Below are 57,671 nucleotides of genomic sequence, written 5' to 3'. Positions count from 1 at the left end.
AGGGAATCGTCCCTCGCCTAAACCGATAAAACCCTCAACTTTAGGGAACAAACGTAAGAATGCATGAGCTGGCCTGATGGGTAAAAGGTGACGATGTTACGATTGGAGGGGGAAATCATACGTAGGGAGTGGACGTCCGTAAGGGATCCGGCGGGGCCTCTTTCGAGCTTGTAAGTCGATTTTTTCGACTTAGCGGATCCAGCGGCGCCTCCTTCGAGCCTCTAAGTCGATTTTTTCGACTTAGCGGAGCCGGCGGGGCCTCTTTCGAGACTGTAAGTCGATTTTTTCGACTTAGCGGATCCGGCGGGGCCTCTTTCGAGACTGTAAGTCGATTTTTTCGACTTAGCAGATCCGGCGCCGCCTCTTTCGAGCTTGTAAGTCGATTTTTTCGACTTAGCGGATCCGGCGGGGCCTCCTTCGAGACTGTAAGTCGATTTTTTCGACTTAGCGGATCCGGCGGGGCCTCTTTCGAGCTTGTAAGTCGATTTTTTCGACTTAGCGGATCCGGCGGGGCCTCTTTCGAGACTGTAAGTCGATTTTTTCGACTTAGCGGATCCGGCGGGGCCTCTTTCGAGACTGTAAGTCGATTTTTTCGACTTAGCAGATTCGGCGGGGCCTCTTTCGAGACTGTAAGTCGATTTTTTCGACTTAGGGGATCCGGTGGGGCCTCTTTCGAGACTGTAAGTCGATTTTTTCGACTTAGCGGATCCGGCGAGGCCTCTTTCGAGACTGCAAGTCGATTTTTTCGACTTAGCGGATCCGGCGGGGCCTCTTTCGAGACTGTAAGTCGATTTTTTCGACTTAGCGGATCCGGCGGGGCCTCTTTCGAGCTTGTAAGTCGATTTTTTCGACTTAGCGGATCCGGCGGGGCCTCCTTCAAGCCTCTAAGTCGATTTTTTCGACTTAGGGGATCCAGCGGGGCCTCTTTCGAGACTGTAAGTCGATTTTTTCGACTTAGCGGATCCGGCGGGGCCTCTTTCGAGACTGCAAGTCGATTTTTTCGACTTAGCGGATCCGGCGGCGCTACTTTCGAGACTGTAAGTCGATTTTTTCGACTTAGCAGTCCCGACGAGCCCGATTCGACTAAAATCCAATAAAAAGAAATCAAACAGGGATACCTGCTCAGCCTCTTTTTTATTTCAAGTGTCTCAGTGATCCTATGAATCACTCCTCAACCGCAACGGCAACCGTTACCCTACCGCGACCTCTCGGACATAGAAGACACTATTTGTTAGAAATCTGGGTTTGTGTAACGCTAACGGACAAAGCTGCAACTAATCAATTGTATATCAGCTAGTAGGGGTCTACTTCACCCAAGTAGTTGCTGTAGTGTCCGTTAGCTCTAGAAAAAGTGTACGTTATCCCGTTTAGCATCCAGTGTGTCCGTTAGGACATATAATTGTAGAGCGAGCACCAAAGGAAACAGCGAACTACTTCACAAACATGCATACCACACATTACTCAGCATAAATAGCTCAACCCACTTCACCCAACCCAACCCCAACTCGCCTTCCTGTTGGAAAAATCCAATGAAATGACCATAAAACAAGCTGAAATTTCAATTTGATTGGGTAATTCCAATCAAATCTTCGGTTTTCTCTCTTTTTGGCCAGAATGAAGTTGCTCTAATGAATTTAGCCAATGTAGGACTTAAATTTAGGCGGAAAATGACGAATTTAATGGATATATTCCATAGGGGAGCGCGGGAGATTATACATGTATTGTGCGAGGATAACTGGTAGTGTAAAAAAAAGAGCCCGAAGGCCCTTTCTCACGCATCATTTACTTTTAGTTAACCGTAATATTGTCAAAGCTCACGCTATTACTGAAACCACCGCGCACACCAATCGTGCCATTGGCATACGTCGTATCGGTAAGATTAATCTTCGGCGTCGTCATATCACCTACATACACCTTGATATTGCCTTCATTGACCACTACCTTCACGTGATACAAAGTGTTTATACTTATCGTTGTATTCACAAGAGCAAGCTGTGTCCAGTTATTGTTAAATCGGCCTAACCATACTTGCCCAGCCGAGTCTATGCCCGCGGCATACCCTTTCATGCTGTCCGCACCTGTTCCTGGATTCGTTACATTGAAAATAAGACTGCCCTGCCCCGCATTGTTAAGCTTGATATCCCCTTCAAGGGTATAGTTTCGCTTAGACGGATATGGAGTAAGGATCGATTTATCTGCACTTGTAGAAGTGAGATTATAGGTACCGCCGCTGACTGCCCATGTACCTCCATATCGAGCCCAGCCACTATCATTTGCAGCAAAATTGTTCGAATACGTGCTCGTCCAGGTACCGAACTTCACCTGCACATTATGGCCACCTCCCGTCCGGTTGACGGAATCAATGTAAGCAACTTCGTTCATTCCTGTCTGATACATGGCTGCCCACAAGGAATTGCCAAAAGCTGTAGAATCATTCGTGTACCAAGTATTCCCATAGTCATTGGAAATGGAGAGAAAATTGGCATTGGAGGTTAATAAAATTCTGCCATCTGTAAGTGAGAGCAAGTAAGGTCCGCCTTGCTGACTTGGCACTTGCGCACCGATACCGCTCGCCCATGTTTTACCATCATTGCTTTTCTTCGTGAAGACGTTACAGCTTTGCGTACCGCAAACCTCGAAGGTCACGATATACTGGCCGTTGTTCATTTTTTGGAAAACCGGCATACCGGGCCGTGCTGCTGCATTGCCAGGGTCCCAAGCAACGAAAATCTCACTTCCCCAGCTCGCGCCGCCATTCGTCGAAATCTTCTCCGAAATAATTTGACTATAGGATGGACTCTCTGTTACATGCTTTTCATTCGCATACATGACAGCCAATGAGCCGTCACTCAAAATTTGCATATGCGGCTCATACACGCCTTTATCCGGATTGCCCAGCGAGCCTGGCGTACCGTTCTTTTCATCTATCGTGCTAAGATAGCTCCAGTTCGAACCGCCATTCGTGCTCTTGTACACTCTTAATTGATAAGACTCCTGCCAACGTACTGATCGCATCGCGAGTAAAATATCTCCATTCGCCAGCTGAATGAATTGTCCGTTATCGAGGTCACGGCCATTTTCCCCAAGTGTGGCCGCTAAGGACCACGTCCGGCAGTTATCAGTGCTTAGGTATACCTGTAATTTCGTTCCTCCCGTTGACACCTTCGTGTAGCCGTTATTATCATAAATCGCTGCAACCGCCAGCCAGTTGCCATTCGCCAGCTTGATCATCCGCGGATATTCCGATCCGAATGTACCAGGACTAAGCCCCCGTGCATCCGTTCCTGCATCTGTAAACGTATTGATGTTCGAAACCGTGACCGAGGAACCCCACGTTATCGGTCCATTCGCAGCGAAAGCTGGGAGCACGCCAAACAACATCATCATGCAAACCATACTGAGCAACATTGCTAAACTCTTTTTGAACATGTCATTTCCCTCCATTGGTTTATAAAATAGCTTCCAGTTGCGTACTAACGGCGGTCTTAATAAAGTCCCTCCTCCTGACCGTCAAGCTAAAATGTAAGGGCTTACTTTTTGAAGTATACCGATTCTACGTCTGCATCAACACCCACAATCTGATGAATTGAGGTGACTAATGTTACGATTTAGGGCGATTTAAGTCCTGGAAGGACAACTGGTGGCGTACAAAGTTACGATTGGTGAGGATGCCCAAAAAAGCGCCCTGTCGTTTCGCATCTCTTACGAGATTTGGATCGACAGGGCGCTATGCCAGTGCTATTCCAACAGCTTATATTTCCCGCAAGCTCGCATCCAACCGCTCAAACGTCCGCTTCAGATTATCTTTCGGAATCTTCGCATACGCATCGCCTATGCTTACCTCAAACGAACTGATCCCATCGCTCGACTCTCGCAGATAATGGATCAGCCCTACTCCTGTCTCCGCGTACAACGCGACAAGGATCGGCTCGAGCTTCTCCTTCGGCATCGCAATATGAACGTGAAACATATTCGTAACCGGAACCTGCGGCAACGTACTTACAAGTTGGCAGCTATTGTACAGCGCAGCAAGCTCCACAGCTTGCTCATAATATTGCCCCATTTTAGGCTCACGCTGCACGAAATAGTAACTCGCACTCAGGTAATACGGATACAGGCTGATCAAATCGCCGCCATGCCGTCTTTTCCATACCTTCGACTTCATGGTAAACGCCTCATCACCAGCTAGAATAGCACCTGCAAGTCCGCCGATTCCTTTGTAGAAGGAGATATACACACTGTCGAAAAGCGCACACAACTCTGCAGCCGATTTCTGATAGTACGGCAGCACCTCGTATAATCTCGCTCCATCCAGATGAAGCTTGATCCCCTTAGCACGGCAATGCGCTGATATCGCTACAAGCTCTTCATACGGTGGCAACTGTCCGCCTATTTCACGTTGTGGCAGCTCGATCAAGAGACAGGCAATCTCATCATTCAGCGCAAGAATCTCATCCAAGCGAATCAACCGATCCTTCTCGCCAAGTAGAATCGATTCAATCTGATGCAGCTCCTTCAGGCCATCCTCTTCATGGATTTCCAAATGGCTTAACGGATGGTAGGCTACCTTACGGATCCCTTTCTCATCACACCAAATGCGCAGGGCAATTTGCTGAGCCATGGTCCCGCTCGGGAAAAATACAGCCTTCTCCTTCCCTAGATACGCGGCCATTTCCGCCTGAAAGCTCTCTATGCCTTCGCCTGTTCCATAATTATCACTCTCAAGATGGCCATCAAGCTCATCCATGGCTTCTTTTAAAATTTGAATCTGTCTGCGACCATGCCCACCCACGGGATAGGAGGTTTGGCGAAAGGCCGCGGCTAATGGTGATAATGTACTCATGTAAATGTGCTCCTTTGTTTTTGCCAGATGCATAGAGATCTTTGCTGTCTTTTGGCTTATAATGAGGTTATGTACTCACAAGAAATCCCTTATGAAAAGGAGCATTCCCATGAATGAAATCCTTATTGGTGCTAAGGATCAGTTTACTGCAAACCCGTCCGAAGTGAAAGTGAATGGCAAGCGATTCTTCCTAACGGAAGCGGATGGTATCTACACGCTGCTCTCTAGTCGTTGCCCCCACGCCGGCTATGAGGTTGAGTTAGAAAATGGCGAGCTTGAATGTCCGCTGCATGGCTGGACCTTTGAAGTACACACGGGCCGATGCCATAATGTACCTAATGCGCGACTTCAACCCTATGAAGTCATCGAAAGAGATGCGCAGCTTTTCGTACGGATGGACCTCATCTAAAAGTATATTTTACCAATGGACAAGCTATACTATGGGCTGTTGTCAATCTCTCTTGAACAGCTTAGGAGGCGGCATGTCCACAAAAGCAACCCCAACGAAGAACGGCACCATGACTTGGTGGCAGTTATCGCTGCTCGGCGTCGCCTGTACGTTAGGAACTGGCTACTTTCTCGGAGTCGGAATCGGCCTAACGATGGGCGGCGCTTCGATGCTCTTTTTGTTCATTTTAGCAGCAATAGGCACTTATATCGTGCTCGACGCTCTGCTTCAAATGATAGATGCGAATCCACAGCATGGCTCATTCCGCTCCTATGCCAAATTGGCATTTGGCCACTGGGCCGGATTTAGCTGCGGCTGGATCTATTGGGGCTCCCAGTTGATGATTATGGGGAGTCAATTAGCCGCTCTCTCCCTGTTTACGCGGTTCTGGTTTCCCACGATTCCCATGTGGCTGTTTGCGATGATCTATGCCACTCTCGGTGTTGGTGTGATCTTACTCGGGTCGAAAGCGTTCGAGCGTTCGGAGCATATTTTCGCACTCATCAAAGTATCTGCGCTCTTGATGTTCCTCCTTCTTGCAGGTGCCGCGGTACTGGGTTGGATCTCGGGTGGCCTTCATCCGCTTTCGTTTCCGATCACGGGCGAAACCTTTTTGCCCTCGGGGCCCAAGGGCTCTTGGTCATCCCTCATCTATGCCTTCTACGCCTTCGGCGGCACAGAAATGATGGGCCTTTTTGCTATGCGCCTTAAGAAATCGAGCGAAGCTCACAAAGCCGGCTCCATGATGCTCCTCCTTTTAGCCATCCTATACATCGTCTCCCTCTTCCTAGTCCTAACCCTGCTTCCTTTACATGCCCTTCATGACAAAAAGAGCCCCTTCCAGGTTAGCTTGGAAAGCTACCCGCTTCCCTATGTTCCGCACGTGTTTAACGCCATCCTCATTATTGCTGCTTTCTCCACGATGGTTGCTTCCTTATTCGCTGTTACCGCAATTCTGGTCGCACTGGCAAAGGATCATGATGCCCCGCTGATTTTCACCCGTACGACAAGTGGGCCAAGACAAATTCCCTATGCTGCGCTTGCGTTAACTACCGGAGGCATGGCTGCGGCAGTTGTGCTTTCCCTGCTTTTACCCGAGGGCTTGTATGCCTATATGTCTACAGCAGCGGGTCTCACCTTGCTCTTCATCTGGTTATTGATCTTGCTTTCTTCAGGTCGCTTATTAACCCACACGCGTTCACGCATGTACAAACGTTGGGCTGGTATTGTACTTATCCTCTGTGCCGTCGCAGGGGCATCTTTACACCCTACTACGCGTCCAGGCTTCTTTGTTAGCTTGCTTTTCATCCTGCTCGTTGCGCTCATAACCTACATCATGCATTTCACATGGCCAAACAAAGCGAAAAAAAGGTATTGACATTAACGCTACGTAAAGCCTTACAGTTAAGTTGTCAGGAGGTGAGCAGATGGAATACACCGTACAGCACTTGGGGAAGTTGGCAGGAATCAGCACCCGTACACTTCGCTATTATGATGAGATTGAGCTTCTTATGCCGGCAAGAATCAACTCATCCGGATATCGCATTTATGGGCAAGCGGAGGTAGATCGACTTCAGCAAATATTATTTTACCGTGAGCTTGGTATCTCGCTAGAACAGATCAAAGAAATTATAACTTCGCCTGCGTTCGACGGAACCCGTGCGCTGAGAGACCATCGTGAGCAGCTTCTTGATAAGCGGCGGCTATTGGATACACTCATTGCCAATGTAGAGCAAACCATTGCTTCTAACGAAGGGAGACTTACCATGTCCAATAAACAGAAATTTGAAGGCTTCAAACAAAAGCTAATTGATGATAACGAGAAGAAATACGGGAAAGAAATTCGCGAGAAATATGGCGATGAGCAAGTGAATAAAAGCAATCAAAAGTTAAAAAACATGACGCAGGAACAGCACGAGGAAGTTACACGTTTGGCCGAAGAAGTAAGCGTTACATTAGCGGAGGCTTTCAAGCAAGGTGATCCAGCAAGTGAATTGGCTCAAAAAGCAGCCGATTTGCACAAACAATGGCTCATGTTCTATTGGAGCGAATACAGTAAAGAAGCCCATGCAGGACTTGCCCAAATGTACGTGGACGACGAGCGATTCAAAGCTTACTATGATGTAAAGCAACCAGGAACCGCTGAATTTCTAAGAGATGCCATTCACATCTATACAGGGGGACACTAGCACGTTTTCTATGATTTCCTACAAACATCCAATTCTTTTACAAGAAAATGAATATAGTATGATTACCAGCCGCCAGCCACATCCTTCATGTCAGCCTTATTCATATGAAAAAGAAGCCTAAGACTCTTGCTAAGAGAGTTTTAGGCTTCTTCCATTTTAAGATTAAATTGGCGTGGACAATGCTTCACCGCTTGGTCTGACCAATGATTTACTTTGCCATACACGGCTTCTCCAACGCAGATACATCAACAAACCTCTCGTCCATTCATCCACTGTAAAAGCAATCCATACTCCGAGTAGGCCCATCTCTAGATGTATCCCTAACCAATAGGATAGTGGTACCGCTATCCCCCACATGGAGACAACCCCCATCATAACGGGGAATCTAGCATCACCCGCAGCACGCAAGGAATTGATGACAACTAAGTTAAAGGTTCGCCCTGGTTCCAGGATGATAGAAAGAAGTAGAATCGTCGACCCCATCATGATGATATCTGGATTATCTGTGAAGAGCCCCAACAACTCTTTACGGAAAATCGAGGCGATACCGACAACAACAAAGGTCAAGACAAAGGTAAACTTTAAACTTCTAATCAATTTATGATACGCCGCTTGAAAAGCACCCGCACCAACCATATGTCCCACAATAATTTCTGTTCCCATCCCAATGGCCATGCCTAAAGCTATAAAATAATTGGTGATATTCATCACATATACATGGGCGCTTAACGCTGTAGCCCCAATAATATTGATGAAGCTGAAGATCATCAAGTACTGCGACTGCCAAGAAATATGCTCACCAGCAGATGGTAATCCGATACTAAGGATTTGCTTAACAATACGAGAATTGAAGCTCACATAGTGCTTGAGCAGGATCGGTACTTGTAGACGTCGGTATAGGATGACAACAAGGATTATTAGACCAATTAATCGACTTACGATCGTTGAAACCGCCGCTCCTGTCACTCCCCATTCTGGGAATCCCAAGTTTCCGAAAATCAAGAGCGAGTTCCCCACGACATGGATCACATTGACACCCAATGTCACGAACATAACGTCCCGTGTCTGACCATTGGAGCGCAAAACCGAAGAAATCGCATAGGATAGAGCTTCGATCCAGATAAAAGCCGAGATCAAATTCAAATACGTCTTGGCAATCCCAATTTGTTCAGGTGGCAAATGCATGAGCTGCATCAACGGCTCACCAAAAACAACCAAAGCAATACTCACGATGATTCCAAAAATCAGGTTTATGGTAATCGCTAGTGCGGAAATTCGGCTGGCTTCCTTTACCTGGCCAGCACCTAGATGCTGCGCAACGGCTACACTCGTTCCAATGCCGACAAAACCAAACATTAGAATACAGAACATGATAAGCTCATTGGCTAAGCCTACGGCTCCGGTCACTTCATCTGAGATTCGGCTTAGCATGAACACATCCGCTGTTCCTAACATCATACGTAGCACGGAGTCAATAAATATCGGCCAAGTGACTGCGAATAGACGAAGCTTTTGCCAGGATGCTGTTGAATCTTTGTCTTTCATTCGTTTCACCTCTAGTTATTGCAAATGCAACTAGCATAGAATACGTAAGCGATTGCAGTCAAATGAAAATAATTAACATAACAAAAACCTTAGAAATCAGACTCGATTCCCAAGGTTTACTTTAATTAATCAGTTATTTACTTCACCTGTACCCAAGCGCCCTTCTTGTCGGCAGAAGTCATCTCAGCCACAGCAATATCGATTGTACCCATTGTACTTTCAGGAGTTGCTGTCGACACCGCTTGCCCTGAGAGTAGCGTCTCCACGAAATATTTCAGCTCCAGGTAATAGCCCATCTCTGGTGAAATCTCCGGATTGAAACCAGGCGCATCATTCAGGTTTACTTTTAATCCGCTCGCGTTGAAAATCAGATTAGCCTTCTCGAAGTTAACGCGGTATAGCATCTCGAAGCCGTAATCGCCTTCCAATGTCCAGTCCGCCTGCGCATTGATGACTTTCCCGTCTCCGTACAAATAGTTCGTAGACACGACATCATAGCCGCTGCCCGGAACCACATTTCGTGCTAAGCATGAAACGGATTCTGGTTTACCGAACAGCCAGTTGACCATATCGATATCATGAACATGCATATCCAATAAGGCGCCGCCGCTCTTCTCTTTGTCAATTAACCAAGGTCCCCAAGTCGGAGTTGCGCCGCCGCGGTAGAAATATCCGCTTGTCACTTTACCGAAAGTCCCGTTCTCTACCGCTTCTTTCAAGTACACATAGGCCGGCCAAAAGCGTAGACACTGACCGATCATCAACTGTTTACCGTTCACTTTGGCTGCCTCAATCATCTCTTCACACTCTTGTGAATTCGATGCCATCGGCTTCTCACACAGCACGTGCAGACCTTTATTTAAGCATTCAATCGTTATGTCGCGGTGAAGATACGTTGGGAGTGCAAGATCCACGAAATCAAGCTGTTCCTTCTCGATCATCTCGGACACACTCGTATATTTCGCATAAAGGCTGAAATCGATGGGAGAATCCCCTGTCGCGATATTACCAGCAACCGCATTGCCTTCAAGCTTCTGCGGGTCGATATCACATAGCGCTACGACTTTGATTGCAACACCTTCTGCTTCCAAGCGAACATAATTCTCTAGATGCGTTCTTCCCATGAACCCTAATCCAACTAGTCCAATTCTTAACATTGTTTACTTCCTCCCCAAAATTGCATCCATCGCGCCTGATGTGTTATAAACGATTTGCTCGCCGTGATGCGTATAGCCAGGGATCATTTCCGCAATGACATAATCTTCATAGCCAATCGTTTGAAGAGCTTTCATGACTGCTGGATAATTCACATCACCTGCAAGGAGGTCAACAAAGCCATGTAAACCGCCAGCTGCGCGGCGATAATCCTTGAAATGCACTTTTTTGATACGATGACTCAAAATAGAAATCCAATGCTCCGGATACCCCGAGAAAATGACATTCCCTACATCGAAATAGGCACCTACGTAAGGGGAATTGACTTTATCAATGAAATCCCGCATTTCCAGCGGTGATAATAAGAATTTGTTCCACACATTCTCGATCCCAATCGAAACCTTCAAGGACTCAGCTACGCCAGATAGTTCCTGAATCGCTTCTAAAGAGTAATCATAGGCTTGATCATACGGCACTACTTCAGAATCAGGGATAAAATCAACACCCACCGCGCCTGGCACGACTAGAATCGTATCAACACCAAGTGCCGCGGCATGCTCTAGCTGCTTCTTAACGATATCTTTGGCCTTCTGACGAATTTGCGGTTGACTGCTTGTCAACGAATAGGACCAGAATAAGCCTGTTGCCAAGCTGCTTACCTCAATACCTGTATCGTCAGCATGTTGACGGTATGCGCGAACTTCACTTTCTGTGCTTTCAAGACTCAGCTCACCAGTTTCATTCAGAGCTAACTCAATGCCGTCGAAGCCGGCTTTTTTCGCAGTTGTGATGCAATCCTTTACGCTCATGGAGCCTGGAAATGACCAAATATTAATCCCTTTTTTCATTGTAATCTCCTCCGCTTCTTTCCTTCATTATAAAAGAGAGACGTCACATATGATTTATCTATTAAGCCGAATTATTTGCACTTTAGCCAATTTCAATATGTTAAAATAAGAAGTAATCGGGAAGAAAATCCCCCTAGAGAGGACGGACAGCATGGATTTCCCAATGATTTATTTACAGGAATCACTTTCGATCGAAGCTCTCATTTCCTTTCACTATTTTGAATATGCCAAAGGCTTTGTATTCGACGGTGAACAGCACGACTTCTGGGAAATACTCTATGTGGATAAAGGTGAAGTCGAAGTTCGCGCAGACGATGTCATACACACCCTGAAGCAGGGAAGTATGATTTTTCATAAACCGGAAGAGTTCCATACCGTTCATGTCAGACAAACACATAAGCCGCCAAATCTCATTGTCATCGCCTTCGCGTGTCATTCGGAAGCGATGGTACATTTCGAGAATAAAGTAGTCGCATTAGGGGATAGAGAGCGCAATATGCTGTCAAGCATCATGCAAGAAGGGTTTCAAGCCTTCCTGCCTCCGTTCGACTCCCCCTCCGTTCATCTACTGGAAAGACATGGTGGAGCACCTTTCGCAAGCGAACAGCTTATCAAAATGTATTTGGAAATGCTGTTCATCGCACTCATCCGCAAAAAAGATGGGCCCGCTGCGCAAGAAACGACGAAACTCAAGCAATCCTCTCTGCAAAAAGAAAAAGCTGAGAACCAGCTCGTCCAGAAAATTAGCGATTACTTGAGCGAGCATCTGGCCGATTCCTTTACACTCGATCATCTCTGCCAAACCTTTCATCTTGGTAAAAGCCGTATGAAAGAATTGTTCCAATCCCAGAAAGGGATGGGCGTGATGGAGGCCTTTAAACAGCTCAAAATAGAGCAGGCTAAGACCTATATGCGAGAGGAAGCCTTCAATATAACCGAGATTGCCAGCTTGCTAGGATACACGAGCATTCATTATTTTTCGAGAGATTTCAAGAAAGCAGTCGGTATGTCTCCCTCCGATTATGCCAAATCCGTGAAAGCCCGCGTACTGCGCTAAACGGTATACTTACAGAAGAAGGGCAGCCCGCCAGTAGATTATCTCTACTAGCGGGCTGCCCTTTGCTGTACAACGCAAGTGCGATTATTTCATTACTTTGATTAAACGTTTAGCTGTTCCCATCGGTGTCTCAATCGTTTCATATACATTGATCGTGAATGGGGAGCTAAATTGATCTAAATTGGCCCCAGACGCATCAAGGACTTGATTGCCACTGATTAACTTATTAGCCCCAAAGAATGATGCGTCTTTAGAACCTACAACACGCCCTAGACTATCTACGATCTCAAATCTTAATTTGGAGAAATTGTTATCAACCACAACATTTGCATCCTGAGAAATATTTAGATCCAACTTCACCTTATAGCTGTATGTCCCGAGTGCATATTGCATATTAACGGTTATGTCTTTGAATGTCACATCAATCGGGTACAAGGAAATTACATTATTCGTACTTTCCTTTTGTAGGTCCGTTTGCAGGGCAGCAATCGTTGTCGTATAAGGCGCTGCAGCCTGTGCATCTAATATTTTCAAAGCAAAGCTCTCACTATCTTCGGATTGTGGAACAATATAGGAATAGCTGACCACATAGCTTAATCCAGGGTTCATCATGGTTGTCACATTCGTTTGACGAGCACCTTGGTAGGAGGCACCTTGCTTACTTGTTAACTCTGTCAAGAATGCAGGTGTCGCGATTGGCGATGTGCTTGTGTTCGTTAATTTGAACTTTGCGACTGCTGTCTTGTAGCCTTCGCTTGGATTCTCGTGCAGATGAAGCTCCATAAGTGACACTTGCGTTGACTTATCAACTGCCTTGGTCAAAGCATCAAATTGGATCGGTTGACCGATCGTATAAGCAGTCGCGGCAAGTTTGCCTTGCTCCTGCGGCCAATTAATCGCCAATTTAGCCGTTGCCAGTTCGGTTGCTTGTGTCGTTTCCTTGGATACAAATATATCCGTGGAGAGGAGAATCAGGTTCGTTAACGTTACACCATTATCCACAGGAATCGCATAATGGATGTAGGCACTCTCCCCTGCTCCCAAAACAACTGGAGCAGTTTCTGTACGTTTTCCTTCGTAATTCTTCTGCTCGGACTGCGCATCCATTCTGAAGGGAGGGACTGTTTCACGACCCGCTCCCGAATTATTTACAAGTACTGTTACAACCGCTACATGACCTTTGTCCGTGTTCTGCACCGAGGCTTCAACAGTCGAATAGGATAGTCCTGAGTTCACGCCAGGAATCGTAATGGCTTGCCCCCACTCTACATTAGGAATGCTTTGAATAGCGGAGCTGCCTGTTCCGCCATACCATACGTTATTCGTCGGCACGCTAAGGAGAGTAGTTTCAATCTTCGGATAAGCGTACATATCAACGTTCACAAAGGAAAGCTGCTCAAGTGATCCGATTTCCTTCGTATCGATAGAAGCCAAATAGACAAGCTCCGCAATTTCCTTCGGCTGCAGTGATGCTTTATTGCTTGCACTTGGTTTCAGCGTGTAAGAGATCCCGCTGGAAGTTTGAACGCGAAGCTCGTGCTCTGGTACACGATTAAGCGTTGTGCCACCGTTGTACAAACGTACCGTTACAGCAAGCTGTGAGCCTGTCGCTGTAGGTGTTTCAGACACGCTTTTAACAGCCGCCCGAATATCCTTCGTTAAGCCATAGTTGACTGTTGGAGCGGCTACAGTAGGTGTTGAAGGCTCCGCAGCCCATGCTGCGGTACCTCCTTGAACGATCATTGCTCCCAGCATGATAGCTGTCAAACTAGATTTCCATGGTCTTTTTTTCATCTATAACTTCTCCCTCATTATGAATTTCAAAGATGTTACTTGGCAGCTGGAGTTGCAGATGGCCCAGCAGAAGCAGCCGGGCTATTCACCTTTTGCCCATCTTTCAACGTGTTCTGGCCACTAACAACTAACTGTTCGCCTTCCTTCACGCCATCCAGCACTTCCTGGAACTCCCCATTAATGCGCCCAAGCTTCACTTTCCGTTTCATATATTGATCGCCCTGCTGCACGAATACGAACGTATCGGATTCCTCACGAATGATACTTAGTGTAGGCACAACAGCAACTTTTTCCTCAGTCTCCGTTGTCAATTGGACTAAGTAGCGTCCACCTGGTTGAATCGTACGATCTGGATTAGGAACTTCTAATTCCAACGTATACGTTTTGGAAGCAGCACTCATGATTGGCGCTAAATAGCTAATCTTCGCTGTCCCTTTCTTATCAGGGGTGTTCGGGCTGTAGTACACGAGCTCTTTCTTATTTTTCACAAGTTGATAGTTCGTCTCAGCGAGCTCCGTTTTGATTTTGATCGGATCGATCTGCTGAACTTGACCAACTTTACCTGCCGCAGCAGAGGCCGTTTGTCCTACCACCACAGTGAAGTCTGTCAAAATACCACTACCCGGAGCCTTAACTTCATAATTCTCCAAAGATCGCGTCGCATCCTCTAACGAAAGATTCGCAGATGCTGCTTGTGTTTCGATCGCAGAGATCGAATCGGTATTATCGAAGGCAGTTAGCTTATTCTGGGCAGAATCAAAGTTCATTTGCGCGTTATCCAGCGCTTGCTTTACTTGATCCACTTGACGTTGTACGACAGCTCCCGCTTCAAAATCATTTCTGATTTTGTTGTAATCTTGCTGTGCATTCTTCAACGCCGTTTGCGTGCGAGCAACGTTATCAGCCAAGTCTTTCCGATTATTCACTTTGCTATCTCTAGCTTGCTGTAAAGAATCCTGTGCGCTTTTCACTTGAAGCTCACTCTTGCGCTTCGCAGATAAGGCATCTTTGTTATCAATAACGAAGAGAACATCGCCTTTCGTTACATATTCGCCTCGTTTCTTCAGAACTTCCGTAACTTCACCATTCACTTTCGCCATGACATCGAGCGTTGTTCCGGCTGCAACATCGGCAACCTGCTCGATGGGATTACTTATTTTCTGAAGCTTAATGGCTTCTGTTTTAACGGCTTTAGGCGTTAACTGTACAGTTGCCGCATCCTTAGCTCCTGGTGCTGAGCAGGCGGTTGCCAAAACAGTCGCTGCGGTTAACAGCGTGATGACCCCCATCCAGCGATATTTACTATGCCCTCTTCGTGAACCTTCGTTAATCATCGATGTGCCTCCTTATACCTCTAACGAACTCGTTGTCATTTTTTCGTTGCTTTTCTTCCGATTAAACATGCGGCTAATACGGTTTTTCATACTCTCAATTAACTCGTAAATGATCGGTACAACAACTAGAGTCAAGAGTGTAGAGGTAATCAAACCACCAATAACAACAACACCGAGACCTTTACCGATAAGACCGCCTTCGGCAGAAATACCGAGTGCTAACGGCATTAACGCCATAATGGTAGCACCAGCTGTCATAATAATGGGACGAAGTCGTATTTTCCCAGCTTCAATTAGTGCATGACGAACGGTATATCCTTCTTCGCGCAGCTGTTGTGCACGGTCGATCAAGACGATCGCATTCGTGACGACGATACCAATCAACATGAGGAACCCGATCATGGAAGTAACGGTTAAAGGTTCTCTAGCAATGACGAGTCCTAAGAGTCCGCCAATGACAGCTAGCGGAAGTGAGAATAGAATCGCAAATGGCGCACTTGCATTCCCGAACGCCAGTACCATGATCAAGTAGACAACGAAAATGGCAGCGGCCATAGCAACGAACAACTGGGTAAAGCTTTCGTTAACATCTTCGGATACGCCTGTAATTTGCGGTGTAACACCCTCAGGAAGCTCAAGCTCCTTCAAGGCTGTGCTCAGCTTCGCACTTACAGCTGTTTTATCGTCTGAATTGATTTTGGCAGAAACTTTTACGAGCTGGAACTGATTCTCTCTTGCAAGCGAGGCAGCGCCTTTCGTTTCATTGATTTTGGCAACTTCCTTCAAAAGAATGGTGGAGCCATTCTGAGCCGTTAACGGAATATTGCCCAGCTTTTCAAGGGAATCTTTATCCGTTTTTTCCAATGAAACCGTTGTTGTATATACAATATTATCGAATTTCATATCGCCTAGATTTTGCTTTGTAATCCATGTGCGTGCCGCATCGCGAACGGAGGCAGCGCTTAAGCCGTAGGCTCTAGCCTTTTTCTGATCAACGGCAATTTCAATTTCTGTTTTGGCATCACTCAAATTATCTTCAACTTCAGCCAGCTCAGGGAATGTGTTCAATTTCTCTTTAACCATTCTAGCGGCTTTTTCTAATTGAAGCTGATCATCACCTTTCAGGGTGTAGGCAAAGTCTGTACTCGATACCCCGAAATCACCTTCCATGGACTTAGGCTCAACTTCAGAACCATTCGGCAGCTCGGATAAAATATAAGCTGTTGTTTGCTCCTGCACTTGTTTCGGATCTACATGTTCATTGACTTCAAGGAAAATCTGAGACGCGTAAGGAGTCCGGTCATCATCACTACCTGCATAACCAACTAGTGCTTCAACAAATTTAAATACGGGCTCCCCGTTTGAATCCTTCAGGTCTAACAAAACCGTTTCAATTTCTCTCGTTTTGCTATCTGTTGCATCAAATGACGTGGAATAAGGCAATTTTATTTGGAAATACATAATATGCGATGCTGCTGAGGCAGGTAAGAATGCGACAGATAAGAACGGAATCGTTCCTGCCATCGTCCCAACTAGCATAACTAATGCGATTAATAACGTTTTGATTCTATTTTTCAAGCTCCATGTCAGAACTTTTTCATAAAACATTGTCATCTTTGTTGGCGCCGACTCATCATGCTGTACTTTACCTGGTTTACTGCGCAACACGAGTAATTTCGAAAGCATCGGGATAACCGTTAATGCTACGATCAGGGAAGAAAGAAGCGCACAGGCAATCGTTAATGCGAATGGTCGGAAGAATCCACCTACAACGCCAGTTACTAATGCAAGTGGAGCAAATACCCCAACAGTTGCCAAAGTGGATGAAGTAATCGCCATCGAAACTTGCTTAGTAGCTAACGCAATAACAGATTCTTTACGTTCCTGCGCTTTTTCCAAGGAGGCATATATATTTTCAATAACAACAATCGAATCATCGACAACCCGTCCAACGGCGATAAATATACCACCTAGTGTCATCGTGTTGAGTGTCAGATCTAATTGCGACATTAATAATAATGTGATCAAAATCGAGAGCGGAATCGAAACGAGAACGATTAACGTCATTCTTACATTACGTAAGAAGACTAGAATCATTAGTGATGCAAGGACTGCACCCACAATCCCTTCACGAACAAGTCCTGAGATCGATTCTTTGATTTGATCAGCGCTATCAAAGGTGCTTTTGAACGTAATGTTCGGTAAGGTTGTTTTCCAATCCGTAATGTTCTTCTCAATTGCTTCGGAGAATTCAACCGCATTTGCACTGCCAGCTTTATACAAAATCATACCAATGGCTGGCTTGCCATCTAAGCGTCCGTTGAAATCCGATTCGGTGATCGCCTTTACTTTGGAAACTTGATCCAACGTAACGATGGTACCCTTCGGCGTTGTAATCTCTACTTTTTGTAGATCAAACAAGCTGGATAGGTTGCCTGTTACTCGGGTCATTTTGCTATTCCCATCGATTTCAACCGAACCGATTGGTGTTTTTGTAGAGGCTGTATTAATGGCATTGCTCACCATTCCTGGTGATAAACCATAGACATCTAGGGCCGCTGCATCTAGCTCAATATCGAGGGAAGTATCTCTGGCACCGATAATGTCCATATGGTCGATCCCTTTGATACCTTCAAGTCCAGGTTTAATCGTATCCTTGAACGTTTTATCGAGCTCTGTTTGGCTTACTCCTTCGTTCGCATAGGCGACTAAATAGTTCGAAGGAAACGATGCCGCACCGAAGGTAGAAGCTTTCGGCGCACCTGCTGTAGCAGGTAAGGAAACAGTAGACAGGGCATCCTGTACAGCCTGTTTCTTTTTATCGATATCGACATTTTGCTTGAAGAAAATAATAACCATGGAGAAATTATCGCTGGAAGTGGACTGCATGGAGTCTAGATCCTCTAGATTCGCCAGCTTCTTCTCAATGGGTACCGTAATTTCATCCATAACGTCTTTTGGCGCACCCGTGTAGGTCGTTGTAACGGCCACAACAGGGAAGGAAACGTTAGGCATGTTCTCTTCCTTCAGCTGTGTTGCTGAATACAAGCCGCCTACAAAAAGCATGATCATGATGATGAATAACGCGGAAACGTTTTTCATCGAAAAATGTGTGAGTCGATTCATTCCTGTACTCCCCTCAACTAATGATTGTGAGTTAAAGATACAGGTTCAATATGAACTCAATATGAACAAAATAAAGAAACTTGGTGAACATTCCCAAGTTTCTTCTTAACTTTTTTTAGTTGGCGAATGGGTTGTCGGTAAAACAATTAGAAATAGCGTACCTTTGCCTTCCTCACTTTGAACCTCAATCGTGCCATCATGCATATCAATGATTTTTCTAACGATAGCAAGTCCAAGGCCGCTGCCGCTATCGCGCTGTCTCGATTGATCAACCTTATAGAATCGGTCAAAAATACGACCTTGCTCAACTACCGGAATCCCTATTCCATTATCTTGAATCCATACTTGGACCCGGTCACGCAAGGGAACAAGCTTGATATAAATATGTCCTCCTGCAGGTGTGAATTTGATGGCATTGCCAATCACATTCATCCACACTTGACTTAGCTGATCCATATCCGCGAAGATTTTCACACGAGGCAGTGCCAGATCCATATCCAGTTCTTTTGCTGACCATTGGGGCTCATAGAACACAACAATACGACGCAGCTGCTCGTCCAAATCATAGATCGAAGGATGAAAAGGATGATGCTCTGACTCTAACGAAGCCAGCTTCAGTAAATTATCACTCAAACGAGATAAGCGTTCGCTCTCACGCTCAATGATCTCTAAGTATTTGTTACGGTCATTTTCTGCAAGATCAGATTCACGCAGCGCTTTGGAAAACCCGCGAATCGACGTCAGTGGGGATTGAATTTCATGTGAGACATTGGAGACGAAATCCTGCCGCATCATCTCAAGCTGCTTAAGTTCTCCAGCCATATGGTTGAAGCTCTCTGCGAGTTTGCCAAGCTCGTCCTTGTTATTCACGTTCACGTTGACATTAAAATTGCCTCGAGCCAGCTTCTCCGTCGCCAGGGTCAGCTTCTTCAAGGGATTCACTAAATAGCGCGAAGCGATGAGAATAAGCAGGCTTCCCACGATTAGGACGATGGCAAGAACAGATACGATTAAGGTCTGAAGTTGGCTGCGTGCAGCATCTGTGATGTTCGTATGTATGAATAACGCGTAGCTCTGATCACCTACGATCAGCGGCACGCCGACTTTAATGCCGTTAATCCCACGTAAAGGTGCACTGAAATCCAGGCTTTTATATATATGACCCTTTAACACGTCAGCAACCTCGGATGATTGAATACGCGGCCTCCCTTTGACATCCTTAGGGATTTGCCCTAACGATACACCATTGGAATCAAATAGAGTGAACAAATAATTTTCGTTCAGTCGATTGCTCCCAGCTACAAAGGAATACAGGTTCTTTGGCTGCACTTCATTGCTTAACGTAACAATTTGACGCCCAACGGCTAACATCTCGGATTGAAATTGCGTCGAAATCATATTGGTAAAAAAGTACATGGCCAAAGGAAAAGCGACAAGCACACTCGCGACGACGATCGCAAGAAAGGTGACAACCACGCGCAAATACAGCGATTTGATCATGCCTTCACCTCGAGCCTGTACCCTAATCCGCGTATCGTTGTAATTTGAAAGCCCTCCGAGTATGGCTCAAAGCGTTCCCGTAAACGTTTGATGTGGACATCAACTGTACGTTCATCGCCTTCATAATCCATCCCCCATATTTGCTCAATCAGCTGTGTACGGGTGAAAATTTGCCCAGGATGGCTAGCGAACTTATATAGAAGTTCGAATTCCTTCAATGGCAGCGTAATCCGCTGATCTTGATAGCGAACTTCATAATTTGTGCGATCAATGGTCATCCCCCCGATGAGGATTACCTGAGAAGAATGGATTCGGTAACGTTTGAGCAGTGCCTTCACTCTCATCACGAGTTCTACCGGATCAAATGGCTTTACGAGATAATCGTCGGTACCGAGCTGGAAGCCCTTCACTTTATGGACAGACTCGCTTTTTGCGGTCACCATCAGTAAAGGGAGTTCTGGGTGACTCTTCCGCAATTCGCGGCACAGCTCCCAGCCATCCATCAAAGGCATCATGACATCCAGCACAACTAGGTCAGCTGGCGTTATTTCCATAAGGCTCAGTGCCTCGCGCCCATTGCTGGCTTGCACAACCGTTAGGCCTTCCCCTGCCAAATAAACGCGAATCAATTCTCTGATATCAGCGTCATCATCAACAACCATAATACGGGTCATGCTTGCACCGCCTTTCTCCAACCATTCAGTTATGCAAGATAAGGGATTGGATCTTTGGAGCCCGCTTCTTCAAAGCCTTTTAAGCGAAGTCGGCAGCTATCGCACTCGCCACAAGCTTCAGCTTTTCCATTGTAGCAAGACGTTGTCAGCTCATAAGGAACGCCGATTTTCAAGCCTTCCTCAACGATCTTCGCTTTCGTCCAGTTGATCAATGGCGTTTCAATCGTGATGCCTTTACCTTCCACGCCCACTTTAGTCGCCAAAGCAATAACCTCTTCGACCTTATGGATGAATTCTGGACGGCAATCTGGGTATCCGCTGTAGTCTAGCGCATTTACACCGATATAAATCGCTTGAGAGCCCGTAACTTCTGCATAGGATGTTGCAATGGAGAGAAATAATAGATTGCGTCCAGGAACGTAAGTTACTGGAATTTCTTCTAACTCAGCCCCGTCCATCACGTTCGGTACATCAATGGTATCATCTGTTAGAGCACTGCCGCCGAAATCACGCAGGAAGTCGAGCTTGATGATTTTGTGTCGAGATGAAACCCCATAATGCTCAGCAACTTGCTTGGCATTCTCGATTTCAATCTTGTGGCGCTGTCCATAGTCAAAAGAAATCGGAAATAAATCATAGCCAGCCTCCTGGGCTAGACCCATACAAGTCGTACTATCTAAACCGCCGCTGAGAATAATAACGGCTCTTTTTTTATTTTCACTCATGGTCATCAGTACCTCTTCCTTATAATTTGAAAATGGCATTGTACATGTGCGTACAATGCCTGCAGGCTAGACGCCTCGCATCGCTGGGTCCCAAATAATTTTATGCAGCTGCATATTCAGCTTTACGTTCGATAAACCTTCGGCCAGCATCAGATCAACCAGCTTGCGCGGCGGCATCGTTTCCCACACAGGACTGAACATCGGCAGCGCCTTTGTCGGGTACTTCTGCAGTACGTTGACTGCCGTGCGGAAGTCAAGATCGCTTCCGATCACGAACTTCAGCTCATCTTGCTCACGCAGCAGCTCGAAATTGCTGTAAATCATCTGATCCATTTCACCCGAATCCGGCAGCTTGAAGTCCATCACATAGCGTACCTTCGGTGATGTGACTTGCGCGATAAATGGCGCAAGGTCAATCGCACCGTTCGTTTCGATGTGCAGGTCATCGACCTGCTCCAGCTCGGCGAGCGCCTCGATCAACGCGAGCGATTTGTCGCCGTACAGCAGCGGCTCGCCGCCTGTGAGGCAAATATGCCGGGAGCGGAATGTCTCTACCTTGCTGATAATTTCAGCAATGGTCATGACGTTCTCGGCTTCCGCCGGCGGGTAGCTGTACGTGGTGTCACACCATGTGCAGCGCAGATTGCAACCAAAAAGACGGACGAAGATCGTCGGGAACCCGGCACGGGTTCCCTCCCCTTCAACCGTCTCGAAGATCTCGACCATGGGAATGCGAATATCGCGCATTACACATCCTCCTCCATCATCGAGCGAGTGATGGCTGCATAACTAGTCGGCGTTTCCCATAGGCGAATCTCGTCTAATGAAATCGCAGGATACAGCTGTTCATCAAGCAGTGCTTGGTGAATTTCTTCATATATCCAAACCACCATATTCTCAGCAGTCGTATTCATCGGCGGCAATACATCGTTCAAATAGCGGTGATCCAACCGATCAATCACACGTTCTTTCGTAATTCGTTTAATATCCCCAAAATCTATTGCGATCCCTCGGCTATCCACTTTTCCCCGCATAATCACTTGCAGCTTATAAGTGTGGCCATGTAGACTTTTACATTTTCCCTCATAACAATGCAGATGATGCGCACTGTCAAACGTAAATTCTTTAGAAATCAAAACGGATTTATGGTGATATTTCAATTGGTTCTCTTGGATGTCGCGTCCCAACTCTTGCACATTTCTTGGGATTTCATAGCTCATAATTATCACCTCGTATATTCAAAAAAAACAGTACTCTACATTATATCATAAATAGACAGATTGTCACCTTGTTAGCTTGGCATGGAAGAATTTCGTTCCTTCTTCTGCATCCAATCTAGATGGCCGCGAATCTCTTGCATACGTTCGTTCTCCTCGCGTAAGTCTGCTTCAATTAAAGCAGTCAACTGCTCAATTTGTCCAATAACTGAATCTGGAAGCTCTACTTCTTCGAGAGATTTCACAATATAAAGTAAGCATTGCAGCGTTTCGTCCATTAGACTCTTCTTTTTCCCTGTTAGTACGACTTCGCTCAAAAAAACAAGGTGATTCAACTCTTTTTGCGTTAGTTTCAAGAGGAACAACCCCTTTCTTTTTCCATTATCCAACATTTTACGACAACGGGAAAGACTCTCTTGACAATCACAACTATAACATTTATGATTACAGTAAATTGTTACAAAGTTATATACAGTTCATCGATCAATTACCAATGACTTACACGCATGCTTTTGGATGGATGAACAACAATATAAAGAACTTAAGAACTTATTAATCCTTGGAGGGATCCTTAATGAGCACACAAGTACAAAATGAAGTTTTGAAAGTCATCGAAGAACGTCATTCCGTTAAGCAATACCAAGCTGGGCACACAATGCCACAAGCAGATCTTGAGCAAATTTTGACTTCCGCTTCCTTGGCACCATCTTCTTGGAATCTTCAACATTGGAAGCTTCTAGTTATTGATGACCAAGCACAGAAAGAAAAATTGCTTCCTATCGCTTACGGTCAAAAACAAATCGTTGAAAGCTCCGTTGTAATCGCCGTTCTTGGTGATCTAGAAGCTAACAAAAATGCACAAGCCGTATTCGGTCCTGCTGTTGCTGGTGGCTTCCTTCCACAAGCTGTGATGGATACACTTGTAGCACAAATCGAAGGCGCCTACCAATACCCGCAAGTCGCTCGTGATGAAGCGATTCGTAACGCTTCCTTGGCAGCAATGAACTTGATGCTTGCAGCGAAAGCACTTGGCTATGATACTTGCCCAATGGGTGGCTATGATGCTGGTAAATTCGTAGAAGCTTTTAACGTTCCAGCACGTTATGTGCCTGTTATGTTGATCAGCCTTGGTTTGGCTGCATCACCAGCTCGCTCTGGCGGCCGTCTTCCATTAGATCAAATCACAGTTTCCAACTCCTTCTAATTATAATGCATGAAAGGCATGACTCTCATTCGGATGAGAGATCATGCCTTTTTTTGTGTGCATTAATTAGTGAAATTGTTCCGTCTCGAACATAATTTCGTCGATAAGCTTATTCCGATAAAGCATGGATAAATTGAAGGTTTCGTATTCCTTCTCCTTATCCAGTTCGTCCAGCAGTAGTGTCGCAATTAATTCTCGATCATCCGAATCGCCTGGCTCACGAAAATCGATAAACCCTGTCAGTTGGCGTGAGCTGATATCAACCGTCGCGGTCCCAATCGGTAATCCACCGTAGGATTGCTGATAAATCTCATAAGATAACGTATCCAAATCATCTCTAACTAAAACAATGGAATAGTCATCACTTGTTGGTATCCACATATCATCTTCCGACTGAATGTCGTCCACCAAATCCAACATATCGATATGTGTCAGCTCCACCGTATCGACCGTCTCTCCATGGTAGATCATATGGAACACGAACGAATCCGTTTGCTCCTCATTGAAGTCAGCTACCATCAGTTCAGTGACAATATCCATTTCTTCATCAAAAGGATCAAATTTCCAAGTAATGTCTCCGATCACCTCAGATCCATAAATGTGCAAGACAGCTTCAGCGATCAACTCTGCCTCCTTGTCATACACATGGTACTCTACACTGCTCCTATTTTCGTTAACGATAACGAGCTCGTACCCTTTCTCTTGCTTGCGCTCCTCCAACATGTCCTGCTGCTCTGCAGGTAGTTCCGATTCCTGATCATTCAAACTGATATCTTCTCTTAACCACGAATAGTCCAATTCATCATCATGCAGGAGATCTACACTTCCCATAAAATCCTCCTGAAACGTTGATGGCTGAACCGCATGCTCCGTCACAATCACAAAATCATAATCACTATAGCTGACAGTAACTTCGCACTCGACGATTCCAAGCGCGTCAATGGTATCCTGAATATAGGATTGTGCAAAATCATAAACCGCTTGCTTGTTCACAATCGTAATCGACTGCTTCTCCAGATGAATCGCGCCTTTGAGACGATCCGATTCCCTGTAGACTAGCGTTAACGTACCGACAAACTCCCCATTGTACATAATATCGCAGACTTCGCCGCCTGCTGTTTTCAGGTCGGGTCTTAGCATAATATCGGCCACGACTTACTCGCCTCCTCTACAGATCTTGTGTCATTCTTCTGTAGCATGCCCAATATCGACCAAAATATGAGTAATCAGGATATTCGTCTATACACTTCTGCCCCCGCTTACATATCTTATCTTATAACACTCAACACGAAAGGAGGGAATGTCTATGTCAGGAGTTGTAGGTAACTCAGCAGCTGCAGTTTTAGTCCTTTTTATCCTTCTTGTTATCATCACTAGCGCATTCGTTATCTAATAGTAGATGAAAAAACAAAGAGACGATCATCAGCCCATTGAGGCTAGGTGATCGTCTTTATTTATTAAGCCGCTGCCGCTCTGTTTCGATGGAAGTCAGCTTAGCAGCAATGATTTCCGCAGCTCCTGGCTTGTCCTTAAGCTGTGAAAAAATTTGCTTCGCCCTAGCCAGCTTCCCTGAGCGCATAGCTAGTTCGCCTAACGACGTTGCCGCCTTCCACTCGCCAATGTGGTAATCAGCGCTCACGCTGCCTCGGTAATTCGGCAAGCTAGTCACCGATTGCTTGATACTCGTCTCCGCTAATCGCAGCAGCTCATCCGCTTGCCTCATGCGCACTTGCGCGAGCAAGTAGTGTGCATCAGGGAAATCAGGCGACTGCGCGAGCGCTTTGTGGCAGTAGGCTTCTGCTTCCGTATAATTTTTGCGCTGCAGCATGATTTGAATGAGAAGTCGGTAGATCTCAGGCATCCTGCCGAATAAGGCAGTCTGCAACCCAAGTCGTTCTGCCTCAAGCAGTGCTTCGAGTGCTTGCTCCTCATGACCAAGCCCCAGCGACTCTCGCCCGTAAAACAACCAATGACCTGGATTCTCGGGTTCTTCCTCGATCATAAGCTTGAGTAAGCGTAGATTACGTTCGAGCTTTCCTTTGCTTTGCAGAACGATGGGATCATAGCCTTCGTGATCTAATCTGATTTTTACTGCTCGACGATAGGTATCGAGCTGATAAATCCCTTTCGCTGTGCCGATTTGCTCGTGTATGCGTCCGTAGTAACGGAGCCCTCGCTGTGCAGGGAACATCCGAACTTGTGAGAAATCGTGTTGAATGGTATCCTTCACCCGGTTCAAATGCCAGACATGGAGGGCTGGGACGATACTCAAGCGGTTGAATACGCCTGCGACCTCTCGGATAGCATTAACATCCTCCGCGATCAGAACCTCATCGGCATCAATCCAGATGACCCAATCTGATTGGACATGCTGGAGGCCGATATTACGTGCGGCCCCAAAGTTGTCTTCCCACACGATCGGGACAATCTTTACCTTCGGATACTGCATAGCTATCCTGCGCGTATCATCCGTCGATGAATCCACAAGGAGGATTTCATCCACGGCCCCTTGCAGGGCAACGATACACTTCGCGATGTTCGCAGCTTCATTATGTGATAAAATCGCCGCGGTCACCGTCACCTTGGGAACAGATAAGAGATCCTCGATGTCTAGTCTCGGCTCGCCAAGCGGCATTTCCTGCATGTGCTTGTAGATGTGATTAACCCACTTGGCTTGCGGATCCAGCAGCCAAGCGCGGTCAAAAACCCGCTTCGCTGCACCAGCTTGATGCTGCAGGAGCAGCGTTTCACCGAGCATAACCCACAGCTGTGCTTCCAGTGGTTGTTGGCGGATAGCTTGGAAGAGCTCGGCTTCGGCTTCTTGAGGTTTGTTGGCTTGGATCAGGGTGATGATGTGGTTAGGATCAATCTTTTGGATCATATACATCTGCCGGTTGCATGAATGGCACAAGGAAAACACGCTTCCCATTATTCGGATCAATTTTAAACGTAACCAAAGTACTTGTCGGTACATCGCTAGTTAAGTACATCGTTACTGATGATGATGTCTCAAATGTCCAATAATTAGTAAACTCCTCAGGAGTAACAGTTAGATTATTGAAATACGTCATAGCATTTCCAGCCCAGTAATTGTTACCGCCAAATCCATCATTATTATAGTAAGGATACAACGGACGAGGACTAATGGCTGCTTTCCCAGATGGATTTGGTGTCGACTCCGATGAAATTACTCTAAAGTTAAAGTCATCTTGATATAAGACATTGGAACTACCATTTTGATGTGCCAATATTTTAATTTTAGAAATTGAACTGTTTGGTGTATCATTAGCATCAAATTTAAGGAAACGGGTCTCATATACTGAAGCCGTCACGGAAGTTGAATTTTGGATATCAGCGTTAGTAATTGTCGTATTATCTATTCCAAAACCATATTCACTCGTATAATCCAAAATATAACTACTCTTATTTGCTCCTATCGAATTGTACAAATCTAAAGATGCTGGGAATGGTTCATACGATGAATGCTGAATATCAACATTAAGTATCGTTTTTTCGATCGGATTATTAACCTCAGAGGCAATAAGTTTTGTAACTCTTAACACATTCTGATGCAATAAACTATCCAACGTGTCCCATGTAAATGTACCTGATGAATCAAGATTTAGTGTCGTAGGCGTTCCATTGTACTCAACAAATACCTGATACGTCATTTGATCATTTTCAGGATCAAAGAAAATCTCTTTTAGATCAATTTCAGAATTCTCCGATAGATGTAAGACATGCGTTGAAGTTACCGGACTCCATGCTTCAAAATGTTTAGCTATCACACTATTGGCTTTGAACTGTGGAGGTGAATTGTACGGGTCAATATGAATAGGAATATGTCCCTTCGTGAAACCGCCATTATGATCCGTAACTACAACATCAAGAAAAGCATCTCCTTCAACGAGGGGGACTATTTCTTCTCCCACAATGACTTCTCCCTCGTATTTCGGAGATACACTTATTTTCTGATTGCTCTCGACCGAGACTAGTGAGATGTAGTCACCTTCACCTTCTTCTCCCTCTTCTACTTCATCATCGTCTCTAAAATAAGTATTAATCTGATCTTGAATGGACCAGATCTCGATAGGTACTCCAACTTCACCTTGGAGCAGCGAAGAAGATGGATATACCTGATACGGCGCGGTATTACCATTATGATAAGAAAAAGGATCCGTGATTTTAACCGTCTGTGAGCTAATATTTTTAAGCAATTCAGTAGCCTGATCTTTTGTATGTGTTGTTTGAGTTATTAATTTACTCGCATTATAAATGTCAAATTCGTATTCATCCGGATCTCCAAAGTTTTCTACCACAACTACATCAAAAGTATCGATGATAGTTTGTGCTTCATAGCTGTTCCTCACTGTGAAAGTAGAAGTACCAGTAACAAGATTACTTGCATTTATTTCATATATTCCATCATACTCGGATGTAAACCTTCCTTCTGCGCTTGTACCTGATGAAATAACATCCAAATAATATCCGCCGTAAAGTGCTCTTAGATCAATATATTTTTTACCATTCTGTGGCAATACAATCGTATGTATCGTATCTGTTGGCTCTATTTCCTCAATTGGTTTAGCATAACTAAGATGTCCCGGAACCAACATTAGCGGCGCAGCAATCGCTGTTATACCAGCAATCGTCCCAATCCATTTCTCTTTTCCACTGAATCCTTTACTTTTCCCCATCTCACACCACCATCGTCTATTATTCTTTCTCTCATTCTATCATAGGCAAATTCTACTAAAAACCCCTTAAACGACAAAAAACCTCAAAAACCGAGGTATTTTATCTGAATTTATTTTACAAACAGTACTTTCGTATGGCTTCATGTACGCCTTCATCATTATTAGAAGCAGTAACTGCATCTGCGGCTTCTTTTACATCGTTCGGTGAATTTTCAACTGCGATCCCCAGACCGGCAAATGCCATCATTTCTAGATCATTATAGTAATTCCCAATGGCTAGAATCTCTGGAGATTCTATCTCCAAAGTAGCAGCCAGCGCCTTCAAAGCATTCCCCTTATTGGCTACTGGGCTCATCACATCGATGAACAGATCACCGCTTCGAATCATTCGCAAATGTCCGTAAAGCTTCTGCTCCTCCCAGTCGCGCTGAACACGATCCAACACCTCGGGTTGTGCAAAAAGCGTAAATTTGACGATTGGCACGCCAAGCTCTGAGACGGAAGTCACGAGTTTAGGGCTGATGAGAAACTTCTCGTACATCATTTTCTCATATTCGCCTACACGTTCGATATACATATTAAACGCAGTACATACATCAAAGTGGATCCCTTCACGGCGAGCGTAGGCCAACATTGGCTCTATTTCAGATAACTCAAAAGCAAACTCGTTCACCAAAGACTGCCCACGCTCATCCGCATGAACGGTTACTGCGCCATTGTGTGTAATCATCGTCCCTTCTAAGCCCAATTGCTCAAGAATAGGCAGCGTACTTGCAGGCGCTCTCCCCGTACATAGCACAATATGACAGCCTTGATCATGAACCTCTTGAATGGTTTCAATCGTTTGATCCGTTAATTCGTGATCATCATTCAGAAGTGTTCCATCAACATCCAGTGCGATTAATCGATAGTTCAAGGTATTCTCTCTCCCTTGTTCGCTTTTTATCGATTAATTGTACCATAGGAGCACTTTTAGTTCATTGCTTTTACAAGAATAAGACAGTTATCAAAGATAAACGTTGCACGCTATTGCACTCTATGTACCCCAACTGATTGCTGGACATTCCCCATGATTTCGATGGGTATATCTTCTTTTTTAACAACGCCATTGCTGTATCGCATCTGAAAATGAATGATTTGTTCGCCTCGAGGTAGCCCCTCCGTGAGGGATAGAAATTGGTTGTCGAATAGCTCTCCACTAAACATAGTGAGATCATCTACTTGAGGTAATAACTTTTCGGAGACAAATAAGCTCTGACCATCTAAACCAATCGTATCTATCCAAGCTATCACCTCCTCTACTGGCGCTGGCGAGCTCTGACTCTTCACTATAAAAATTTCCCCCGAGTAAAATTGTTTAGGGATTGTCTGTGTTTGGTGTCCCTTCTGGTTATGTAATATCAACCACTGATCGGTGTAAGTCACATCAGAGCGTATAGTTAGAGGCAATGCGGTAATCGTTTTGATCACCGATGATGTAAGGATCCCATCGTTAACCGAGAGCGTCACTTTGTACTCGCCAGGTTTAAGGAATCTTTGAGTGAAATTGCGAGTTGTAAAAGCCTTCACAACCCCATCAGGCCCTTCGACAGTCCATGAATATGAAAGTGAATCCCCGTCTGGATCAATCGACATGTTTGCACTCTGGACCTCATCCCCTTCCCAGACCGGTTTTGGACCCCAATCGAAATCGGCAATTGGCGCTCGATTAATGTAATTGGAATAGGTAAGGATAAACCTCGGCTTTACGTTAGGATTTCCTTTTCCCCTCCGTCACACCGTACGTGCCATTTTCACGGCATACGGCGTTCCATCTAAGAAATGTTTATGTATAAATCAATTTTTTTCTCTTAATACCGAGATTTTCTTCCAAATTTTATTCTCTAAATTGGAATGATCTTTCTTGTCGTGAATCATCTGATGACAGGTTTTATGTGTACTTATCAAATTTGGGACTCTGTTAATAAGGTCTAGTGATAACTTAGGGTCAACATGATGTGTCTCTAAGTTATTCAGAATCTCTTCACCACAGACTTTACATTTCCCTTTATCTCTGTTAAACGCATATGCACGGTTTAGATAATATTCAAAATTATATATGCGTCGAGTCATGCCTCTAGAGATCAGCTCTGATAATTGATTAGTTAATAGTTCATCCGCTCGAATTCTCAGAGGTTTCTTTCCAGTTCGGCTAAGGTAGATTTGTCTGCCCAGATTAGAATATGGCGTTTCATCAGGGATTTTTTGGTGAATCTTCTTCCATTTACAAAACCCAATACATGTGATTCCTATTAGAGAATCTAAGTATGTAATGGTTGCTATGTGAGTTTTGTAATTCATATGGATTGAGTTAAGATTATTTACCTTATTGGCAGGTACCCACTGACCGTTGAACCTTTTCAACGCATTAATGCCTGCGTATCCAAGAACTCGGGAGTATTTACTAAGTACTATGTGTACCCAAGTTGCATTCTCGTAGTAATTAATAAGTCCACGTATCTTGCTATTAATGAGGTTAATATGATGAATGACTTCTTCAATTTTTGTGAATCTTCTTAACCTCTTTATTTCTTGATGGATGGTTATTATTTTACTTTTGAGTTTTTGTCTGTTGGGTACAGTCCTTGTTATAAAACCATTTTCATTTGATGCTTTAACAAGTTTGTATTCGTATCCTAGGAATTTGACGTAATCTCTCTTAACGTTAGTTATCAAAGTTTTTTCCTCTGATAGTTCCAGTTGGAGTTTGTCCTTAAGAAAGGTTGTGATGCTACGTTTCCATTCCTCAGCGTTTCTCTTGTTGTTAGTCACAATTACCCAGTCATCAGCGTAACGAATGAGATATGCAGGTCTAAGGTTAGTCGTCTTTAATGCCCTAACTCTTTGTCTCTTTCCTGCATATTTATATTCTGTTTGTTTTTGCTCCCATTGTTTGTTGATCCAATGATCGAAGGTATCTAGGTAGGCATTTGCTAAAATAGGGGAGATAATTCCACCTTGGGGTGTCCCAATGGGATTCTCGCTAATCTCATCCATTATGCCAGCTTTTAACATTCGTTTGATGATTATTAGTAGTCTTCGATCTTTCAATCCCATATGCCATAATTTTTTTAGTAGCACATTGTGATTTACCTTATCGAAGAACTTACTTATATCACCCTCAATGACCCAATGGTAGCCAGTATCCTTGACTAGGTTAGTTATCCTTTCCAAAGCCATCTTTGAGTCCCTCATTGGACGAAATCCAAAAGAATATTTGTAGAATTGAGCTTCTAAAATCGGCTCTATTGCAATTCTCACACATTCTTGAATAACTCTATCAGCGATTGTTGGAATCCCTAAAGGTCTTAACTCTTTTTTTCCTGGTTTAGGTATCCATACTCTTCTAACAGGTTTCGGGTTGTAGTTTTTCATCATTTCCTGTATTTGGCTGACTACTTCATCGTACCCTTTCTCAAGAAATGCTTCTCTGATGGTTTGTCTATCGCTTCCGGGGGTCTTGCTACCCTTGTTGGCTTTGATATTGTGAATTGCTGTTAGGATGACGGGCTCGGACGAGATAATTTCCATTAATCCCTTAAAGGAAGGTCTATTACCTTGCTCAAACTTCCCTTTGGAAATGGCATATGCTTCATCTTGCCATGTACGTAAATCTCTCTCGGTTTTTAGATAGTCAAATTTTTGTGCCAACAGACCACCCCCTTTCGGAATGGTGTTGGTTTTAGTCAGGTGTGCCTTCGGCTTCCTTGACAAATTGATTTATTAATAAATTTTCTTAGACTATGCCCCTTCGCCATGTGAACGGCTTTCCCGTTCTCCGACTACTACAGGCAGCTGCCCCACAGATTCAACAGGCATTTCCTCCATGTTTAGGACTATTGAGCACACTTGCTCTTTGCAATTCCTTCTGTGGTTCTGTTGTTCCTTGTATCTTAGCTTTACATATGACCTTAGCTGTCTTCTTTGACCCGACTACCATCCTTTTGCCCTTGATTGGGGGACGAAGGACTCTAATCCTTTATGGGACTAGTGAAGATATTCCATGGCTGAATAGTTTATCTTCGATAGCACTCCTTAGCGGAGCGACATTCTTCATTTGTTTCGAATGCCTCAAACTTTCGAGCCTTACATTCAAAGATTCGTCAGACTTCTTCTAGAAGTCATTCTCAGCATAGCCGTTTTATAGCCCCCCGATTACTTCCTTAACCACTTCACAGGTCCAGTTTTCACCGACTTCACCGAGCTTTATACACTAGAAAAAGTTGTTTGCTAATGCATATCGGAGGATTAGGGAATGTTAGCCAATCTTCTAACATAACAGGAACTTCCCCTGTTAAATCGATACAAAGTTAGGTCTTAATGACCCCCTGATTTTATTGCGTATTTCTACGCAGATTGTTCAGGAACAACACGCACCATCCATGTTTGAGGGGAATAGGCTGACCAAATGAATCCATCGAATGTGCGCACTCGTGCTCTTAACTTTTGTCCAGCAGGCAAATTTGTATTGACTTGCCAACTCCCCGTTGTCGAGGTCGTCCCTTGCCAGTATTGACCCGAGTCCAAAATCATGATGTTATTGGCTTCATTCGTGATCTGAATTTGAAAATACTGAAAAACTGTACTTGGATCGGGATCAGTTTGAGTCCATTGTAAGATTGGTTTCTGCGTATTAAATATAGTTGGTACAGCTTGAGTTCCAGTGGGGATCGTCATCGTGGCAACTGGTGGACGATTAGTAATCATCCAACCTATATTCGACCATGGAGACCAATCGGTTCCATCTGAAGCTCGTGATTGAACTTGGAATTTTTGTCCCTGAGCTAGTGCTTGAGATGTCATCCATTCTTGTACGGTTGCAGTAGTTCCTTGTGGTTTAATACCACTGTCAACAACGACATTTCCAGATTCATCTTTTATTACTACTTGGAATGCGGCAAAAGTTGTGCCTACATCTGGATCGGCTTGATTCCAAGTAATTGTTGGTTGCATTGTATTTACGTAACTAGGGCTTGCTTGCGTCCCATTCGGGAAAGTAAGCACGACAGCAGGCGGTAGGTTTGGCAATGGAATCGTAATATGGATCATTTGTTCCACCCAGTCGCTCCATGCCCCGTACTCGTCAGCCACAGCTGCTCTGACTGTGTATATGCCTGTTTCATTAGGTCGCGTGAGCTTTCCTAATCGGGTTACGCCACTTGGCGTTGTATAATTGTATCGATTATTGAATATACCTCGCGTATTTTTGTAATCCAATCCAGTAGCTTCCGTTGAATAATTCGTTGAGCTCAGCCACCTGTCTGGATCATATCCAGTCTCAACCCAATTAATCGTATGATCTGGATTTTCTGAGATTACAAACTGTGCAATGGGTACGCGATGCACAATGATTGAGTGTGTAGCAGGATCAGACATTTTCTGGTACATCGCAAAGACAGGAGATGGGTACTTAAATCCAGCAGGAGCAGGATCATCTGGTTCTTGGAAATCCACTTTAAATAGTCCCACTCTGGATAAACTTGGACTTGGCGTTTGAAGGGTAACTCCGTTATACGTGTTTGTTCCAATTGGATCCGAAACGCCATCGCCTGCATCTAAAAATTTATGAGGTGAAAGGTTCGTAAATGTCCATGTTGCCTTATCCGTGATAGCTGGATCATTTTCAAGATCTGTATAACTTGTGTTATACGTGATAGGCATATTTACAATCGCCTGATTAGCTACTGAAAGAGTATCACTTTCGTAAATCATTGCTTTAAAGTTCTTGAATGAAACATAGGGAACCTCGGTGTACGATCCATACTTGCCGGTGGCAAATTCATTATCATAGGCATCAATGAGTGGAACTCCATCCATATAGACCACAATATGATTACCGCGGATTCGCGTTTTGAGTTCATAATATTGACCAATCGTTTGATCTCTCAAAATCCTTTGCAAAACGGTCGGTATGCCGTTAACAATTTTGACAAGGCTAATCGTGGACGGTGTAAGTTCAGTTCTGTACATGTTTTTGTAATCTTTGATTCTGAACAATACGCCAGAACTTCCTTGGCTATATATGTTAGCGCTAAATCTGATCTGCTCGGAGATATCACCTTCAGCCATATTACCAGAGCTAATGAGTTGGCCGTAACTAGAGTTGCTAGATGTTAGATCTGGATCAGAAGAGATCGTTACTACTCGTGAGGAATTGGTTCCCCCATTAAGGTTCCTATATTCAACTTTCAATCTTCCATCCTCAGTTAAATGCATCGTACCTAAATAACTTTGAGATGATCCTCCACCATAATAATTGCTTACATCAACTGGATTACCTAGATGATCTTTGGTAGTAATAACACTCACAATAGGATTATGCGTGCGCATGTCATACACCAATACATGAGAAAAATAATTTGCAATCATTAACTTTCCGTCGTTAGAAACGATTGCTTTTGGCTTTGCGTATATGAGGGAGGTTGAAGAATACTCTGAATCACAATTACAGCTCTGCTGATACTCACTATAGACTTTGAAATTTTTGATTTGGCCGGCATCTTGGAAAACCCCCGTTTTCAAATCATAAAAGATCAGATTCCAGGAAGTACGAAAATCCATCGGTTCTAAACCTGTAACAGTTTGATGCACGTAAGCAATTGTATCTTCATAGGCTCCCAAGTAATAATCTATATTATTTTGTGCCGGGACAGCTTGGAGATAATTATCTATTGCCACAAATCTTTTAATGATTGTTCCCGTGTTATTATCAACTAAGAAATCAACCATCGATAAATCGTATATGCTACCGCTAGTGCTAGCAGATACGATTATTTTTGAGTTATCTTTGGAGATAGCACTAACTTTCCACATATAATCTGGATTGTTTACAGTATCACCGAAATCAACGTCCCATATCGCTTGTCGGCTTGTATTAAACTTAACCAATCTGCACGTGTACATCCATGATGGATCGCTGCAAACTTCCTTATAGGAATTACCTAACCGATCTCTATTATAAGGAGAGTCGATTTTTGTATAATTGCCATTGCCCATGACTGGAATTGAGATATTGTTTATTGGCGTTGACATTGTATACTGGCTAGGATAAGGAATTGAACTACTAGGCGGTGCAATGTATACGCCCTCACCATAGTTGTAAGTTCCAGCGCTATATTGCGTATTATTGTAATAAGGACTCGCTTTCCTCATACCAGCCCATGAATTATTAATAGGACCAGTGGCAGAGGCATTAATGATGTCGGTAAGGCGATATAGATAATCTCTAAAAGTAAACATGTTTGTTGTGCTCCTATAATAAGGATCCGCCCTAATAAGGAGTTGGTTTGTAGCAATGTTATAATCTACGGCTGGATATTCCGCATCAATTCTTGAAAAAGGATCCGAGGGTCTATCTTCGTTCAAAACAACGACGCCATACCCTGGCCAACTATGAGACATTGACCCACTTACGAGCCATTGGCGCTTACCTATTCTTTCCTTCTGAATATACCTAAAAGGTGCTAAATAGCCAGAATACTGATTACCGCAACTTGGGCAATCATTCGCATATTGAACAATGGATGATGTAACAATGTTGTTCGATGTAAGTCCCTTATATGGCTCCGTAGGACCACCACCCAAAGTCTCCAACGATCCGTCAGTAGAGTTAATACTATAATCCTTAAATCCATTCGCTGATGTTAACGATGATACACCCCAAGCTGTACCCATAAGATCCGCTGAATTAGGAGCATCGGTCACTATATTTGCTGGTTGTGGTTGAAGTCCGACAGCCGAGTAATCGACTTCTGGCATTACATTAACAATTTCAAATGGGAAATCTTTATTTGTCGACTTTTTTAGTCCGAGACCTTCTTTAATATGAATATTGACGTTACATTTTCCGACTCGTGTAGGATTAAGTACAAATTTCCCTTCGGCATCAAGCGTGACGATTGTATATGATTCGTCGCTAAGTGACCCGTTATTGTTTAGATCACAAACGTATTTTAACGAATGTTCAATTATTGGATCATTATCAGGAGAATAGGACTGATCCGTGAAATTCATCGGAACGCCTCTGATCGCGACATTGCTGTAGCTTAAACTAGCTATCGGGGCTAAGTCTTCAAGTACAGATAACACGGAAACTGCTGGCTCTAATGAAGATAATCCCCCACTATCCGTAACATCTAATTTAATATTGTAATTCCCTGCGCTCGGGTAAATTGGCAAATTAGTACCATACCAATTGTAATTAACAATGGATCGTTTTAATGGGCTATAACTTCTTGATCCATCAATGGCAGGCGTATACGGACGCCCTTCCACTACTTTAAGTGGCAGCGTAATAATTGGCACTGGATTCGGAGGCACAACACTCATGTTGGCCGAAGTTTCCGACTGATTACCGCATTTATCCGTTGCAGTGACCTTGACAGAATGATTGCCTAGTACGTTTGCATTGAAATGATAAGTCCATCCATCAGGTTCGTGATTCCATAAATCGTAATCGGTCGCTAGTTGTTTTACCCATGAACTTGAGCTGCCCGGGAAATCCCATGTAAGAAAGTAAGGATCTCCGTCGGGGTCATAGGGTTCGTCAAGATCTCCCGGATAAATGGCTGGCTTTTGAATTACTCGTAACCTAACACGATCATTTATGGCAAACATATTCTCAGGCGTAAACCCGTACGCATCGGGGCCATAAAACCAGCCCACATGTACTACTGGCGGGCTATTAGATGATGTACAAGATACAGGTGCAGTCACTTGAAATGTCTTCGGCCCTGCCGTGGCTTGTCCGCCACAGGTAGATGTCACTTTCAGTGTGACACTGACAGCAGATCCCGTAGACATCCAACCTGGGTCTGGCGGTAGTCCGCCAACATTGAATGAAAAAGCGCTGGTGGAAGAGTACACCTTTGAGTTTCCATTTTGCGAAACCGTATAGGCGACCTGTTGAACAGCACATCCATTGCCGCCACTAACGGATATTCCATCCGCTATAATACCGTTATATGACCCGAATTCAATTGTGGGTTTTTCAATTTTAAAATTGGCTGAAATTACTTCTGAGGGAGGGGGGATGGCGCAGGTTGATTGAGGTGTAACCAGTATGGACTTAGAGTTGTCAGAGGTGATTGTTTCTTCGGTTATTGTATCGATAATAATTGCGATTCCGTAAGGGGATGTTCCTGGGAATGATTTGGTGAAGGTTTCTGTCTTTTTCTCACCTGAGTGGATACCAGTGTAATTAAAGGTCTGAAAAGTCGCGCCATCAATCAAGACTTTTACATTGAATGAAGTTGTAACATCAGTACCACCTACATTTGTAAATGAAAAATGGAGATTTGTTGGTTTGTTTGCCTCAATACACCGACCGTCTTCATCAAGGACGATGTTGCCTAAGTTCGGAGGGCCAGTCGCGGTTTCATAAGTGATTTTAATGTGGTCTGGGTATTTGTAGGTTTTGGATTCAAGGTTTACTTTAAAAGCAGCATAATAAACCATCACTTTTGCACCAGGAAGTCCGAGCTGTTTAACATAATCACTAACATAATTTAAATCTTGCGTGTAGAATACTCTGTAATTATCAGATGTTATTCCTTCGGTTCTCACATAGTGAGTCTTTGTTTCAACCGTAACTCCCTCATCAACACCATCCGGTCCTTGAACTGAATCGGGTACTATTGAGGCAGTTGCAGTAATGTCTGATACATTGACAATTGATGATGAAACGATAGTACCACTAGAAGAGATCTTGTATGGCTTTTTTCTATCAGCTGTGAGGGATAACCTAGCACCCACACAATTTGGGCTCTTAGGCATTAAAGAACCATTTACATTTTCCGTATAATCTCTTCCTGAATAGTTTGCACAACCCTCTGCACCATCTTGATACCAGTCAAGCGTTTTACCTGTGCTGCCAGGTGAATAACGATACCATGCAAAATAGCCTTGAGCAGAATCATTATCTGGAGATTCAACTTTAACTGGTGTTCCAGTGAAATTAATACCTGCAGTACTCCAACTTGATAAGCCAACTGCTGAGTCTATTGTTTTTACTGGTAATCCGCCTAAAAAGAATGAGATTTCTTTAATTACTTTACCAGTAGGCGCAGAAACTGTAAAAGCATTCGTAATAGCTGTTTTCGAATCGCTATATACTGCCTGAAAGCCTACAGTAGAATTCGTAGAATAAGTCATGTCCCTATTTTCGTCAACTGCTTCAGCATTAGTGATTGGCCACGAAAAATTCAAATATTGTATAGGGGCAATTTGAAATATTAGTAAAAATAGCATTAGTAAACTTATACGTTTTTTTTGTAGGTGCATTAAGTTGCACCTCACTTTCTATTTAAAGGTGTGTTTATTTCTTGGGAATTAAACTATAAAAGATTGACTTCTTAAAGTTAGGTGAAGGTGGGATGGCAGGTGCACTTATCGATAACCCTGCATAAGTTTCGGTATCGGAATTAATTTTAGAAATGATTATTGCTGGCACATCCCCTAGTTTATTTATAAATAAATGAGAAGGGGAATTTAATACACCATCTATCCTGACTTGGGGATCTCCACTTTTAAACCCATATAGACTATATGATGGCTCTTTTTTTGTGTCTTTATAAATTGATGTGTCATTATTGAAATCTACATGACCTTTGAAATAGAGCACATAACTTTTCATATACCCATCGCTTACATTTCGACTTGTACTTACGTTCAACCCATTATGCCATTTTAATATGCTAATATCACCAAGTAGCCTTAGATTCGGATCGTTAGGATCTTCAAGGTCAATCGCAACTATCTGATCCATCGTTCCTTTGTAAAGTCCATCACCGGTTTCAAGTGTTAGATTTGCGGGATTCCATTTCTCAATCTGTTCTCCACCAAAAATATGGGGCATAACCGTGAAAATATTAGTGTGTTTAAGTGCTAACTCAGCATTTCCAACCGCGTATTTATCAACCTCAAGTGTCCCTCCCTGATTCACTTTGAGAATACGCTCAATTATAGTCACAGACTGAGCTCGTGTAGTCGAGTTTTCTGGTTCTAAGGCTCCTTTTGCCATACCTTGAATAAGTCCCTTTTTCGTTGCGTTATACATAACTGAATCATTATCCATTTGAATCGCTTTATTCTGAAGAGTTGCATCAGTGGCGCGGAGTGAAATACGAGACATTTCTAAACGAGAAATCAGTTCATTTACTTTATCTAAAGAAAAATCCGATTCTCTAAGAATACCTTTGTTTATCGCTGCAGCTACATAGGGAGAAGACCATTCCGATCCTGATGTAACACTTTTTACTGGCTCTTTTATCGCGGTTACGACCATTTTGATAAATTCAGCGCGAGAAACATTATTTTCTGGCTTAAATGTGGAGTCCTCATATCCATCGACATATCCTTTTTTCACGGCACCTTCTATTGAAGTCTTAGCCCAGTGATCAGAAACGTCGTTTAATTTAATCGCTGTAACCGTGCTCGGAGTTGGTAAAAGTGAATCAGCGGCTGAGGTTGTGGATTGGCAAGCGGTGAATAAAAATACAGTTGAAAGTAGAATTAATGTTTTTTTCAAAATAAATCTCTCCTTAATAAATATTCGTAAAATCTCTTAATAGTTGCCCGAAAATACCAAAATCCAATTATTGGTAGTATCTCATTTCACATTTGTAAATGTCTACCTATTTTCACTATAAACAGCAAAAACCACCCAAACATCGCTCAAAAAGAGCAATACCTAGGCGGTTCTTCCGCTCAAATCTATAAACTTATTATAAAAATACCATATTCTAGTATTTTTGCATATCCTTATTTTTGAGATTCATGAGCACTACGTAAAGATTGTAGTTCATCCGCACTCAATTCTCTCACTTGACCCAATGCCAAATCAGGATCCAACGCCAATGGGCCCATTGAAATTCTTTTTAGAAAGACAACTTGCTTGCCAACAGCTTGAAACATTCGTTTCACTTGGTGGAACTTGCCTTCCATAATGGTTAATTCAATCTCGGAAGGGATTCCCGCAGCTTCATTTCCTGTCTTTAAAATCTTCAATTCACCCGGCAACGTCTCGTAGCCATCATCCAAGGTCACACCTTGGCTAAATGCTTCGCGATCCGCCTCGGAAACTTCCCACTCGACTTTGGCGAAGTAGGTTTTGGGGACGTGCTTCCGCGGAGAGAGCAGGTTATGAGCTAGTTTACCGTCATTGGTTAGCAAAAGAAAGCCCTCTGTGTCCTTATCCAATCGGCCCACAGGGAACACTTCGAACGGTGCGTAAGCCTCGTCCAAAAGATCAACAACCGTGCGGTCACGATTATCTTCGGTTGCCGAAACAACCCCCTGCGGTTTGTTCATCATGAGATAAACAAACTCACGGTAAGTGACGACTTCACCGTTCACTGTAATGTTGTCAGACTGCGGGTTCACTTGCATACCGCTGTCTTTTACTTTTACGCCGTTTACATAGATGGCGCCTTCTTTGGCGAGGCGCTTAAGTTCAGAACGCGTGCCAACACCCACATGGGCGAGTATTTTATCGAGTCGTTGTGTTTGTTTCATGACCGTTAGGTCCACCTCCAACCTGGCGGGTATTCGTTCTTCAGCATCCCGTCGAGCCACTTGCCCCAGCCGACGGGATGGTCGTCAATGCAGACCAGGCAGTAGCCTTTGGCTGCCTTGGTCTCTCCCGGATCGCGGAGTATCTCGCTCTCCGCGACTTCGAGCGTCTCGCCCTTCAGGTACCGAAGGGATCGCTCGTCGCTCGAAGCCAAGCTCAGCGCTCGCTTGGCCTCGCGCAAACGCAGTCCCATGGCTAGCGCATGGGACGGTTCAAATCGGCCGCGGTGCAGCGCGCCGATGTACCAGCCCGGCCGCACGACTTTCAGTCCGTGCAGCTCGGGCAAGCCCGCCGGCGACGCATACGCGTGCTCGCCGTAACAGACCAGCCGCCTCAGGGCGAAAGGCTCGCTGCGCAGCAGCTCACCGGAGAACGCCTCCAGCGGCTCCAAGCTCACCCCCGTGCTGGGCGGTGCCTCAGCACGGCCCTTCCCGCGTAGCGCCGGACGGCCGCTACGCTTCCCCGCTACCGCCACAAAGTCGGCAGCCCCCGCACTTGCACTTGCACTTGCACTTGCTCTCGCACTTGCACTTGCACTTGCTCTCGCACTCGCACTTGCACTCGCACTTGCACTCGCACTTGAACTCGCCCCCGCACTCGCACTTCCCCCAACCAACCCCAAAACCGCCAAAAAATGCCCCTCACCACGCAATTTATGCGGCCATAACCTCGCCGTCCCCGCCACCGCAGCCTTTGACCCTGAACTGTACGCATCCTCCACACACCACGGTTCTCTCAACCAATCCGGCCGCCCGCTGCTAAATCCTTCAATCGGCACGACTTCAAAACCAGGCTGCTTGTCCAAAAACTCCGCAATCTGCGCCTCATTCTCCTCCGGCGAGAATGTACACGTCGAGTACACGATTCTTCCACCAGGCGCCAGCATAACAGCCGCTTGTCCCAATAATTCCCGCTGCATTTCAGCAAATTCCTGAACAGAATGACGCTCCCACTGTCCCATCATTTCTTCTTCCTTGCGGAACATCCCTTCACCTGAGCAAGGCGCGTCAATTAATATTTTATCAAAATATCCTTCAAAAATGTTCAGCATCCGCTCTGGCTTCTCATTCAAAACAACGGCATTTCTTACGCCGAGCAGCTCGAGATTTTTAACCAAAGCTTTGACCCGATCGGAATGGATATCGTTCACTACGAGCACACCTTCGCCTTGCAGCTTAGCGGCAATTTGCGTCGATTTCCCCCCAGGTGCTGCGCATAAATCCAGAACTCGCTCCCCAGGTTTTACCTCAAGCAACTCCACGGGTGCCATCGCACTCGGCTCTTGGATGTAATAAAGCCCGGCATGGTAATACGGATGTTTGCCCGGTCGCTCACCTTCTTGATAATAAAAACCCTCAGGCACCCAGGGTACAGCCGTCAAACGAAATGGACTTTTCTCCAAAAAATCCTCTCGCTCCACCTTCCCCGTATTTACCCGTAATCCGAATACTCGTGGTTCATCATAGGAAGCAAGAAATTGCTCAAATTCCTCTTCACCCAGTAAATCAATCATTTTCTCCCTAAAAAGGGGAGGTAGCTGCTTCGCCATTCGACATCTTCGCTTTCTATATATAATCCCTTTATGATCAGACGGTTAGAAATTCAATTTAACGGTATTATAGCTGAGTTGTCACGAAACAGCCAATTTTTTTACGAAATCCTACAGGATATGCTATACTTTTTATAGAAGATAGTAGAAAGTAGACATAATAAAGAGGTGCATGCATGAAGAAGCTGCTTATTTATTTAAGCATAGTTGTTATTTTATTCGGTGGGTTATACTTCGTTAATCAGCAATCTACTAAATCTGCGGATAAAGCGAATGCAGGTAATCCTTATGGTGTTGCCGCATCTAAGTTAAATCCAGAGACTGTGAAGCAGTTAAGCGATCCGAACTATCAGAACTTAATTTTACCTGCAGCTTTGGATGAAAGATTGAAGAACAAAGAATCATTCTTCCAATACTATTATGCATCGACTTGCCCTCATTGCAAAGTAACGACACCTGTATTAGTTCCTCTGCAGAAAGAGCTTGGCATCGACGTAAAGCAGTTTAATTTGGAAGAGTTCAAGGATGGCTGGAATAAGTACAAGATTGAATCCACACCTACAATTGTTTATTACAAAAATGGTGTAGAAGTAGATCGCATTGTTGGCGGAGTTCCAGAAGCTGGATCTACAGCCGGCAATACTCCTGAAGTTTTCAAAGCCTTTTTCCAAAAGTATAAAGGTTAATGTAGTTAATTAATACAACCCACAAAAGGACTTCTTCACCACTTGGTGAGAAGTCCTTTTTACTCATCATGTCCTTCACTAGACGGTGGATCCAGCCTCAGCTCATCCAGAAGATCCATAAGTTCTTGATCAAGAATCGTGATGTCCAAATCATAAGGCTGAAACGGCTCATCTTTCAATCTCAAAAGCTTCTCCAAATATACCTGACTGTCCTTCACCAAGAGTCCAAGATCAATACCTAACACATGGTCAGGATAGGGAGCAAGCTTATCTAATCCCGCGCTAAACAATTTGATTGAACCGCTCGCATTGCCATTCGAATGATGATAAAGGCCTACTGCAATTTGCAGCAGACCTTGATATAGCGGATTTCGACCTTCTTCCAGCCAAAGCTCCTCCATGACCTCATGACATTCGAAATAATCTCGCTGATCGTTAAAATAGTACAGAAAAGCGACATACAATCGGTCATATCCGCTCATAGATTAGCTATTATCTCCTTTTTTGGCCCTTGCAATGGCAGCTTCAATATCGGCAGATAAATCGCTGAGCCCTTCTTCCGTCTCCCAAATCTCGTTGAACCGCAATTGAAATTGGGCGGCTTCTCGTACGCGATGATAGAAATATAATTCTTGTATATTGTTCAGAACACGGTTGATGAGATTTGAATTATCTTCAAACATCCGTTGAGAGGCCATAATTTCGCCTCGGATACTAGACATTTCCTGATCCAATAAATAAGCCGCTTCTGCTGCTTTGCTCAATCGAGCCCGAACCTCAACAGGTAATTGCTCTTTATATTTATAATTCAAAGAATGCTCAATCGTCGCCCAGAAATTCATAGCCAGCGTCCGGATCTGCACTTCTGCTAGAATTTTCTTCATGCCTAGTGCGGTTTGAACAGGATATTCAATAATAATATGAAAGCTTCGATAGCCGCTTGGCTTTTTATTCGTAATATAATCCTTTTCGTAGACAACACTCATATCTTGTCTGCTGCGGATAAGTTCAGCAAGTGTTTCGGTATCTTCTACGAATTGGCACATAATACGGATGCCCGCGATATCTTCAATGCCTGATTCTAATTGGTCCATAGGTACGCTCAAACGCTTCGCTTTCTCCAGCACGCTTGATATTTTCTTGACACGTCCCGTTACAAATTCAATCGGTGCGTACTCTTCACGACTTTTGAGCTCGCCACGTAATGTCTTGAACTTTACTTTCAACTCTTCCACTGCCTGCTCGTAAGGCAGTAGAAATTTCTTCCAGTCTCGTCCATCCATCCATGTATCCTCCATCCTGAATGAAGTTAGTGCGAATCTACCCCTATTGCCTGGGAAATATGTGTGAAGCCATCTTTCTTCAGCAGCTCTTGTAGCCCTTTATTTATGTGGCCTAACAGACCCGGTCCCTCGTAAATTAATGCCGTATACACCTCAACAAGGCTAGCTCCGGCACGGATTTTGTCATACGCGTCCTGCGCAGTAAAAATCCCTCCAGCTCCAATAATCGGCAGCTTGCCTTCGGTCAATTGATACACACGTCGAATGACATCTGTTGAGCGCTGTGTTAATGGCAATCCACTCAGACCACCCGCTTGCTCGCGATTGGCGTGACGTAGGCCTTCTCTGCTCAATGTGGTATTCGTTGCGATGATTCCTGAAATTCCGCTTTCCTTAATAATCTGCACGGTAAGAACAAGCTCATCGTCCGAAAGATCTGGCGCTATTTTGACAAGCACCGGTTTCGCGGCACCGCCATGCTTCTTGTGCTGAACTTGCATTTCATCTCGCACGGTAGATAACAAGCGCTTCAAATCATCACCATGTTGTAAATTACGCAAATCAGGTGTGTTTGGTGAGCTTATGTTAACAACAAAGAAATCACCATATGTATATAACGCTCCAATACAAGCCCGATAATCTTCCTCGGCCTGCTCGTTTGGCGTTGATTTATTTTTACCAATGTTTACGGCTACTGGAATCGCACGTTTACCTGTTTTCTCAAGGTTGTGTGCCATCTCAGCTGTCCCTACATTATTGAAACCCATGCGGTTAATAAGCGCTTTGTCCTCAGGAAGACGGAACAAACGAGGCAACTCATTACCTGGTTGCGGTTTAGGCGTAATCGTACCCACTTCCATAAAACCAAAACCTAATTGTGTAAATCCTTTTACGGCTTTCGCATTCTTATCAAGCCCTGCAGCAAGGCCAACTGGATTACCAAAGTGTAATCCCCATATTTTCTGTGTTAATTCCGGTGAATCCGGAACCCCATACATGGATTTAAGTAATTGCTTTCCACCTGGTAAATTACCTACAACACTCAGGCCGTCAATCGTCAAATGATGCGCCTTTTCCGGATCCATTCGGAACAAAACGGGCTTGGCTAACTTCTTATACAGCATGTCCTATGCACTCCGTTCTCTAAGTACTCTAACAGTCAGTTTAGCTGACAATGTAGAAATATGCAATCCACTCGAGGTCTCTAACCTCGTATTCACACAAAAAATCCCTGCTCCACAAAGGTTGCAAGGGAATGCTTCAATCTTATTTATTTCTGCCTATACTTCGGTACGCTGCAGCAAACGCTCCAAATGCATCGTTAAGTATCCCGTCTCATCGTCAGGCACTTCCAATTGCAGTGCATCACTTAACATTAACGATAGAACCTTTGCCTTCACATACGTATCGCCATATTCTTCTTTAATTTTGGAAAGGAGTGAGTTTTGAAGTGTTTTCTTTTGCTTAACCCGTTCAATTACGCCTTTTAAATGACTGATAAAACGCAGCGTTGAGAATGAATCATCGAAGTTAAAACCCAACTCCTTCGCTGACTCAATCGTTTGAGAAACCACTCTCACTACCGCAAGGGAATCCGATGCTTGCTCTTTCTTACGCGCACTGTTGAAATGCATGGTCAAGAAAGCAACTTCATCTTCAGGTAATTTCACATCCAGATGCTCATTTAGGAATTCAACAGCTTTTTTCGCGACTTTATATTCTTCGGGATACATGTAACCAATTTCATAGGCAAATGGGTTCGTAATGAAAATCCCGCGTTTCTGCCGCTCGACAGCAAAGTTAATATGATCAACGAGCGATGCATGGATCGTTTCCGAGAAGTCCCCCTCCAGCATGCTTTGCGCGTATGCAATAACTTCCTCAGTGATTCCGATAATTTTCACATCAACGGCATTGAGAATTTGTTCATAGTTTTTCAAAACTTCGGATGTATGTAACAGGAACTCTTGTGTAATTTCACCTTCATTAATCATCATGCCCGGTGTTTTCTTGAATCCGATTCCCTTACCGAATGCGATGGAATTTTTCCCTGAGCTCAAATGCGCCATCACGACGTTATGGGATAGAACATGTATGATCGTCCGATCAATCATAAGACACCTCCGCGTTCTTAGGCTTGTCCTGATTATTTCTCTTTGGTACCTAGCAAAGGTTTAATGCTTTCACGAATTTGCTCCGACTCCGTCCCAAAAACAACGTGTACATTGCCTTTTCCTAGCCGGATAACACCAATGGCACCAAGTTCCTTCAGCTCGCCATCTTTGACGAGGATCTCATCTTTCACAAGTAAGCGCAGTCGTGTAATACAGGCATCAATGGATATAATATTAGAAGCTCCGCCGATATACTTGAGAATGCTTGAAGGTCGATCTTCTTTTACCGTGTTGTTAACCTCAGTTTCTCCTATTTCCGGTTGTTCAACATCGTCTTTACTTGCAACTTTCATTGGGAAGTAATGCAGGTACGCGCGGAAGGTTACAAAATATAAGATAAAGTACCCTGCACCAATAAGAAGTATCCAATATGGATTCGTAGCTAAATGCCAGTTCAAAACGAAATCAATAAATCCAGCTGAGAAGCCAAACCCCATTTTCACTTGCAGGATGTTCATGATCAGCATCGAGAAGCCGGTTAATACGGCATGAATGATATAAAGTCCAGGAGCTACAAACATAAAGGCGAATTCAATTGGTTCTGTAATTCCAGTTAGGAAACTTGTTAGTGCGGCGCTTAACATCACAGGTGCTACAAATTTCCGTGTGTTCGAAGAGGTGCTGCGAACGACGGCAAGGGCAGCTGCTGGCAGTCCGAACATAATCACAGGATAAAACCCAGTCATAAACATCCCTGCTGATAAATCCCCTGCGAAGAAGCGTGAGATATCCCCATGTACCACTTTGCCTGCAGGTGTGACGAAATCTCCAATTTGAAACCAAGCGATATTATTAATGACGTGATGTAGTCCTGTTGGAATTAGCAGGCGATTCATCACCCCGTAAATGAAAACTCCGATGTTTCCGTTGTCGACAATCCACATCCCGATCACACTGATACCCCGCTGCACTGGAGGCCAGATAAACCCTATCAATACGCCAAGGAATACCATGACTAACGATGTAACGAGTGGAACAAATCGCTTGCCACCGAAAAATCCTAGTGCCTTCGGTAATCGGATATGTTGAAATCGATTGAAGAAAGTGGCTGAAAGCATCCCTACCAGCATGCCTCCAAGTACGCCTGTATCCAAGGGCTCTGATCCACCTGAACCGGCTTGGAAATGTTTAAGTACATTGTCAAAAACCAAGTATCCTACTGCCGCTGCCAGCGCAGCAATGCCATCCCCTGATGTAAGTCCAATGGCAATGCCAATGGCAAATATAAGCGGCAAATTATCAAAAATAGCGCTTCCTCCAAGCTCAAAAATCTGAGCTACATGAACGAGGAACGGATCATTAAAAGACATTTTACCAATTCGAAGAAGTATGGATGCTGCCGGCAGCACCGCAATAGGGATCATTAACGATCGCCCCATCTTCTGAAATGCATACATTACACTCATCTGATTCACCTATAGCCCACAAGTTTGGCCGTTCCTTGTTTGCTTTTACCTATCCCCATTATAGTAGAAAGAACACCCCCCCGAAAGGATAAATTCCTCTAGGTTAAGGTGTTTTTTCTATGCATTGCCATATACAGTTATTTCACAGCCCCAGCTGTAATACCACTTGCAATTTGGCGTTGATATATCATATATACGATCAAAGTCGGTAATGTCGTGATCAGCAATCCTGCGAATAGTGGACCCCACTCCACACGATATTGCATCTCAGCTTGCATAACTGCCAAACCAATTGGAAGTGTGTACTTGGTAGGCTCGTTCGTTAGAACAACCCCTAGGAAGTATTCATTCCAGTTATTCAGCATGTTCGTAATCATAACCGTAATTAGACCTGGCTGTGACAATGGTAACATAACGCGGAAGAACGTGCCATAGTGTGAAGTTCCATCAATAATCGCAGCCTCTTCAATCTCTTTCGGAAGCGATTTGTAGAAGCCGACGAGCAAGAAGATCCCGAATGGCAAGTTGAGTGCTGCATAGACGAGAATGAGCCCCAGCCACGTATTGATTAAATGTAGATCGTTCAACAAGAAGAATAATGGAATCAATGCAAGCGCGAACGGAATCATCATGGAGGAGATGTAGATGGTTAAGAGAACTTTATTCCCTTTAAAATCATATCTCGCCAGAATATATGCAGTCATTGCAGCAAGAATCATCCCGAGCAGCGTACTTCCTACCGTAACTACAATGGAGTTTAGGAAGTATGTACTGAAATTGTACTTACTCCAAACATAGGAGAAATTTGACCATAGTAATGGGAATTTAGGCAATGCCCACGGAGCATTTAAGAAGAATTGTTCATTATTTTTGAGTGCATCGAGCAATGTCCACACGAGTGGATAGAGCACAGCGACACTCCATATAATCAGAATGATCCAAACTAACATTTTCGCTAATGGATTTTTGATAGCCATACGATGGTTTCCCTCCCTCAGTATCTTTGTCTATGATGACTTTAGTGCATTTCGATTGTCTCTTGGCGCATAATACGTTGCAAGATTAGTGTTGTAATAAGTGACACGATGAGGATCATGACACCAATGGCAGCTCCATAACCGAAATGATACTGTTGAAAAGCCATCCGATACAGATAAGAACCCATAACTTGCGTCGTATTATCGGGTTGTCCGCCATTGGTCATTAACTGAACAATAACGAATGAACCGTTGAGTGTAGTAATTACGATGTTAACGATGGAAACCTTAATTTGCTCCCAAATGAGCGGCATGGTGATATGGCGGAATTGCGACCATTGACCGGCTCCGTCTATATTAGCTGCCTCATAGTAGGAAGCAGGAATATTCACGATTGCAGCAATCATGAGGATCATATAGAAGCCGATACCAGCCCAAATTGTAGGAGGTAAAAGCATCCAGATCGTATGCTGAGGAAAACCTAACCAAGTAATATCAACTTTCTTTTCGGTAAAAAGAGACAAGAACGCATTCAAGAAACCGATTTGCGGATTGTAAATGAAATTCCAAAGTACGCCGATAACAACGACTGAAATAACATTCGGGATAAAGAAGATGGCTCGGAAGAAACCAGAACCCTTCAAATTAAATCTCGTTAATGCAACGGCGAAGAAAGTCGCCAAAATCATAATCCCAATCACTTTTCCTACGACTAGGAAGTAGTCATTTCCAATGGCTCTAAGTACAATCGGATCTTTGAAAAGTTCAACAAAGTTATCAAAACCAATGAACTCGCTATTTTCAGACATTCCTGACCAATCATAGAAAGACTTCTGTAACGCCTGTATAACGGGATATATCGTAAATACACAGAAGAATAGAAAAGTCGGAATGATGAATGAAGCGATGAACAAATTCCGTTTCAGCTTTTTCGCGTTGGTCTTCATTCTATCGTCACCGTCCTATCATTAAAATGGCGGAGAACGCCTTAGGCAGCTATGCCCTTGTTGTTCTCCGCACTGCTTCATTCAGTTCCTATTTCTTTTGTTTGGCAACTACATCAGTTACACGTGTAACCCATTGTTCAGGTGTAATGGTTCCGATTGTCAAAGCAACTGTTGCATCTTGCATAGCTTTATCAACGTCAGCAGCGAAGGAAACAGTTGGAACTACAACTGTGTCAGGTGAAGACAAGAATTTCGCAGCATCCTTAACGAAGTTAGGAGCTTTGGAAGATGAAATGTCACCTTTAACGTTGGAAGGAGCACCACTCAGCTCAGCCCATTGGGAAGCTTGTGTTTTGGAGAATACGAATTGCATAAATGCTTTAGCAGCATCTTTGTTTTTCGCTTTTTTCGCGATACCGAAAGTAGCTGTGGACGTGTTAGCTACAACTTTTCCACCTTTATCTTGTGTGATGGATGGAATGAAGCCGAAATCAAATCCGCCTGGAACGTCTTTCGCCATTTCGTTTGGTAACCATAGACCATTCGGGATGAATGCGTCTTTGTGTTGTAGGAACAAGGATTGGGAATCCGTGTGGTTGATTTGTACGGATGCTTTGTCGATGTAACCTTTATCACGCATTTGAACGATTTTGTTTAGACCTTTGATGATTGCTGGGTTTTTCCAAGCTTCAAGATTGTTTGTAGACATATCTTGCAGCAATTTGTAGTCATTGTTGTTAGCAGATACGATCGCTGGTAGCAATACGCCGCCGTTGATGTAGTATGGATATTTACCAGTGTGGATGAAAGGATTGATGCCAGCACCTTTGATTTTTTCACTTACAGCCAAGAACTCTTCGAAATCTTTCGGCTCAGCCCAACCTTTGTCTTTGAAAAGAGCTTTATCGTAGAAGATACCCCATGAGCTCATTACGAAAGGAATGTTGTACGTTTTGCCATCAAATAGTTGTGGTTTTTGTGCAAGCAAATCAATGATTTTCTCGCCATCCACGTTTTTAGCATCTTTAATCCAGTCAGTCAGATCTTCCAGTTGTCCGTCTGTAACCATTTGACGGTCGAACAACTCAGGTCCATCGATGTATACGAAATCAGGTGGGTTACCAGCGATCCAACGGGGTTTCATTTGTTCGTTGATTTTTGGTCCCGCACTTTCTTTAATTTTCAAATCAGGGTTTTTCGCTTGGAAATCAGCGATAACTTTTTTCCACCATTTGTCGCCGTAGCCGCCAACAAAGTATTGGATTTCAAAATCACCAGTAAGTTTTGTTGAAGCTGCTGCCGTTGGAGCCGCAGATGCTGCTGCTGTTGGAGCTACAGATGCTGCTGGTTTTGTTGTTTCTACGGGTGTAGATTTACCGCAACCTGCAGCTACGAGTGCCATAGATGTTGCTAAACCAATTGTTGACCATTTTTTCATGTTCATGTGATCATCTTCTCCCTTTTTTAATTCATCTAGTTTTATTTATTGGTGAAGCGTGTACCCGATGATTAAACTTGCCATTAGTTTGCGCTACCAACCCCTTTCATAATTCACAATTGGCAAAATAAAAAGGGCATAGTTATAGAAGAAGACTTGCATTTCTTCTAATAACTAATGCCCTTGCGGTAACATGTTATTAAAACTGACATATTTAATTGTTTTGAGTGTTCCGTGTGACTAAATCTTACAATAAAATGACATGAACGTCAATACTTCTTTTTTTAAAAACATCGCTCATTTTCTTATTCGTTGAATGCGCTTACTTATGATATGATAGAACCATCTCGTTTAATCCTAATGGAAAAGGTGATTCTTATGGCCAAACGCAAACCAGTAGTTGCTTCTCGCAGACAAAAAAATGAAGTGAATATGAAAGCCATCTACTGGACAGGATCGATTTTCTTAGTTGTTATCCTCTTCATGACTTTACTGCTCATTTTGAACAAATGATTTCGTTAAAGTGATTGAAAACTTCACATTTCGAATTGTAATCGCTTTCTGTAATCTTGTCAAGAAAAAATCTTGCAGTTTCAACAGATGACTTACATACCACCGATGATAAGAAAAACACATAAAGGGGAGGGCAAGTTTCGTGCTTGCCCTCTCCTTTTTTAATCCAACCATCTATACACCTTACCAGGATTATTGTCCTTCGTCTGGAGCGGCAAGCCAATTGCTTGTTGAGGCTTACCACCCCCAGCTCCCATTCCTTCACCAGTCCCAGAAGCTGGTAACACACCTTTCCCAATCGTCACCTTCGTTTGTTGAGGGACCATATTATACAGCTCTTCCACATCCGCCTGGAGCATTCGGATACAGCCATGAGATTCATCTTTGCCAATGCTCTTGGGCTTATTCGTCCCATGAATCGCATAGAGCGTACCCGACAAGGTCATCCCGCGGCTGCCAAACTCGCCATTCGATCTGCCATTGGGGTTACGCACTTTTTCACTGATCATGAAATCACCTTGCGGCGTTTTAGCGCCTCCTAAACCTACCGGATAACGCCTCAGAATAAAATCCCCACTCGCAACAGCCAGTTGGTGTAGATCTGTATCAATGATAATCCTGAGAGGCTCTACGAACGGCTCAGGGGAGGCTAAGGACTGAGAACTACTCGCAGCAACTGCCTTCTCTTCGATCGGTTGCGTTGGTTGCTCATCTTTCGTCCCCCCTGAAGGTTTCGGCACCTGTGCAACCCCTTGTTTCGTTAACTCGGCCGCACGTTGCAAGGCTTCAGGGAAAGCCTCTTTCATCTGTGGCGTAAGTCCCGGCAACAGATTATCAGGATAAGGCTTCGTCAATTGCTCTGCCTTTTCTGGAAATACACCCGTTTTGGTTTGATAAGCGTGAATTGCACTTTGCAAAATGATGGCTTCTTCACGTTCATGCATCCACGCAGTAATGACAGGAACCAGCTTAGAGCTATCTACAACCTGACAAGCGCAAATTTGAGATTGATAATACTTCAAAACAGCCTCATTCCCACTTGTTCCTGAATGCTCTACGCTTAGAAGCGGACTAACTGAACGATGCCATTCCTTCCATTGCCCATCTTTACTTGTAGGAGCATCTATGATCACAGACTCTCCTGCTCCTCTAACAAAAGGTTGTAAGATCTGTTGCAGCTTCTTCCCCCAATCTCCATTGGAGAAATATAGCTTTAAGCCCGGATCCACATTCTGAATACTTTCAACAACTGTCACTTCTTCAACCACAGGTTGCTCTGCTACCACGCCTTCCATCACATCCGACTTTGCTAGATCCATTCCCGCAGGAAGAGCCAGCATTAAGACAAACATAATAAGGTATGGCAACCACCTCCGTCTGCCACGTGGTTTGGATTGACGTTCTACAGGCACTGCCCCTTTGTTTAAAATTGAAGCTGCTAAACTTGTAGGTACAGGACCTTCCAACACTATTTTTCGTTGCTCGAAAGCTTCATATATTTCACCTGCCTGTGCAAAACAATACGCAGCCTTACCTGTTTTACCCTGAGCCGTGTATTCTCTGCCAAGCAAATACCATGCCATTTTATGATCAGGATGCTCTTTGACATATTTCTTGAGATACTGAGGATCCTCGATCGGATTATGTTGGAAAAATCGCTCCAATTGATCGTTTCGATTATTCGACTTCAAGCTTTCAGCCCCCCAACCTGCTTCGTACTACTCTCCGTTTTTATCGGCAATAGAAGCTCAAAGCTGAAGTCAAATATTAGAAAAAGGCTTGGACAAGGAGTTATCCCTGCCAAGCCTTTCTTGCACACGATCCTATTTCAAATAGGATTTCACACGTAAAATAGCCGTTTGATGCACAGCATCCCACTGTACATCCAACCCGATCTGTTCAGCGAAGAAGCGAATTGGAACATAAGTGCGATCTTGCTTCACATAAGGCGCTGCATCCGTCACTTGCTTACGATCTGGCATGCCAGCTTGCTTGCGAACAATGCCGGTTTCACCAATCGTCAACACCACTGTCACATCACCTTTGGAGAGCTGTACAACTGATTTGCCAGCCTGCTCAGCATAGGTCACCTTATAACCAAACGTTTCACTGATCGCACGCACAGGCACCATTGTGCGCCCATCTTGAATTTCAGGTTGAGCATCAAAGCTAATAAGCTTATTGCCGCTAACTACCTTCACCTGCCCATCATTGGATACATTCGCAGGCAATTGATATGGCGCTATTTTGCGAATTTTGTTATTAGAAGCATCCGCAATGACTACATTACCTTGCGATGTCTCAAGTACATCCGTAGGATTATAGAACTCAGCCGACTGCTCTACGCCATCAGCTTCACCTGTTTGTAGGGTACCGGTGAGTGTCGTTACTTGGCCATTCAATAAATAGCGAACCGAATGATTCAAGCTATCCGCGATTAACAGACCACCCTCGGAGGTCATAGCAAGTCCTTTAGGGAAATCAAACTTCGCTTTCAAGGCTGCACCATCTGCAAAGTCACCTTCAGCAAATAACTCGTTTTTCCCGTATATTGAAGAGCCGCTTACCGCTGGGGTTGATCCTGCAATCGTCGATACAAGACCTGATGCAAAGTCAATATATCGGATACGCTGATTCCCCGTGTCGCTTACATATAGATTGCCTTTGCTGTCTAGTGCAAGCCCAGAGGGCTCATTGAACGAAGCCGTAGAAAGGCTTCCGTCGTGATAATCACCCGCGAATGAAGCTTCACCTGGACGAACTTGAATAACGCGTGAAACAGCTGCTGACAGTGTCGTAACACGGCCATCTACAGCGATTTTACGTATATTATGATTGAGTGAATCCGCCACATAAATGGAGCCATCTACTGCAACAGCAATATCACTTGGGTGATTGAAGTTAGCTTCAGCACCTTTACCATCTTTGCTTCCAGGCACACCATTGCCTGCAAGAGTTGAAACAATTCCATGCACATCTATTTTACGAATCGCATGGTTACCAGCATCCGCTACATAGACATTCCCTTTGGCATCCAAAGCAAGCCCCGTCGGCTCATTAAAGAACGCTTCCGCTGCTTTCCCATCCAGAAGTCCACCTGCTGGGAAGCCTTGATTATTCTTCAATACTGCGGTCTCAGGACCTGCAAATGTGGTCACTTGACCATCCTTCAATTTACGAATGACATGATTACGGGTATCCGCAATCAGTAGACTTCCATCAGCAAGCTGCAGCACACTCCCTGGAGCACGAAATGCCGCTTGTAAGGCAGACCCGTTAATATCATCAAAATCGCCAATGCCTGCTATGGTCGACACGTCCGAGAGAATCTGGCCCGTACTCGACTTTAAAGCATCCGCTTCTAAACCAGCAGCCATAGCCGATGAGCTTCCAAGCAAGGCAGCAACGATTAGACTTGAAACAAATATCTGTTGTAATGGTTTCATTGGAATCTCCTTTTTTATCTAGTAAATATTAATCTTTTTAACCTTGACCAGGAGGATTTGGAATAATTAGATTAGTCCCAACTGGTAGTGGAGTTATAGCAGGAAGGTTACTAATTCTCTCTACCGTACCATTACTATTTTTACGAACAATCACAATTTTACTAACTCTGATCGTATCAGGTCCTATCGAACTCATTGGGATACTGACAAGCTTCTTAGTACCCGCAAAACCGATATTGCCTACACTACCAAAATTCGTCACAGCATATACGAGTTCTTTGCTAGCAGGGGTCGACTCGTAAACATTGAAGTAGTCCGCACTTGTTCCACCTTCAATTGTTGTCGCAAAGAATTCCTTATTGGGAAGAGCTCCAACATGTGGATTCGCACCCGCAAACACAGTATTGGTCCCATAACTCAGATGAACCTCAACTGCATATATACCATTACCATAATCACTGATGAAGTCAGTCATATTAATATTTAAATGATACGTGCTTCCCTCGATTGGCGGCGAAGTATTCAAGCTAACAGAAGGAGTTGGATGTGCTGGTGTTCCTGTGTCAGGTCCTGGATCCGATGGGATTACAGGTGTCACGTCCTTCTTCGGATTCGCATCCGCATCAAATTTATTTATCTCTTCCTTCGTCATATCTTTCTTCAACAGCGCTTCTGCTACAGCTTTCGCCTTATCCTCAGCAGCCTTCTTTTCTTCCTCAATTTTCTTCTTTTCGTCTTCAAGCTTTTTTAATGCAGCAGCCAGCTTTTGCTTCGCTTCCTCTGCTTTTTTCTCACTTTCAAGCTTCGCTTTCAACTTCTGTTCTTCTAGTTTTTTCAACTCTTCTTGTTTCTTTTTCTCTAAATCAGGATCAATACCAGCCGTTGTATCCAACGGTTTAACTTTAGATAAATCCAGTTTTTTATCTTCTAGGGAAATCTTTTTATTCGTATCCTCAATAATTTTATCTAATGACTCTTGATTAAATTTATTCTCAGCCAATGCTCCCTTAGCAATATTACCGACCAAATTATCTAAGTTTTGCTTAACTTTATCTAAATCCGATAAATTTTTAATACTCATTGAAGTTTGGTCATTTAAAATAATACCCGCTTCAAGCTCTTTTTTCTTTTTCTCAATAAACGCTTCGTTCTCTTTATCCATTTCTGCTTTGTTTAGAATCAATTCTTTAATGATTTCAGGAGATGCTTGCTTGATAAAATCTTCAAGATCAAGGAATTCCACTTTCAAGTCCAGATCCGTCGTTTCATCACGATCATCCAACGAGATTTGTTGGGTCGGATATAAATATGTAATCGTTGTCGTCTGCGTCTCATCCGTGTTAGTTGTCACAGTCGATGCGGAAACTTTCCCAGCACCTACAGCCATTTTCGTTTTACCAGTAACAGGGTCAACCGATACGAAGAATTGCGTTCCGCGTACACCCATTACAGCAGTAGGCGTTTCAACCTCAAATTCATCATCCGCACCGGCCAACGATTTTACTTTGACCCACATGGAGCCCGCCCAAACCTTAAGCTTGGATTTCTTGTTTCCATCTGCAGAATTGAGATCTGATACATTTAGCTCAGCATTATCACCCAATGTAACATCGGCGTCACCACTAGCTAAATTCAGTGTTACTGAGGAGCTATCCCCTGTATAAATAGTGTCGCCTTGGTTTAAACTCATGCTCTCATAAGCATCATATGTTTTAGAGCCGCCACCCTTTTTAATCGTCACGTCTCCAGATAATGCCGAAATAATGGCAACGCGGACCGTTTTCGCATCCACGGGCTTAACCAACAGCAATGACACTAAACTAAACACCAAGCTAAAGCTTAATAATATTGAAATATATGATTTCTTTGTCATACCCACTCTGCATGCCTCCCAGCAACTCTATTTACAAATGCCCGATAACTTCGTACACTGCAACGGGTTTTTCTTTCCCTTTTACTTTGATCTCACCAATGGATTCGATCTCGAATTGCCCCTTGACTCGCTCATAGGTCTGTTCACTAATTAAAATTTGCCCTGGCTTCGCATTGGATTCAAGACGTGCCGACAAGTTAACGGTGTCCCCGATGGCGGTATAATCCAACCGCAGATCCTCGGACCCAATATTACCTACAACCGCTGGGCCACTATTGATTCCCAAGCCAAATTTCACACCGATACCATAATTTTTAATCAACTTCTGCTCGAGAATATCTGCTTGAGACTTCATCTCGATCGCAGCACGCACGGCCATTTCAGGGTGATTATCATATTCAATGGGTGCGCCA

The 57,671-nt window shown here is 44.1% G+C and carries 44 protein-coding genes (1 of these 44 only partly in view); 8 read left to right on the top strand and 36 right to left on the bottom strand.

Going from position 1 to position 57,671, the window contains the following annotated elements; all coding sequences use genetic code 11:
* Nucleotides 1-128 precede the first annotated feature (128 nt).
* A complete protein-coding gene (locus AC58QO_RS08805; protein ID WP_497264916.1) occupies nt 129-1,097 on the top strand; it encodes a hypothetical protein in 969 nt (322 codons plus the stop codon).
* A 691-nt stretch (nt 1,098-1,788) separates the two neighbouring features.
* Here AC58QO_RS08805 and AC58QO_RS08800 read toward each other — a convergent pair.
* Together AC58QO_RS08800 and AC58QO_RS08795 are read right to left on the bottom strand one after the other, a co-directional pair.
* A complete protein-coding gene (locus AC58QO_RS08800; protein ID WP_497264915.1) occupies nt 1,789-3,429 on the bottom strand; it encodes a sialidase family protein in 1,641 nt (546 codons plus the stop codon).
* Between the two features lie 322 nt (nt 3,430-3,751).
* A complete protein-coding gene (locus tag AC58QO_RS08795) occupies nt 3,752-4,843 on the bottom strand; it encodes a threonine aldolase family protein (RefSeq protein WP_497264914.1) in 1,092 nt (363 codons plus the stop codon).
* A 109-nt stretch (nt 4,844-4,952) separates the two neighbouring features.
* On the opposite strand from AC58QO_RS08795, the gene AC58QO_RS08790 reads away from it, so the two are divergent.
* From AC58QO_RS08790 to AC58QO_RS08780, 3 genes are all read left to right on the top strand, one after another.
* Entirely contained in the window at nt 4,953-5,252 is a 300-nt protein-coding gene (locus tag AC58QO_RS08790; protein WP_497264913.1) for a Rieske (2Fe-2S) protein, read from the top strand.
* Nucleotides 5,253-5,325: 73 nt separating this feature from the next.
* Entirely contained in the window at nt 5,326-6,669 is a 1,344-nt protein-coding gene (locus tag AC58QO_RS08785; RefSeq protein WP_497264912.1) for an amino acid permease, read from the top strand.
* 49 nt (nt 6,670-6,718) lie between these two features.
* Nucleotides 6,719-7,480: a MerR family transcriptional regulator gene (locus tag AC58QO_RS08780; protein WP_497264911.1), complete on the top strand. Its 762-nt coding sequence runs from the start codon at nt 6,719-6,721 to the stop codon at nt 7,478-7,480.
* Nucleotides 7,481-7,642: 162 nt separating this feature from the next.
* On the opposite strand, the gene AC58QO_RS08775 is transcribed toward AC58QO_RS08780, so the two are convergent.
* The 3 genes from AC58QO_RS08775 to AC58QO_RS08765 all read right to left on the bottom strand — a co-directional run bounded on the left by AC58QO_RS08775 (nt 7,643) and on the right by AC58QO_RS08765 (nt 11,028).
* Entirely contained in the window at nt 7,643-9,025 is a 1,383-nt protein-coding gene (locus AC58QO_RS08775) for an MATE family efflux transporter (RefSeq protein WP_497264910.1), read from the bottom strand.
* A gap of 137 nt (nt 9,026-9,162) precedes the next feature.
* Nucleotides 9,163-10,182 carry a Gfo/Idh/MocA family protein gene (locus tag AC58QO_RS08770; RefSeq protein ID WP_497264909.1) on the bottom strand — a complete coding sequence of 340 codons (1,020 nt, stop codon included), beginning with the start codon at nt 10,180-10,182 and terminating at the stop codon, nt 9,163-9,165.
* 3 nt (nt 10,183-10,185) lie between these two features.
* A complete protein-coding gene (locus AC58QO_RS08765; RefSeq protein ID WP_497264908.1) occupies nt 10,186-11,028 on the bottom strand; it encodes a sugar phosphate isomerase/epimerase family protein in 843 nt (280 codons plus the stop codon).
* Nucleotides 11,029-11,179: 151 nt separating this feature from the next.
* Here AC58QO_RS08765 and AC58QO_RS08760 point away from each other — a divergent pair, with 151 nt between their 5' ends.
* Nucleotides 11,180-12,085: a helix-turn-helix domain-containing protein gene (locus tag AC58QO_RS08760; RefSeq protein WP_497264907.1), complete on the top strand. Its 906-nt coding sequence runs from the start codon at nt 11,180-11,182 to the stop codon at nt 12,083-12,085.
* 84 nt (nt 12,086-12,169) lie between these two features.
* Here the strand turns inward: AC58QO_RS08760 and AC58QO_RS08755 are convergent, their stop codons facing one another.
* The 9 genes from AC58QO_RS08755 to AC58QO_RS08715 form a co-directional block, all read right to left on the bottom strand.
* Entirely contained in the window at nt 12,170-13,879 is a 1,710-nt protein-coding gene (locus tag AC58QO_RS08755) for a hypothetical protein (protein ID WP_497264906.1), read from the bottom strand.
* A 35-nt stretch (nt 13,880-13,914) separates the two neighbouring features.
* Nucleotides 13,915-15,213 (bottom strand): efflux RND transporter periplasmic adaptor subunit, encoded by a 1,299-nt coding sequence (locus tag AC58QO_RS08750; RefSeq protein WP_497264905.1) that lies wholly within the window; start codon nt 15,211-15,213, stop codon nt 13,915-13,917.
* A 12-nt stretch (nt 15,214-15,225) separates the two neighbouring features.
* On the bottom strand, nt 15,226-18,339 hold the full coding sequence (locus tag AC58QO_RS08745) for an efflux RND transporter permease subunit (protein WP_497264904.1): 3,114 nt from the start codon (nt 18,337-18,339) through the stop codon (nt 15,226-15,228).
* 105 nt (nt 18,340-18,444) lie between these two features.
* Entirely contained in the window at nt 18,445-19,839 is a 1,395-nt protein-coding gene (locus AC58QO_RS08740; RefSeq protein ID WP_497264903.1) for a sensor histidine kinase, read from the bottom strand.
* Nucleotides 19,836-20,513 (bottom strand): response regulator transcription factor, encoded by a 678-nt coding sequence (locus tag AC58QO_RS08735; RefSeq protein WP_497264902.1) that lies wholly within the window; start codon nt 20,511-20,513, stop codon nt 19,836-19,838. Before AC58QO_RS08735 ends, AC58QO_RS08740 begins: the two co-directional genes overlap by 4 nt.
* A 29-nt stretch (nt 20,514-20,542) precedes the next feature.
* On the bottom strand, nt 20,543-21,238 hold the full coding sequence (queC, locus tag AC58QO_RS08730) for a 7-cyano-7-deazaguanine synthase QueC (protein WP_497264901.1): 696 nt from the start codon (nt 21,236-21,238) through the stop codon (nt 20,543-20,545).
* A 66-nt stretch (nt 21,239-21,304) separates the two neighbouring features.
* A complete protein-coding gene (locus tag AC58QO_RS08725; RefSeq protein ID WP_497264900.1) occupies nt 21,305-21,985 on the bottom strand; it encodes a 7-carboxy-7-deazaguanine synthase QueE in 681 nt (226 codons plus the stop codon).
* Nucleotides 21,985-22,458 carry a 6-carboxytetrahydropterin synthase QueD gene (queD, locus tag AC58QO_RS08720; RefSeq protein WP_497264899.1) on the bottom strand — a complete coding sequence of 158 codons (474 nt, stop codon included), beginning with the start codon at nt 22,456-22,458 and terminating at the stop codon, nt 21,985-21,987. The genes AC58QO_RS08725 and queD overlap by 1 nt, the downstream gene beginning before the upstream one ends.
* 71 nt (nt 22,459-22,529) lie before the next feature.
* Nucleotides 22,530-22,811 carry a hypothetical protein gene (locus AC58QO_RS08715; protein ID WP_497264898.1) on the bottom strand — a complete coding sequence of 94 codons (282 nt, stop codon included), beginning with the start codon at nt 22,809-22,811 and terminating at the stop codon, nt 22,530-22,532.
* A 218-nt stretch (nt 22,812-23,029) separates the two neighbouring features.
* Between AC58QO_RS08715 and AC58QO_RS08710 the strand changes: the two genes are divergently transcribed.
* Entirely contained in the window at nt 23,030-23,659 is a 630-nt protein-coding gene (locus tag AC58QO_RS08710; protein WP_497264897.1) for a nitroreductase family protein, read from the top strand.
* A gap of 66 nt (nt 23,660-23,725) precedes the next feature.
* Here the strand turns inward: AC58QO_RS08710 and AC58QO_RS08705 are convergent, their stop codons facing one another.
* The 10 genes from AC58QO_RS08705 to AC58QO_RS08660 all read right to left on the bottom strand — a co-directional run bounded on the left by AC58QO_RS08705 (nt 23,726) and on the right by AC58QO_RS08660 (nt 42,515).
* Nucleotides 23,726-24,811, bottom strand: a complete 1,086-nt coding sequence (locus tag AC58QO_RS08705; RefSeq protein ID WP_497264896.1) for a hypothetical protein — start codon at nt 24,809-24,811, stop codon at nt 23,726-23,728.
* Nucleotides 24,812-25,109: 298 nt separating this feature from the next.
* A complete protein-coding gene (locus AC58QO_RS08700) occupies nt 25,110-26,540 on the bottom strand; it encodes a glycosyltransferase (RefSeq protein ID WP_497264895.1) in 1,431 nt (476 codons plus the stop codon).
* Complete coding sequence (locus AC58QO_RS08695; protein ID WP_497264894.1) at nt 26,524-28,356, bottom strand: hypothetical protein; 1,833 nt, start codon at nt 28,354-28,356, stop codon at nt 26,524-26,526. The genes AC58QO_RS08700 and AC58QO_RS08695 overlap by 17 nt, the downstream gene beginning before the upstream one ends.
* A 115-nt stretch (nt 28,357-28,471) precedes the next feature.
* Nucleotides 28,472-29,272, bottom strand: a complete 801-nt coding sequence (locus tag AC58QO_RS08690) for a Cof-type HAD-IIB family hydrolase (protein WP_497264893.1) — start codon at nt 29,270-29,272, stop codon at nt 28,472-28,474.
* 110 nt (nt 29,273-29,382) lie between these two features.
* Nucleotides 29,383-30,054, bottom strand: coding sequence for a PKD domain-containing protein (locus AC58QO_RS08685; RefSeq protein WP_497265449.1), 672 nt, complete (start codon nt 30,052-30,054; stop codon nt 29,383-29,385).
* A gap of 138 nt (nt 30,055-30,192) precedes the next feature.
* On the bottom strand, nt 30,193-32,046 hold the full coding sequence (ltrA, locus tag AC58QO_RS08680; protein WP_497264892.1) for a group II intron reverse transcriptase/maturase: 1,854 nt from the start codon (nt 32,044-32,046) through the stop codon (nt 30,193-30,195).
* A 696-nt stretch (nt 32,047-32,742) separates the two neighbouring features.
* The gene (locus AC58QO_RS08675) at nt 32,743-38,676 is read right to left on the bottom strand and encodes a hypothetical protein (protein ID WP_497264891.1); all 5,934 of its coding nucleotides are present in this window, start codon (nt 38,674-38,676) and stop codon (nt 32,743-32,745) included.
* A gap of 34 nt (nt 38,677-38,710) precedes the next feature.
* Entirely contained in the window at nt 38,711-39,922 is a 1,212-nt protein-coding gene (locus AC58QO_RS08670) for an S-layer homology domain-containing protein (protein ID WP_497264890.1), read from the bottom strand.
* A gap of 233 nt (nt 39,923-40,155) precedes the next feature.
* The gene (locus AC58QO_RS08665; RefSeq protein WP_497264889.1) at nt 40,156-40,908 is read right to left on the bottom strand and encodes a pseudouridine synthase; all 753 of its coding nucleotides are present in this window, start codon (nt 40,906-40,908) and stop codon (nt 40,156-40,158) included.
* Between the two features lie 5 nt (nt 40,909-40,913).
* On the bottom strand, nt 40,914-42,515 hold the full coding sequence (locus tag AC58QO_RS08660) for an RsmB/NOP family class I SAM-dependent RNA methyltransferase (RefSeq protein ID WP_497264888.1): 1,602 nt from the start codon (nt 42,513-42,515) through the stop codon (nt 40,914-40,916).
* A gap of 176 nt (nt 42,516-42,691) precedes the next feature.
* On the opposite strand from AC58QO_RS08660, the gene AC58QO_RS08655 reads away from it, so the two are divergent.
* A complete protein-coding gene (locus AC58QO_RS08655) occupies nt 42,692-43,201 on the top strand; it encodes a thioredoxin family protein (RefSeq protein WP_497264887.1) in 510 nt (169 codons plus the stop codon).
* A gap of 59 nt (nt 43,202-43,260) precedes the next feature.
* On the opposite strand, the gene AC58QO_RS08650 is transcribed toward AC58QO_RS08655, so the two are convergent.
* From AC58QO_RS08650 to AC58QO_RS08615, 8 genes are all read right to left on the bottom strand, one after another.
* Nucleotides 43,261-43,683: a DUF309 domain-containing protein gene (locus AC58QO_RS08650; RefSeq protein WP_497264886.1), complete on the bottom strand. Its 423-nt coding sequence runs from the start codon at nt 43,681-43,683 to the stop codon at nt 43,261-43,263.
* A gap of 3 nt (nt 43,684-43,686) precedes the next feature.
* Nucleotides 43,687-44,484, bottom strand: coding sequence for a GTP diphosphokinase (gene yjbM, locus AC58QO_RS08645; RefSeq protein WP_497264885.1), 798 nt, complete (start codon nt 44,482-44,484; stop codon nt 43,687-43,689).
* 26 nt (nt 44,485-44,510) lie between these two features.
* Entirely contained in the window at nt 44,511-45,608 is a 1,098-nt protein-coding gene (locus AC58QO_RS08640) for a quinone-dependent dihydroorotate dehydrogenase (protein WP_497264884.1), read from the bottom strand.
* Between the two features lie 156 nt (nt 45,609-45,764).
* Nucleotides 45,765-46,598 (bottom strand): PRD domain-containing protein, encoded by an 834-nt coding sequence (locus AC58QO_RS08635; RefSeq protein ID WP_497264883.1) that lies wholly within the window; start codon nt 46,596-46,598, stop codon nt 45,765-45,767.
* Nucleotides 46,599-46,630: 32 nt separating this feature from the next.
* Nucleotides 46,631-48,055: a PTS transporter subunit EIIC gene (locus AC58QO_RS08630; RefSeq protein ID WP_497265448.1), complete on the bottom strand. Its 1,425-nt coding sequence runs from the start codon at nt 48,053-48,055 to the stop codon at nt 46,631-46,633.
* Nucleotides 48,056-48,201: 146 nt separating this feature from the next.
* On the bottom strand, nt 48,202-49,041 hold the full coding sequence (locus AC58QO_RS08625) for a carbohydrate ABC transporter permease (protein WP_236285801.1): 840 nt from the start codon (nt 49,039-49,041) through the stop codon (nt 48,202-48,204).
* 41 nt (nt 49,042-49,082) lie between these two features.
* Nucleotides 49,083-49,988: a carbohydrate ABC transporter permease gene (locus tag AC58QO_RS08620; RefSeq protein WP_057310671.1), complete on the bottom strand. Its 906-nt coding sequence runs from the start codon at nt 49,986-49,988 to the stop codon at nt 49,083-49,085.
* Nucleotides 49,989-50,076: 88 nt separating this feature from the next.
* Entirely contained in the window at nt 50,077-51,432 is a 1,356-nt protein-coding gene (locus tag AC58QO_RS08615; protein ID WP_497264882.1) for an ABC transporter substrate-binding protein, read from the bottom strand.
* A gap of 372 nt (nt 51,433-51,804) precedes the next feature.
* Between AC58QO_RS08615 and AC58QO_RS08610 the strand changes: the two genes are divergently transcribed.
* A complete protein-coding gene (locus tag AC58QO_RS08610; RefSeq protein WP_497264881.1) occupies nt 51,805-51,939 on the top strand; it encodes a hypothetical protein in 135 nt (44 codons plus the stop codon).
* Between the two features lie 161 nt (nt 51,940-52,100).
* On the opposite strand, the gene AC58QO_RS08605 is transcribed toward AC58QO_RS08610, so the two are convergent.
* From AC58QO_RS08605 to AC58QO_RS08590, 4 genes are all read right to left on the bottom strand, one after another.
* The gene (locus AC58QO_RS08605) at nt 52,101-53,522 is read right to left on the bottom strand and encodes a L,D-transpeptidase (protein WP_497265447.1); all 1,422 of its coding nucleotides are present in this window, start codon (nt 53,520-53,522) and stop codon (nt 52,101-52,103) included.
* A 240-nt stretch (nt 53,523-53,762) separates the two neighbouring features.
* Nucleotides 53,763-55,385 carry an NHL domain-containing protein gene (locus AC58QO_RS08600; RefSeq protein WP_497264880.1) on the bottom strand — a complete coding sequence of 541 codons (1,623 nt, stop codon included), beginning with the start codon at nt 55,383-55,385 and terminating at the stop codon, nt 53,763-53,765.
* A 37-nt stretch (nt 55,386-55,422) separates the two neighbouring features.
* Nucleotides 55,423-57,258, bottom strand: coding sequence for a FecR family protein (locus AC58QO_RS08595; RefSeq protein ID WP_497264879.1), 1,836 nt, complete (start codon nt 57,256-57,258; stop codon nt 55,423-55,425).
* A gap of 31 nt (nt 57,259-57,289) precedes the next feature.
* Nucleotides 57,290-57,671, bottom strand: the end of a protein-coding gene (locus AC58QO_RS08590) for a CHASE2 domain-containing protein (RefSeq protein ID WP_497264878.1). Its footprint extends 1,466 nt past the window's final position; only the last 382 of its 1,848 coding nucleotides appear in the window; its start codon lies off the right edge, out of view — the gene reads right to left on this strand; it ends in the stop codon at nt 57,290-57,292.

The sequence above is a fragment of the Paenibacillus sp. J31R30 genome, from assembly GCF_059692115.1.
This window is presented reverse-complemented; position numbering and strand designations above follow the sequence as displayed.

Excerpts from the sequence above, each read along its gene's own strand:
- AC58QO_RS08650 (WP_497264886.1), bottom strand. The coding sequence starts at position 43,683 with ATGAGCGGATATGACCGATTGTATGTCGCTTTTCTGTACTATTTTAAC.
- AC58QO_RS08660 (WP_497264888.1), bottom strand. The coding sequence starts at position 42,515 with ATGGCGAAGCAGCTACCTCCCCTTTTTAGGGAGAAAATGATTGATTTA.
- AC58QO_RS08785 (WP_497264912.1), top strand. The coding sequence starts at position 5,326 with ATGTCCACAAAAGCAACCCCAACGAAGAACGGCACCATGACTTGGTGG.
- AC58QO_RS08755 (WP_497264906.1), bottom strand. The coding sequence starts at position 13,879 with ATGAAAAAAAGACCATGGAAATCTAGTTTGACAGCTATCATGCTGGGA.
- AC58QO_RS08770 (WP_497264909.1), bottom strand. The coding sequence starts at position 10,182 with ATGTTAAGAATTGGACTAGTTGGATTAGGGTTCATGGGAAGAACGCAT.
- AC58QO_RS08700 (WP_497264895.1), bottom strand. The coding sequence starts at position 26,540 with ATGATCCAAAAGATTGATCCTAACCACATCATCACCCTGATCCAAGCC.
- AC58QO_RS08600 (WP_497264880.1), bottom strand. The coding sequence starts at position 55,385 with ATGAAACCATTACAACAGATATTTGTTTCAAGTCTAATCGTTGCTGCC.
- AC58QO_RS08615 (WP_497264882.1), bottom strand. The coding sequence starts at position 51,432 with ATGAACATGAAAAAATGGTCAACAATTGGTTTAGCAACATCTATGGCA.
- AC58QO_RS08725 (WP_497264900.1), bottom strand. The coding sequence starts at position 21,985 with ATGCGCGATATTCGCATTCCCATGGTCGAGATCTTCGAGACGGTTGAA.
- queC (WP_497264901.1), bottom strand. The coding sequence starts at position 21,238 with ATGAGTGAAAATAAAAAAAGAGCCGTTATTATTCTCAGCGGCGGTTTA.
- AC58QO_RS08635 (WP_497264883.1), bottom strand. The coding sequence starts at position 46,598 with ATGATTGATCGGACGATCATACATGTTCTATCCCATAACGTCGTGATG.
- AC58QO_RS08625 (WP_236285801.1), bottom strand. The coding sequence starts at position 49,041 with ATGGCTATCAAAAATCCATTAGCGAAAATGTTAGTTTGGATCATTCTG.
- AC58QO_RS08630 (WP_497265448.1), bottom strand. The coding sequence starts at position 48,055 with ATGTATGCATTTCAGAAGATGGGGCGATCGTTAATGATCCCTATTGCG.
- AC58QO_RS08790 (WP_497264913.1), top strand. The coding sequence starts at position 4,953 with ATGAATGAAATCCTTATTGGTGCTAAGGATCAGTTTACTGCAAACCCG.
- yjbM (WP_497264885.1), bottom strand. The coding sequence starts at position 44,484 with ATGGATGGACGAGACTGGAAGAAATTTCTACTGCCTTACGAGCAGGCA.
- AC58QO_RS08605 (WP_497265447.1), bottom strand. The coding sequence starts at position 53,522 with ATGGCATGGTATTTGCTTGGCAGAGAATACACGGCTCAGGGTAAAACA.
- AC58QO_RS08745 (WP_497264904.1), bottom strand. The coding sequence starts at position 18,339 with ATGAATCGACTCACACATTTTTCGATGAAAAACGTTTCCGCGTTATTC.
- AC58QO_RS08640 (WP_497264884.1), bottom strand. The coding sequence starts at position 45,608 with ATGCTGTATAAGAAGTTAGCCAAGCCCGTTTTGTTCCGAATGGATCCG.
- AC58QO_RS08595 (WP_497264879.1), bottom strand. The coding sequence starts at position 57,258 with ATGACAAAGAAATCATATATTTCAATATTATTAAGCTTTAGCTTGGTG.
- AC58QO_RS08735 (WP_497264902.1), bottom strand. The coding sequence starts at position 20,513 with ATGACCCGTATTATGGTTGTTGATGATGACGCTGATATCAGAGAATTG.
- AC58QO_RS08665 (WP_497264889.1), bottom strand. The coding sequence starts at position 40,908 with ATGAAACAAACACAACGACTCGATAAAATACTCGCCCATGTGGGTGTT.
- AC58QO_RS08780 (WP_497264911.1), top strand. The coding sequence starts at position 6,719 with ATGGAATACACCGTACAGCACTTGGGGAAGTTGGCAGGAATCAGCACC.
- AC58QO_RS08750 (WP_497264905.1), bottom strand. The coding sequence starts at position 15,213 with ATGATTAACGAAGGTTCACGAAGAGGGCATAGTAAATATCGCTGGATG.
- AC58QO_RS08775 (WP_497264910.1), bottom strand. The coding sequence starts at position 9,025 with ATGAAAGACAAAGATTCAACAGCATCCTGGCAAAAGCTTCGTCTATTC.
- AC58QO_RS08765 (WP_497264908.1), bottom strand. The coding sequence starts at position 11,028 with ATGAAAAAAGGGATTAATATTTGGTCATTTCCAGGCTCCATGAGCGTA.
- queD (WP_497264899.1), bottom strand. The coding sequence starts at position 22,458 with ATGAGCTATGAAATCCCAAGAAATGTGCAAGAGTTGGGACGCGACATC.
- AC58QO_RS08800 (WP_497264915.1), bottom strand. The coding sequence starts at position 3,429 with ATGTTCAAAAAGAGTTTAGCAATGTTGCTCAGTATGGTTTGCATGATG.
- AC58QO_RS08795 (WP_497264914.1), bottom strand. The coding sequence starts at position 4,843 with ATGAGTACATTATCACCATTAGCCGCGGCCTTTCGCCAAACCTCCTAT.
- AC58QO_RS08695 (WP_497264894.1), bottom strand. The coding sequence starts at position 28,356 with ATGGGGAAAAGTAAAGGATTCAGTGGAAAAGAGAAATGGATTGGGACG.
- AC58QO_RS08655 (WP_497264887.1), top strand. The coding sequence starts at position 42,692 with ATGAAGAAGCTGCTTATTTATTTAAGCATAGTTGTTATTTTATTCGGT.
- AC58QO_RS08740 (WP_497264903.1), bottom strand. The coding sequence starts at position 19,839 with ATGATCAAATCGCTGTATTTGCGCGTGGTTGTCACCTTTCTTGCGATC.
- AC58QO_RS08710 (WP_497264897.1), top strand. The coding sequence starts at position 23,030 with ATGAGCACACAAGTACAAAATGAAGTTTTGAAAGTCATCGAAGAACGT.
- AC58QO_RS08675 (WP_497264891.1), bottom strand. The coding sequence starts at position 38,676 with ATGCACCTACAAAAAAAACGTATAAGTTTACTAATGCTATTTTTACTA.
- AC58QO_RS08760 (WP_497264907.1), top strand. The coding sequence starts at position 11,180 with ATGGATTTCCCAATGATTTATTTACAGGAATCACTTTCGATCGAAGCT.
- AC58QO_RS08610 (WP_497264881.1), top strand. The coding sequence starts at position 51,805 with ATGGCCAAACGCAAACCAGTAGTTGCTTCTCGCAGACAAAAAAATGAA.
- AC58QO_RS08620 (WP_057310671.1), bottom strand. The coding sequence starts at position 49,988 with ATGAAGACCAACGCGAAAAAGCTGAAACGGAATTTGTTCATCGCTTCA.